Below are 57,671 nucleotides of genomic sequence, written 5' to 3' on the forward strand. Positions count from 1 at the left end.
TTCATGCGCCACTGGCGCGCCGAAGAGGGCGAGCAACGCGTCACCGATGAATTTGTCGACGTAGCCACCATAGGCCTCGACCGCTTCGGTCAGTTCTTCGAAGAGTTCGTTCTGGAAAGCCCTGAGGACTTCCGGATCCACCTGCTCGCTGAGACCGGTAAAGCCGCAGAGGTCGGCGAAGAGAATGGTGGCCGTCCGGCGGTCGGCGCCCGCCTCCTCCTCCGGCAAGAGCGGTGCGAGCGCCTCACCGCCAGATCTCGCCTGAGGTGTCGCAGCCGCCCTAGGTCGCGAAACCATCGGCTTACTGGTCGCTGGGGCTCCGAGCCGGGTACCGCAGGTAGGGCAAAACGAGAAGTGTGGCGGACAGAGTGCGCCGCAACCGGGGCACGGGCTATGCTGCTTGGCACCGCAATTCGGGCAAAACACAAACCCGCCTTGGATTTCGCAACCGCACTCGTGGCAGTTCATCGGTGACGAACCTTCAAACGAGCCTCGGTTGGCACGGCCAATGCTGAGTCAGCCGGGGCATTTGGCCTCGAAAGAATGGACCCGCGTCAACTGCTTTGCAAGCAACGGCAGAAATCTCGACAGGAGAGGCCGCGGATGAGTCCGACGAGGTTTCATCGGGAATGTCGGCCTCAAGCGCTTTCAGCAATGGGCGCGACGCCCCTTTGGTGGACGTGAAAACGTGTCGAGATCGATCGCCGCCCCTTCCGGCGCGCGGCACACCTCCTCCGGGTGCCGGTCGCTCGCCTCGACGGCGAAGTGGATGGCCGCCGTCTCGTTGGTGAAGAGACCGCCAACCACCCCTTTGCGGTCGGAAACAACCCACCAGCCGTGCCGATCGCGACCGACGACGAAACGTGCGCGTGCGAAAAAACCACGGCGAATCTGCTGCGTACTGCCCATGATGGAATGGTCCTTGTGATGGGAGAGAAGACTTAGCCGGCAATCCAGGGAATGGCGGCCTGGATGCCATAGGCAAGGCCAAGCACGATGCCGAGGCGAATGCCGATGCCGAGGAAGGCGTCGCGAACCGCGCTGTCGTTGCCGCGATGGCCATTGGCACTCTCAACCGTTTGGGCGCGTCGGCGCTGTTCCGCCTGGGCGGCGAGGTGGGGAAGGCGTGACATCATCTGTCTCCTTTATGGCGCCTGGGATGGGATCCGGCCGCGACCGTCCAAGACCGGCGACCAGTGGAATTGGGTGACTTTGGGATTTGGCGATCGCGGTGGCTGCCGGGCGACTTCAGCTCGCAAGCGCGATACGGACGCCGCGGCCGAGATGGGTGGAGGTCGGAAGCTCGGTGAGCGGTTCGAGCGCCGCACGGATCTCCGCCGCCGTTTCCGGCGCGATCGGGGTCAGCGGCAGCCGCAGGTCCGGACGGAGCGCGCGCACCAGATGCAGGGCATACTTGATCGGTCCCGGGTTCGTTTCGCGCTCCAGCGCCGTAAGCAGCGGCCGCAGCCGCTCGTGAATGGCGATCGCTGCCGCGATGTTGCCGGTGGCAATTGCCTGATGCATGGCCACAACCAGCCGCGGGACCACGTTGGACGCCACCGAAATGGTGCCGTGGCCGCCGCAAATGTTGAACGGCAGCGCCGTCTGGTCGTGACCGGAAAGCTGACGGAGCCGGGTCTTCACAGCCGCCGGCGATGTGAGGAAGCGGCTGAGATCACCGGTGGCATCCTTGATGCCGACGATGCCCGGAAGCGACGCCAACCTCTCGATCGTCCGCGCCGCCAGGTCGACACCGGTGCGGGAAGGGACGTTGTAGACGATGATGGGCAGGTCCACGGCCTTGGTGACCGCCTCGAAGTGGCGGTAGAGCCCCTCTTGCGACGGCTTGCTGTAGTAGGGCGCAACGACGAGCGCCGCGTCGGCGCCGAGCGCCTTGGCCTCCGCCGTCAGTTCGATCGTGGTTTCGGTGCTGTTGGTGCCGGTCCCCGCAATGACAGGGATTTTGCGCTCGGCAACCTCGACGCAACGCTCGATCACCAGCGAGCGCTCGGTGCGCGACAGCGTCGGCGCCTCTCCGGTGGTGCCGCAGGCGACGATGCCGGAGATACCGTGACGGATCTGCCACTCGACCAGTGACATCAGGCCGACGACATCGACCCTGCCGTCACGAAATGGCGTGACGAGCGCTGTGATCGCCCCTTCGAGGCGCAGCGAATGCATGCTCATGGATGTGTCCTTCAAATCGGAAGATGGCCGTGACCGGCGGCTCCGGCCATCAGCCGATAGCCGCGGCAGGAGCGCAGGAAAGCTCCGAGGATCGCGGCGGCCAGATCGGCATGCCGCGCCTTGAACGTGACCCGGCCGGCGCCCGGCGGCTGATAGCGCAGTGCGCAGGTCCAAAGTCCGAGCTCATGGCTGAGTGTCCGCAGGCAGAGTTTCGCCTCGGTCGTCGATGTCAGGTGGATGACCGCATCGACCAGCGCATCGGCCGCCATCAGTTCGCGAAACCGTCGCGACGGCCACTCGCCGGGTACAAGATCGGGAAGTTCGCGGACGAGCCGCACGGCCTCCCAAACGTGATGCTCGCGCAAACGGCGAACGGCAGTCAGCCGCAGCAGCAGCCCGTCCAGGGTGTCAGGAGATACGTCGTCGCCGTCGATGCTCGCGCGTAGTTCCATATCGGATCGACGGCTCAAGGCATGGCGACGGAAACTGAAATCGTGAAGAGACATGACACTCATCCGTATTCGATGAGGGAGAGACTAGCGCCGACCGGCGTCCGGATTCGATTGCGACTTCAGGTGCTTGGCATAAGATTTCCGTAAAGCTCCCGGATTGCGGCTGTGCAAGCCATCGGCGCACGGCTAGACTTTGCGGAGAAGGTGCTGGAACCCGGCCAGATGTGCGTGCGAGGCGTCGAAATAATCTGACGCAAAAGATGACGTGCACGCAATTTTGCGCTAGGTAGCCACCTTCGGTGGCGATCCGGATCGCCATATCCGCGCAATACCCCCTGTCCGTGAAGGAACATGCCATGCCTGCCTATCGCTCACGTACCACCACCCACGGCCGCAACATGGCCGGTGCCCGCGGCCTCTGGCGCGCAACGGGCATGAAGGACAGCGATTTCGGCAAGCCCATTATTGCGGTCGTGAACTCGTTCACGCAGTTCGTGCCGGGCCACGTGCACCTCAAGGACCTTGGCCAACTCGTCGCCCGCGAGATCGAGGCGGCCGGCGGCGTTGCCAAGGAATTCAACACGATCGCCGTCGACGACGGCATCGCCATGGGTCACGACGGCATGCTCTATTCGCTGCCGTCGCGCGAGATCATCGCCGACTCGGTCGAGTATATGGTCAATGCGCACTGCGCCGACGCCATGGTCTGCATCTCCAACTGCGACAAGATCACCCCCGGCATGCTGATGGCGGCACTGCGCCTCAACATCCCGGCCGTGTTCGTCTCCGGTGGGCCGATGGAGGCCGGCAAGGTCGTACTGCACGGCAAGACGCATGCGCTCGATCTGGTTGATGCCATGGTCGCTGCCGCCGACGACAATGTGTCGGACGAGGACGTCAAGGTCATCGAACGCTCCGCCTGCCCGACCTGCGGCTCCTGCTCCGGCATGTTCACCGCCAATTCGATGAACTGTCTGACCGAAGCGCTGGGCCTGTCGCTGCCCGGCAACGGCTCGACGCTCGCAACCCACGCCGACCGCAAGCGCCTCTTCGTCGAGGCCGGGCATCTGGTCGTCGATATTGCCCGTCGCTACTACGAGCAGGAAGACGAGAGTGTGCTGCCGCGCAAGGTCGCCTCCAAGCAGGCCTTCGAGAACGCCATGGCGCTCGACATTGCCATGGGCGGCTCGACCAACACGGTTCTTCACATTCTCGCCGCCGCCCATGAGGGCGAGGTCGATTTCACCATGGCCGACATCGACCGGCTTTCGCGCAAGGTGCCCTGCCTGTCGAAGGTGGCGCCGGCGAAAAGCGACGTGCACATGGAAGACGTGCACCGCGCCGGCGGCATCATGTCGATCCTCGGCGAACTCGAGAAAGGCGGCCTCATCAACCGCGATTGCCCGACCGTCCACAGCGCCACGATCGGCGATGCCATCGACCGCTGGGACATCACCCGCACGTCGAGCGAGACCGTTCGCAACTTCTTCCGCGCAGCCCCGGGCGGCATCCCGACCCAGGTCGCCTTCAGCCAGGAAGCACGCTGGGACGAACTCGACACCGACCGCGAAAAAGGCGTCATCCGCTCGGTCGAACATCCCTTCTCCAAGGACGGTGGTCTCGCTGTCTTGAAGGGCAACATCGCCATTGACGGCTGCATCGTGAAGACCGCCGGCGTCGACGAGAGCATCCTGAAATTCTCCGGCCCGGCGCGCGTGTTCGAAAGCCAGGATGCGTCGGTCAAGGCGATCCTCGGCAACGAGATCAAGGCCGGCGACGTCGTCGTCATCCGCTACGAAGGCCCGAAGGGCGGCCCGGGCATGCAGGAAATGCTCTATCCGACGAGCTACCTGAAGTCGAAAGGCCTCGGCAAGGCCTGCGCTCTGATCACCGACGGCCGCTTCTCCGGCGGCACATCGGGCCTGTCGATCGGTCACGTTTCTCCGGAAGCGGCCAATGGCGGCACGATCGGCCTCGTGCGCGAAGGCGACATGATCGACATCGACATCCCGAACCGCACGATCAGCCTGCGTGTTGACGAGGCAGAACTGGCCAAGCGCCGTATCGAGCAGGATGCCAAGGGCTGGAAGCCCGCAGAGCAGCGCAAGCGCAAGGTGACGATGGCGCTCAAGGCCTATGCCGCCTTTGCAACGTCGGCCGACCGTGGCGCGGTGCGTGACCTCGGCGAGCGCTGACGAGCTGCGGCCTGGCGGCGCCCCAGCGGCGCAAAGAACAACGAAGGGCTCCCGCGCGTTGGGGGCCCTTTTCTTTGATCTCTTTCCTAGGGATAGGCCCGGCTTTGCCGGACAGGAACCATCTGTTATTTTAGTTTACCCTAAAATCATACAGGTGGATCATGGCGGACGAGTCTGGACTGCTCGGCACCTGGAAGATGCTTTCCTGGAGACGCGAGGTCGTCGCCACCGGCGAGGTCAGCGATGCCATGGGCCCTGATCCCATCGGCTATCTCTCGTATTTTCCGGATGGCCGGATGACCGCCGTCGTGGTGAAACGCGATCGGCCGCAACTGAAAGGGCTGGTGCCCTCTCACGACGAAAAGGCGGCATTGTTTGATTCCATGCTCGCCTATTCCGGCTCCTATTCACTCAAGGACGGTCGAATCATCCATCATGTCGAGGCAAGCTGGAACCCGGCCTGGGGCGTATCCGACCTGATCCGTCCCTTTGTCCTGCAAGGGGACAAGCTGGTGATCTACGGCGCGCCGGGCGTGGACCCGGCGACCGGCGAAGAGGTCATCTACCACCTCGAATTTCGCAAGATGTGACCGGCCTTTCTGCGCGCTTTTCAGAGGTGACGCGTCTCGGCCGGCGCGTGGAACCAGTTGTTGTTGCGCCCGTCCATGTATTGCACCGGCGCTTCGGCCAAAACGGCCGGATCGAGATCGTCGAGACAAGCGACATTGACGGAATAATAGGCGCCACCGATTTCCTCGATATAGCCGTGACCGAAAGCGGCAACGCCGCATGTCCTGCAGAACCGATGATGCACGCTGTCGCTGCCGAACTGGTAGTCGGCGATATTGGCCTCGTCGCACTGCAGGCGAAACTCCTCGGGCTTGACGATCGCGCCCCAGTAGCGCCGTTTCCAGCAGATCGAGCAGTTGCACTTTCCGGTACCGGCATCGAGGTCGATATCTGCCTCGTAGCGGATGTTTCCGCAGTGGCAGCTTCCCTTGTAGGTCAATTTCATCGCCGTCACTCCTCTTTCATCTAAGTCGCCGGTGATTCCGCTTGAGCCACTTGTGACAACAAGTTGTCATGTACAGTTCTGACATAGTGACAACATGTTGTCAATAGAACCTCGCGGTTTGCCGCCCGGCTGTGAACGAGCTTGCGGCGTCGGCAAAATGACAACATACTGTCATTCGACAACCCTGTTGCAAGAACCCGGCACAATCCCATGGATGATCCCGAACGTACCACAGCTGGCGACGCCTTCGCCGAGTTCGCCATTTCAGTGCTCCGCCTCGCCGGTCCGCTGACCGTTGCCGGCGACGCTCTTTCCCGGCCGTCCGGCCAGACGAGCGCTCGCTGGCAGGTGCTCGCCGCCGCCCGTCACGGTCCGATGTCCGTTGCCGATGCGGCGCGCGCGCTGGGGCTGGCGCGCCAGGGCGTGCAGCGGATCGCCGATCTGCTTGCCGAGGAAGGGCTGGTTGCCTACGAGGATAACCCCGCCCATCAACGTGCCAAACTCATGGTGCTGACGAAGAGCGGCCACGATGTGCTCGGCGAGATCAAGGAAAGGCAGGCCGTCTGGGCGGACAGGCTCGGCGCCGACCTCGGCGAAGACCGGTTGCGCCAGGCTTCGGCGCTGATTGCCGAGGCCATCGCCATCGTGAAGGAGCGGTCCCCGATGCCTGACCAGGCTGCGGAAGAGGCGTAGCCGCCTGGGTTTGCGGACGGACGCTAGCCACCACCAAGGATCAGCAGGTCGGAGCGTAACCGCGCGGCTCCTCCATCATCGAGCACCGGGTCGAGCGCCTCATGCAGCGCCTTCCAGATCGGGATCGCGCGGGCCAGTAACGCCTCCCCCTCCTGCGTCAGCCGCAGTCGCCGCGACCGCCGATCATCGGGATCCGGAGAGCTCTCGACCAGGCCACGCCGCTCCAGGGGCTTCAGTGCTGCCGTTAGCGTCGTGCGGTCCATGGCGAGCAGCGATGCCACTGAACCCATGTTCGGCGGTCTCGGGCGATTGAGCGACATCAACAATGAAAATTGGCCATTGGTAATTTCGAGCGGCCGGAGCGCCTCGTCGAACCGGCGGGCTATGGCGCGCGCAGCACGCTGCACATGCAGGCAGAGGCAGCTATCCTTCACATGCAAGGTGGTTTCGAAGGGAATAAGAGGCAACTTTGACATAGGCGATTAATGTTGATATCAACGTAAATAGTCAAGTGCGACGTTGTAAGGAGGAGCGGGCATGAGACAGGATCACGCAGTCGTATCGCGCGAGGAGTGGCTGAAAGCGCGCAAAACCCTGCTCGCGCTGGAGAAAGAGCACACGCACGCGCGCGACAAGGTGAACGCCGCCCGCCTGGCTCTGCCCTGGGTGAAGATGGAAAAGACCTACGTCTTCGATACCCCGGCCGGCCGCAAGTCACTGTCCGAACTGTTCGACGGACGCAGCCAGCTCATGGTCTACCATTTCATGTTCGGCCCCACCTGGGACGCCGGCTGCCCGGGCTGCTCGTTCCTGGTCGATCACTTCGCCGGCATGCTGCCGCATCTCAACCATCACGACGTCACGCTGATTGCAGCATCGAACGCGCCGCTGGCAAAAATCGAAGCCTACAGGAAACGCATGGGCTGGCATTTCCCCTGGGTCTCGGCCGAGGGCAATGGGTTCAACCATGACTTCCGCGTCGCCTTTTCGCCAGCCGAACTCGCAAGCGGCAAGGTCACCTACAATTTCACCGATATCGAAAGTGCCAACGCACACGAAGAACTTCCGGGACTGAGCGCCTTCCAGAAGGGCGAGGACGGCACGATCTACCACACCTATTCCTCCTATGCCCGCGGGCTTGAAGAACTCGTCGGCACCTTGATGCTGCTAGACCGAGCGCCGAAGGGCCGCAACGAAGACGAGACCATGGATTTCGTCCGCCGTCACGACGAATACGAACGGAACCCTTAACGCCAGGCGAACTAGACCGACCAACATGTTTCGCGGGCGGAACCTTTCGCCTGCAAAGACGTTTCGAGAACGCCCGCGCATCGACTGGATCACCGCACCTGCCATGAAGGAAATCCCATGAAAGCAGAACCGGAAGAAGCACATCGCTGGCTCGAGCAAATCCTGGGCGACTGGCAGGTTCGCACGGCCGGACCAAACGGCGAGCCCGACGGGAGCGGCCCCTGGACCGAGCATGTGCGCTCGCTTCACGGCCTGTGGATCGTCTGCGAGGGCCAGGGAACCTTGCCCGGGGGCAGCTTCGGCCAGACGCTGATGACGCTCGGCTACAATCCCGAGACGAAACGCTACATCGGCACCTGGGTCGGCTCGATGATGACCCATATGTGGATCTATGATGGCGAACTGGACGCGAACGGCAGGTCCCTGTCGCTCTATTGCGATGGGCCGGACTTCGAAAATCCAGGCAGGATGGCGCGATACCGGGACATCATCACGCTCATCGACCATTCCCGCCGTCTGCTGACGTCACAGGTGCAGGCCGCGGACGGTAGCTGGAAAGACATGATGACGGCAGAATACCGACGCCACGACTGAAGGCGAGATGGGAAAAGCACACTTGCTTTTCCTCTGCCCCGTGCGCGCCCATCCGAAGGGAATTCCGGGCACGTGGCGTGAAATCAGGCGGCGCCAGGCACGCCGGTTCGAAACCACATTAAACTGGAGGAAGGCAATGGCAGATCACGGCAAATTCGTTTGGTATGAACTGATGACAACCGACATGGCGGCTGCCGAGACGTTCTACAAGGACGTCGTTGGCTGGGGCGCCCGCGATTCCGGCATGGCAGGGATCAACTATACGCTCTTCAATGCCGGTGAGGTGCCGGTGGCCGGGCTGATGACAATGCCCGAAGGGGCGCTCGAAATGAACGTGCCCCCTGCCTGGCTCGGCTATGTCGGCGTCGACGATGTCGACGCGACGGCGGCCAAGATCGCGGCCAAAGGTGGCAAGGTCCATCGGGCACCGGACGACATCCCCGGTATCGGGCGTTTTGCAGTTGTCACGGATCCGCACGGTGCGGTGTTTGCGATCTTCAAGGGCATCGGCGAACCACCCCCGGTCACCGACCCGATGGCGCCGGGTCTTGTCGGTTGGCATGAGCTGGCCTCCGGCGACCTCAACACTGCCTTTCCCTTCTACGCCGAGCTCTTCGGCTGGACGAAGGACCAGGCCATGGACATGGGCGAGATGGGCATCTACCAGATCTTTGCTCATGGCGGCGCGCCGATTGGCGGGATGATGACCAAGCCGAAGGAGGTTCCGGCGCCTTACTGGCTCTACTACATCAATGTGCCGGCTCTTGACGCCGCCATTGAACGCATCAAGGCCGGTGGCGGCAAAATCGTGCTTGAGCCGATGGAGGTGCCCGGAGGCGCCTGGATCGTTCAGGCACTCGACCCGCAAGGCGCGCTCTTCGCACTGGTCGGGCCAAGACGCTGAGTGCAAGAGGCGACGTCATCGGCCCGCGGGCCGAACGCTGCCACGGAAGAATTTCTGAAGTAAAGTGCCCGCGCGTAAAGATTAGGCCCGCTTTCACCAAGAAAGCGGGCCTCAATTATGTTCGCCACAAGGACAAAATCAATGATGGCGCCGACCAATGCCAAGGCTTGCCCTGCGTCTGGCGCATCCCTCGGTTGCGGCACGGCCCCTAGTATTTCAGGGTATTTCAAGGTTATTTAACACCTTATACGATAACAGGGGCGACAAGCACACTGATTTCGGATGGGTTTCTTGTCACGTGACAGGAATATGTCGCGATTGCCGAGGCGATGGGCGTCGATATGAGTGGAGCAACTTCGCGCAAATGAGCAAAAACGGCGGCAGCTACGCGTCCCCGCAGCTGGGCGTGGCGGAAGCGCGCACGGCCAAAGTGCTGCGCCGGAAGCTCCAATGGCTGCTTGCGATCGTCGTTGCCTGCACAGGCGTCCTTGCCACCGAGATCATCGCGGCGTCCTACAGCGATTACGTCATCGCCCGCCGCAATCTGACCGAGGTCATGGCCTTTTGCCGCGTGCTCGACGCCGCAAATTATCTGTCGGCCGAGCGCGGGCCGTCCAATGGCGTGCTCGGCATCGGTGTGGCACCCGGCTCCCCGGTTCAGGCGCGTCTGACCGAGTTCCGCGCCCGTAGCGATGCAGCACTTGCGCGGCTGATCGCCGACATCGACAACGCCAGCCGTACGGAACCGGCCGGCGCGCTCTCGCCGATCCTTGCAGAGGTCCAACGTCGCCTGACACATGCGCGGACTGAGGTTGATCGCATTGCTGCTCTTCCCCCCGAAGACCGGAACCTTGCCGAGATCCAGGCGACCATCGAGGCCATGTTCGGCGTCATCGACGCGCTCCGACCGGCAATTGACTGGAATATTCAGCGCCTCACCAATACTGATCCGAACCTTGCTGGTATTGCGCTTGCGGCCCAGATGCTCGCCAATCTGCGCGAGGACGGCGGTCGCCTGGGCTCGCAGATCATGGCCCCGGTTGCGGTCGGCAAGCCGCTCGAGGCCAAGAACCTCGCCGACAGCGAGCGCACGCGCGGCCGGCTGCAGGAAATCTGGTCCATTGTCGGCAAACCGGGCGCCCTTCCCGGCATGAGCCCTGAAAACGTCGGCGATCTCGCAAAGATCGACCACGAATTCTTCGGCGAAGGGCTTGCAATCATCGACGGTATCGTCGCCGTGGGCAAGCACTCGGGTGCCTACCCCATGACCGCCGAACAGCTCACCGACCGCTTTGTCCCGAAGATGAAGCCACTCGAGGACCTGCGTCGTGCCTTCATGGATGCGACCGTCGAGCGGCTCTCCGCCAACAAGACGCGGGCATCGATCAAGCTTGCCGTCGCCAGCCTCGCGACCTTCGCTCTTTTCCTGGTGCTGCTCATATTGATGCGCCGCGCCCGCTCGTTGGTCTTCGAACCCTTGCTGCTCGCCCGTCACAGCATTATTGAGCTCGCTAACGGCCGGCCCATCGCCCGCCTTCAGGGCAAGGGCGGTGAGGGCGAGATGGGGCGCCTGTTCGACGCGATCGACGTGCTGCGCCAGCGGCTCGACGAGCGTACGCTGCTGATGCAGCATCTCGAGCGCCAGGCGGAAACGGATGAACTGACCGGTCTGCTCAATCGCCGGGCACTGGAGCTCATCGGCGGCGCCGAGCGCGCAAGCGGCAGCGAGCAAGGCGCATGCCTGATCCTGATGGACATCGACCGTTTCAAGCAGATCAACGATACCCATGGCCACCTCGTCGGTGACCTCGTGCTCAAGGAAACCGCCCGCATCATCCGCAACTCGGTGCGCAACTCCGATCTCGTCGCCCGCTTCGGTGGTGAGGAATTTGCCATCATTACGCCCGGCGACAGCATCGAGTCCGCCCTTGCGCTTGCCGAACGCATCAGGGTCAATCTGGCACGCGAGCCCATCGTCGTCTCCGAGGGCCTGGGGCTGAGCGTGACCGCCAGCTTCGGCGTGGCGGAGGGCCAGAGCGCCAATGGCGGCTGGAAGCGCCTTATCGAGAGTGCCGACACCGAACTCTACCGCGCCAAGTCCGAGGGCCGAAACCGCGTCTGCGGCCACCCGGTGGCGGCGTACCACGGCCACGTCACACCGGCGAAATCCGCGCGCGCGTAGCGAGAAAATCGAGCACCACCCGGATACGAGCAGGCAAAGCCCCGCCCTGGCCATGAAACACGGCGTGGAATGTTTCGGTGTCCCCGGGGTTTAGATGTTCGGCAACCGGCAGCAGCCGGCCGGCACGGATGTCCTCCCTGATCGTGAACGTGGGAAGTCGTGCGAGCCCCACGCCCGCAAGCGCCAGCTGTCGCAAGCCCTCGCCATCGCTGACCCGCACCCGCTCCGTCGCCGGCAAGCTGATCGGCGCGCCATTCAAGAGGACCGGCCAACCATCGACTGCGCGGGCATAGCTGTGGCTCAGCCGGTTCAGCGCCTCAATGGCCTCAAGGCTTTCGGGCATGCCGAAACGGTCAAGATAGGAGGGGGCGCCGACGATCGTCATCGACGTCGTGCCGAGTTTACGTGCAATCAGGCTCGAGGTCTTGAGCGGTCCGGCACGGACAGCGATATCGACACGCTCCGCCATCAGATCGACGACGGCATCGGTTTGCAGGATGTCGAGCGAAACGGATGGAAATGCCGATAGGAAATCCGGCAGGACGGGCATTAGCACATGCGTCGCGTAGGAAGCGCTGGCGTTGAGGCGCACCCGGCCCTCGGGCGTCTCGCCGGCGCCCGCCGCGCGCTCTGCATCGTCGATATCGGCCAGAATCCGCACGACGCGCTCGTAGAAGGCGCAGCCCTCTGCCGTCAGTTGCAAGCGCCGCGTCGAGCGGTTGACGAGCCGGACGCCAAGCCTTTCTTCAAGCCGCTGGACGAGCTTGCTGACCGCCGACGGCGTCATGCACGAGATCCGGGCCGCCGCCGAGAAGCCGCCAAGCTCAACCACCTTGGCGAAAACCGCCATTTCGCCCGAACGATTGACCGGGAAACGCGACATGTGACTTCAACTCACAAATGATGTTCCTTCGTAACGTCTACATCGCAAATGATTGCGACACCACCTTCCTCGTGACAGCGGAGCACCGACAGCGGTTTCGTTTGACAGGAAATACCAACGAGGAGCGTGAGCAATGGAATACAGACGGCTTGGATCATCCGGACTGAAGGTGCCGGCCTTGAGCTTCGGTGCGGGAACCTTCGGCGGCAAAGGGCCGCTTTTCAGCGCCTGGGGCAACAGTGGCGAGGCCGAGGCGCGGCGGCTGATCGACATTTCGCTGGAAGCCGGTGTCAACCTCTTCGACACGGCCGACGTCTATTCGGACGGCGCCTCCGAGAGTGTGCTCGGTGCTGCGATTAAGGGACGGCGCGATGCCGTATTGATCTCCACCAAGATCGCTCTGCCGATGGGAGATGGACCGAACGACGCAGGCACCTCGCGCTCTCGTCTGGTAAAGGGGGTCGACGAAGCCCTGAAACGGCTCGGCACCGACTACATCGACCTCCTGCAACTGCATGCCTTCGACGCCGGCACGCCGGTCGAGGAGGTGTTGTCGACGCTTGATCGCCTCGTCACGGCAGGCAAGCTGCGTTACATCGGCGCCTCGAACTTTGCAGGCTGGCAACTCATGAAATCGCTGGCGGCCTCGGAGAAGCACGGCCTCGTCCGCCATGTCGCCCACCAGGTCTACTACTCGCTGGTCGGCCGCGACTATGAGTGGGAACTGATGCCGCTTGGTGCCGACCAGGGCGTGGGTGCACTGGTCTGGAGCCCGCTCGGCTGGGGCCGCCTCACCGGCAAGATCCGGCGCGGCAAGCCGTGGCCGGAAGGCAGCCGCCTGCACGACACCGCAGCCTTCGGTCCGCCGGTTGATGACGAGAAGCTCTACGACGTCGTCGACGTGCTCGATCACCTCGCCGAGGAGACCGGCAGGACGGTCCCGCAGATCGCCATCAACTGGCTCTTGCAGCGCCCGACCGTATCGAGCGTCATCATCGGCGCACGCAACGAGGAGCAACTGCGCCAGAACCTCGGCGCCGTCGGCTGGTCGCTGTCTTCAGAACAGATCGCCCTGCTCGACGAGGCGAGCAAGACGACGCCTGCCTACCCCTACTTCCCCTATTATCGCCAGGAAGGCTTCACGCGGATCAATCCGCCGATCGTCTAACGGACATGGATGCCGCCTTTCGCACGCCCGAACGGCGTGCGAGAGCGCTGCAGCGCCTTGATTTTCCTCAGACACTTTCGCGCTTGCATTCTCACTTCGCATTGCACAAACTTCCCGACGATGGGGGCGCAGACCTACCACGAAGGGGACCAAATCCGGCATGTCGATCAAGGCCAGCATTTATCACCTGACCCACTACACCTATGACCGCCCGATCCGGCTGTCACCGCAGATCATCCGGCTGAAACCGGCGGCGCATTCAAAGACCAAGGTCATCAGCCATTCGCTGAAGGTTTCGCCCGCCAATCACTTCGTCAATCTTCAGCAGGATCCCTACGGCAACTACCTCGCCCGTTTCGTCTTTCCGGATCCGGTCCACGAGCTGAAGATCGAAGTCGATCTCGTCGCCGACATGACCGTCTACAACCCCTTCGACTTTTTCGTCGAAGAGGAAGCCGAGCACTGGCCCTTCGCCTATCCTGAAGACCTCAGCGACGACCTCAGGATCTACATGACACCGGAACCGGTCGGTCCGGCGCTTGACGCTTTCATGGCAACGATCGACCGTTCCCGCCGGCGCACGATCGATATGGTGGTCGGGCTCAACGCGCACCTGCAGCAGGAGATCGGCTACGTCATCCGCATGGAGCCCGGGGTCCAGACGCCGGAGCAGACGCTGACGTCGGCCCGCGGTTCCTGCCGCGATTCAAGCTGGCTGCTCGTACAAATCCTGCGCAATCTCGGTTTTGCCGCCCGCTTCGTTTCCGGTTACCTCATTCAGCTGACGCCCGATCTCAAGGCGCTCGACGGCCCTTCCGGCACCGATCACGACTTTACCGACCTGCATGCCTGGGCCGAGGTCTACCTGCCTGGCGCCGGTTGGGTCGGCCTCGACCCCACCTCCGGCTTGCTGACAGGCGAAAGCCACATCCCGCTTGCCGCAACGCCGCATTATCGCAACGCCGCGCCGATCTCCGGCGGCTTTTTCGGCGACCCCGAGACCCGAACCGACTTCGCCTTCGACATGAAGGTCACGCGCGTTGCCGAGCATCCGCGCATCACCAAGCCCTTCTCCGACGAGAGCTGGGAGGCGCTGAACGCGCTCGGTGAAGAGGTTGATCGGGTGCTCCAGGAGAATGACATCCGGCTGACGATGGGCGGCGAGCCGACCTTCGTCTCCATCGACGACTTTGAGTCCGAAGAGTGGAACACTGACGCTGTCGGCCCGACCAAGCGCGAAAAGGCGGATACGCTGATCCGCCGGCTGCGCGAGCGCTTCGCTCCCGGCGGCTTCCTGCATTATGGCCAGGGCAAATGGTACCCTGGCGAAAGCCTGCCGCGCTGGACCTTCTCGCTCTACTGGCGCAAGGACGGCGTGCCGATCTGGCGCCGCGCCGATCTCATTGCCGAGGAGGCGAGCCGCCACGAGGTCACCGAGAAGGACGCCGAACGCCTGTTGCATCTGATCGCAAGCGAATTGAGCGTGCCGACCGAGATGGTCGTGCCGGCCTTCGAAGATCCTGCCGACTGGCTGCTGAAAGAGGCAAACCTTCCCGACAACGTCGATCCGGCCAATTCCAAGCTGAAGGACCCCGAAGAGCGCAGCCGCATGGCCCGCGTGTTCGAGCGCGGCCTGACGGCACCGACCGGCTACGTGCTGCCGGTGCAGGCCTGGAATGCGCGGGCCACCGGCGTGCGGTGGATGAGCGAGAAATGGCAGACGCGCCGCGGCCGTCTCTTCCTCGTTCCCGGCGACAGCCCTGTCGGTTATCGTCTGCCGCTTGGCGCCCTGCCCTACGTCGCGCCCTCCGCCTATCCCTATATCCATCCGGTCGACCCGACCGTTCCACGGGACGATCTGCCTGATTTCGCTGAAAGCAGCGCCCGCCCGCAGCATTCGCGCTTTCAAGCCTCCGCAGTACCGGAAACCCCGCAGGCACAGCCGCGCGACGATATCGCAGGTCTGGTGCGCACCGCCATCAGCGTCGAGCCGCGCGACGGCCGGCTGTGCGTGTTCATGCCACCGACGGCGAGCATCGAGGAATATCTGGATCTGATCGCCTCGGCGGAACGCGCGGCGGCCGCCATCGGCTTGCCCGTACACATCGAAGGCTACGCTCCGCCGCAGGACGAACGCATCAACGCGATCCGCGTTGCGCCCGATCCGGGCGTCATCGAGGTCAACATCCACCCGGCAGCCCACTGGCGCGATTGTGTCGACATCACCACGGCGATCTACGAGGAGGCGCGCCAGAGCCGCCTTGGAGCCGACAAGTTCATGATCGACGGGCGTCACACCGGCACCGGTGGCGGCAATCACGTGGTCGTTGGCGGCGCCAATCCCAACGACAGCCCGTTCCTGCGCCGCCCGGATCTCCTGAAGAGCGTCGTGCTGCACTGGCAGCGGCATCCCTCGCTCTCCTATCTGTTCTCCGGCCTGTTCATCGGCCCGACCTCTCAGGCGCCGCGCATCGACGAGGCCCGCCACGACCAGCTCTACGAGCTTGAAATCGCGCTCGCCCAGGTGCCTATGCCGGGCACGGCGACGCCGCCGCCCCTACCCTGGCTCATCGACCGGCTTTTCCGAAACCTGCTCGTCGACGTCACCGGCAACACCCACCGGGCGGAAATCTGCATCGACAAGCTCTTCTCGCCCGATGGCCCGACGGGCCGGCTCGGCCTCGTGGAGTTCCGCGGCTTCGAGATGCCGCCGAACGCCCGCATGTCGCTCGCCCAGCAATTGCTGGTGCGTGCTCTGATCGCCCGCTTCTGGAAGCACCCAATCGACGGCCGCTTCGTGCGCTGGGGCACGGCGCTGCACGATCGCTTCATGCTGCCGCACCATGTCTGGCAGGATTTTCTCGAAGTTCTCGCCGACCTCCGGGCCCATGGCTTCGATTTGAAGCCGGAATGGTTCGAAGCCCAGCTCGAATTCCGTTTCCCCTTCTGCGGCGAGGTCGAGTACGAAGGCGCCAGGCTTGAAATCCGCCAGGCGCTCGAGCCCTGGCACGTGATGGGCGAGCAGGGTGCAATCGGCGGCACTGTGCGCTACGTCGACAGTTCGGTCGAGCGCCTGCAGGTCAAGCTCGATACCGCCAATCCCGAGCGCTACGCGGTTGCCTGCAACGGCAGGCCGGTGCCGCTCATGCGCACCGGCCTGAACGGTACCGCGGTCGCCGGCGTCCGCTACAAGGCCTGGCAGCCGGCCTCGGGTCTCCACCCGGTCCTGCCGGTCAACACTCCCCTTACATTCGATATCTATGATACATGGTCGAATCGGGCGATTGGCGGATGCATCTACCACGTTGCCCATCCGGGTGGACGCAGCTACGACACGTTTCCGGTCAACGGCAACGAAGCGGAAGCGCGTCGCCTGTCGCGGTTCGAGCCCTGGGGCCACACGCCAGGCGGTTACCCGCTACGCCCGGAAAACCCGTCAATGGAATTCCCGATGACGCTTGATCTCAGGCGTCCGCCAGGAGCGTAAATGGCGAAAAAGCAGACAGCGGCCGCCAACCATCGGGCTACCGATGACGATCCGGTCTTCGGCTACCGCGCCCTTCCGGGCATCGCAGACGAAATGCTTGACCCGCAGGGCAATGTCCGCCCGGTCTGGCAGCGGCTGCTCGCGACTCTCGGGCGGCTGGACGAGACCGAGCTTGCCAATCGCTTCGCGCGCGCCGATCGCTATCTGCGCGACGCCGGCGTCTTCTATCGCGTCTACGGCGCCAAGGAGAGCTCTGAGCGAAGCTGGCCGCTGTCGCATATCCCGGTGCTGATCGACGAGAAAGAATGGGCGGTGGTCTCACAGGGGCTTGTCCAGCGCGCCGAGCTTCTGGAGAAAGTCGTCGCCGATATCTACGGCGAGAACCGGCTGGTGCGCGAAGGCCTGGTGCCACCGGCACTCGTCGCCTCCAATCCGGAATTCCTGCGCCCGCTCGTCGGCGTCAAGCCGGCCGATGGTCATTTCCTGCATTTTGTGTCCTTCGAGATCGGCCGCGGCCCCGACGGCAACTGGTGGGTCCTGTCCGATCGCACCGAAGCGCCCTCCGGCGCGGGCTTCGCGCTCGAAAACCGGGTCGCAACCACCCGCGCCTTCTCCAATCTTTATGCGGAGACCCACGTCCATCGGCTGGCCGGCTTTTTCGGAGAATTCCGCGACACGCTTCAAGGCCGCAGGCTGCATCCGGACGACCGCATCGCCGTGTTGTCGCCGGGCATCGCCAATGAGACCTATTTCGAGCACGCCTATATCGCCCGTTATCTGGGTTTCATGCTGCTCGAAGGCGAGGACCTGACGGTTGTCGGTGGGCGGGTGATGGTGCGCACGGTCGCCGGTCTGAAGCCCATCGGCGTGCTATGGCGCCGCCTCGACGCCGCCTTCGCCGATCCGCTGGAACTCAATCAGTCCTCACATATCGGCACGCCCGGTATCGTCGAGGCGCTTCGCGCCGGGTCCGTTTCGATCGTCAACGCGCTTGGCACAGGCATCGTCGAGACGCGCGCCTTCCTGGCCTTCATGCCGGCGATCTGCCGACACCTGCTCGGTGAGGAACAGCAATTGCCCTCGATCGCCACCTGGTGGTGCGGCCAGAGCGCGGAACGGGAGCAGGTCGCCGCCAATCTCGAGCGCATGGTCATCGGCCCGGCCTACGCGACACGGCCCTTCTTTGATGACAATGGGCAGTCCGTGCTCGGCGCCGCACTCGACGATGAGGCCAGGGCCTCGATCGCCGATTGGCTTGGCGCCGAAGGCAGCAAGCTGGTCGGACAGGAGGTCGTCACGCTTTCGACCACGCCTGCCTGGGTGCGTGGCCGGCTGACGCCGCGCCCGATGAGCCTCAGGGTCTTCGCCGCCCGCACCCGCGACGGCTGGCAGATCATGCCTGGTGGTTTCGCCCGGATCGGCTCCGGCGACGACGTTGCCGCGATCGCGATGCAATCCGGCGGCACCGCCGCCGATGTCTGGATCGTCAGCGACCGCCCGGTGGAACGCACGACGCTGCTTCCGGCCGAAGAGAGCTTCACCCGCAACATGCCCGGCAGCCTGCCGAGCCGGGCGGCCGACAACCTCTTCTGGCTCGGCCGCTACATCGAGCGCGCCGAAGGCGCACTGCGCATCCTGCGCGCCTGGCATGGCCGTTTTGCCGAAACCGCCAATCCGGATCTGCCGCTCCTCAAGGACGTCAGCGACTATCTCAAAGCCCTCGACATCGACGCCCGACAGCCAGTACCCGATAGCCTGCTTGCCAATATTTCCAGCGCCCTCTTCAGCGCCGGCAACATTCGCGACCGGTTCTCGCCGGACGGCTGGCTGGCGCTGAACGACCTGTCGCAGACGGCGCGCAAGTTCCACGCGACGGTGCAGGCCGGCGACGACGCCACCCGCGCGATGACGGTGCTTTTGCGCAAGCTCGCCGGATTTGCCGGTCTTGTTCACGAAAACATGTACCGCTTCACCGGCTGGCGTTTTCTTTCGATCGGCCGCTATCTCGAGCGCGGCCTGCACATGACGCGGCTGCTTGGTCACATGTCGGGGCCGGATGCACCCGACGGGGCCTACGACATGCTGCTCGAAATCGGCGACAGCGTCATGACCCACCGCCGCCGCTACAATGTGAGTACCGCCGCCGTGACCGTGACGGACCTGCTGGCGCTCGACCCGCTCAATCCGCGCTCGGTGCTCTACCAATTGAACGAAATCAAGACGGAGGTGGAACTGCTGCCGAACGCCTTGGTCAACGGGCAGATGTCGCCCTTCTACCGCGAGGCCATGCGCGTGCATTCGAGCCTGGTGGTCATGACGCCGGAAGCCATGAATCTCGATGTCTACAATCGATTGGAACGGGATCTCGGAAGCCTGTCCGATCTGCTTGCGCGAACCTATCTTGGCTAGCGGGATAAGGGGCGGACATGCTTTACGACATCAGCCTGAAAATCACCTATGACTATGAAGTGCCGGTTTCCGGCGGCCGCCACCTGGTGCGCGTGATGCCGGCCAACCTTCCCGGTCGCCAGCGTCTCGTCGTCGGTTCGCTGAGCTGCCAGCCGCTGCCGGCCGAGCGCAGCGAAAGCACCGACTTCTTCGCCAATCCGTTTACATCGATCCTCTTTCGCACCTCCCATGCCGACCTGACGATACGGATGCAGGCGCGCGTGCAGGTGGAAGCGCAAGCCTTAACCGCAGATTTTTCGCCGGGGCTAACAGGCCTGCCGGCCGAACTTGCCGCCTGCTGGTCCGTCGACGCCGAGGCGCCGCACCATTTCTCCGGTCCGAGCCCGCTTTTGCCTAACGTTGCCGAGATTGCGGCCTACGCGCGCGACACCATCACCGACACAATGACGGTCCGCCAGATTGCCACGGCACTTTGCGAACGCATTCATCGCGACTTTACCTATGACGGTGAGGCGACGACGGTGAACACGACGCCCGACGAGGCCTTCAAGTTGAAGCGTGGCGTCTGCCAGGATTTCGCCCATGTGATGATCGTGGCGCTCAGAAGCCTTGGCATTCCCTCCGGTTACGTCAGCGGATTCCTAAGAACCATTCCGCCGCCGGGCAAGGAACGTCTGGAAGGCGCAGACGCCATGCACGCCTGGGTCCGCGTCTGGTGCGGCGCAACCGCTGGATGGTTCGAACTCGATCCGACCAACAATATTCCGGCCGGAACCGACCATATCGTCGTCGGCCATGGGCGCGACTATGGCGACGTTGCGCCCGTGATCGGGATCCTGAAAAGCTATGGCAGCCAGACGACGAAGCAGTCCGTCGACGTCATTCCGGTACCGTGACCCGATCTGGCACAACCCGATTCTCGTTTTCATACAAGGCAAAAGCCGCTGAACCTGCTGCAAGCACTGGTTTTCCTGAATTCCATTAAAATTGCAGCGATTGCAGGAACGATATCGTAAGCCATCGACGCTATTGATGCCCCCAAGCTTGCAACGTGTTCCTTTGGGGTGTGCAAAGATGGGAAGACGAAACACTGTAGGCCGGTCCTTCGTAGCTATGCTCAAGGACCGGGGTGGTAATTTTGGTATTATGGCAGCGCTCGCAACGCCGTTGATCTTGGCGGCTGGCGGCGTCGCCGTTGACCTCGCCAGCATGATGACGACCAAGAACCAGATGCAGGATGCCGCAGACGCCGCAGCGCTCGCGGCCGCATCGGCACTGGTTGCGAACAAGGACGCGCTCTCGACCGAGAAGGCCAAGGAAATCGCCTTGAATTTCCTGAAGGCGCAGTCGGGAACGAGCTCGACGGATGTGCCCGGGGGCACCGGTGGAAGCGACGTGGGCACCGGCAGCCCCTCGCCGACGGATGCCCAGACCCAGCCGACGATCGACATAACCTCGACAACTGTCGGCAAGAGCGACAAGGCCTTCAAGGTCACCGTCGTCAACAAGCAGACGCTTCAGTTCAATCCGATGACGCAGCTGCTTGGGCAAAAATCCGTCAATCTCGAGACGGTCGCCATCGCCGAGAGCGCAACGGAAACGCAGAACGCGATCTCCATGTACCTCGTCCTCGATCGCTCGGGCTCGATGGCGTTCAAGACGGACGTGCAAGACACGACGCGGACCAAGTGCAAGAACTGGACGTCCGCGAACTGGGGAAAGAACATTTCGGAGACCAGCCCGTGCTACATCGATAAGATGACGACCTTGAAGTCAGCCGTCGAGAAACTGCTGAAGCCTCTGGCCGAAGCCGATCCCGACAAGAAATATGTTCGCGTCGGTGCGGTTTCCTACAGCAGTTCGGTCTTCAAGGAAGAGCCGCTTGCCTGGGGCACCGAAAAGGCCAGCACCTATGTTCAGAACTTGGTAGCGAACGGGGGAACCGATTCTAGCGACGCCTTCAAGAAGGCCGTCGACGATCTCACGCTCACGACCGAGAACGATGCGCACGCGGCCGCGAACGGGCTCACACCGCAAAAGTACATCGTCTTCATGACCGACGGCGAGAACACACATTACCGGGGACAAAGCGTCTCGCCCGGCGCGGACGGCAAGTCCACCTCCGACCGGAAAACTCTCGAGTACTGCACAGATGCGAAGAAGGCCGGCATCAAGATCTTTACGATTGCCTTCATGGCGCCGGACCGAGGAAAGGTAATTCTGAACGAGTGCGCCACGTCCGAAGCCTACTACAAGGCGCCGGAAAAAGCCGAGGACCTGCTTGCGGTTTTCGGGGAGATCGGCGCCAAAACCTCCGGGAAAATGGCACGCCTGACGAAATAGGAATTCGCTGCCCACATCTTTCATGCCGCCCGGTTCCGCCGGGCGGCATTTGCGTTCGGTGTCGAATTGCGGTCGGCCAGCCCGGCGACACCTGCCGTTTGAGACAAGTCTAATCCATTTAAAAACATCTGTTGCAAGCGCTTCGGATCGATGCATAAATTGCCCTTATCCCCGGTCGGGTCCGGCCTGCGATCTCCCAACGCAAAAGGGTAAAGACAGTTTCATGATGAACAGGCTCTCCACCAACGACGTGCCGCAGCCCGCCCCAAGGTCGTCAGAACCCGGCCAGCTCGCCGTCGAAATCCTCGAACGTCTGAAGTACCGTATCGGCAAGGATCCGAAGGTCGCCAAGCCCCACGATTGGCTGACGGCGGCGATTCTCGTTGCACGCGACCGCATCACCGACAAGTGGATGGACTCCACCCGCAAGACCTACGCGACCGGCGCCAAGCGAGTCTATTATCTCTCGCTCGAATTCCTCATCGGCCGCCTGATGCGCGATGCCATGACCAATATCGGCCTGATGGACGAGATGCGCGATGCGCTCGCCTCCCTCGGCGTCGATATCGACGTCGTCGCCCAGCTCGAGCCGGACGCCGCACTCGGCAATGGCGGTCTCGGCCGGCTCGCCGCCTGCTTCATGGAATCGATGGCGACCGTCGACGTGCCCGCCTATGGCTACGGCATCCGCTACATGCACGGCCTCTTCCGCCAGCAGATGGCCGACGGCTGGCAGGTGGAACTGCCGGAAACCTGGCTCGCCCATGGCAACCCCTGGGAGTTCGAGCGGCGCGAAAGCTCCTATGAAATCGGCTTCGGCGGGGTCGTCGAAACCGCCAATATCGACGAGGAAATCCAGCGTTTCGTCTGGAAGCCGGCCGAGCGCGTCATCGCCACCGCCTTCGACACGCCCGCCGTCGGCTGGCGGGCAAAACGCGTCAATACGCTTCGCCTCTGGACGGCGCAGCCAATCGACCCGATCCTGCTTGCCGCCTTCAATGCCGGTGACCACATCGGCGCACTTCGGGAAAGCAACAAGGCGGAAAGCCTGACCCGCGTTCTCTATCCCGCCGACGCAACACCGGCCGGCCAGGAGCTGCGGCTGCGCCAGGAGTATTTCTTCTCGTCTGCCTCGCTGCAGGACATCCTGCGCCGTCACCTGCAGCAGTATCCGGACTTCACATCGCTGCCGGATGCCGTCGCCATTCAGTTGAACGACACCCACCCGGCCATCTCCATTGCCGAACTGGTGCGGCTCTTGACCGACCTGCACGGGCTCGATTTCGAACAGGCCTGGGACATCACCCGTCGCACGATTTCCTACACCAACCACACGCTTCTGCCGGAGGCACTCGAAAGCTGGCCGGTGCCGCTGATCGAGCGGCTGCTGCCGCGCCACATGCAGATCGTCTATGCGATCAACGCCAAGATTTTGATCGAGGCCCGCCGTCAGAAGGGCGCGACCGACGACGAGATCCGCAACATCTCGCTGATCGACGAAAGCGGTGAACGACGCGTGCGCATGGGCAACCTCGCCTTCGTCGGCTCGCACTCGATCAACGGCGTTTCGGCGCTGCATACGGAGCTGATGAAGGAAACGGTCTTCGCCGACCTCCACAAGCTCTACCCCGATCGCATCAACAACAAGACCAACGGCATTACCCCGCGCCGCTGGCTGATGCAGTGCAATCCCGGTCTCTTCGGGCTGATCCGCGACGCGATCGGCGACGAGTTCATGGACAATACCGAGGCGCTGCAGGCGCTCGATGCCTTCGCCGACAAGGCGGATTTCCAGGAGCACTTCACGGCCGTCAAGCGCGCCAACAAGGTGCGCCTCGCCCAGCTCGTTCAAAGCCGGCTCGGCATCAGGCTCGATCCGTCGGCCATGTTCGACATCCAGATCAAACGCATCCACGAATACAAGCGCCAGCTGCTGAACATCGTCGAGGCGGTCGCACTCTACGACCAGATCCGCTCGCATCCGGAACTCGACTGGGTGCCGCGCGTCAAGCTCTTTGCCGGCAAGGCGGCGCCGAGCTACCACAATGCCAAGCTCATCATCAAACTCGCCAATGATGTCGCCCGCGTCGTCAACAACGACCCGGCGGTGCGTGGCCTGTTGAAGATCGTCTTCGTGCCGAACTACAACGTCTCGCTGGCCGAAATCATGGTTCCGGCCGCCGATCTCTCCGAGCAGATCTCGACGGCCGGCATGGAAGCGTCCGGTACCGGCAACATGAAGTTCGCGCTGAACGGCGCGCTGACGATCGGCACGCTCGACGGCGCCAATGTCGAGATGCGCGACTGGATCGGCGAGGAAAACATCAAGATCTTCGGCATGACGGCCGAAGAGGTGACCATGGCAAGAGCCGAGGGCCACAATCCGCGCGCCATCATCGAAGGATCGCGCGAGCTGTCGCAGGCGCTCCAGGCGATCGCCTCGGGCGTGTTTTCGCCTGATGATCGCAACCGCTTCTCCGGCCTTATCGACGGTCTCTACAATCACGACTGGTTCATGGTCGCCGCCGATTTCGAGGCCTATGCCAAGGCGCAGCGCGAGATCGACCAGCTCTGGACGACCCCTTCTGACTGGAATGCGCAAGCGATCCGCAACACCGCACGGATGGGCTGGTTCTCGTCCGATCGCACCATCCGGCAATATGCCGGGGAAATCTGGAGAGCTGGATGACGCCTTCGGCAGGCAAGGACCCGGAACCCGCAGCTTCAGGTCTGCTGTCAGCGCCGGATATCGCGGCCATCCTTTCGGGCACGCACGATGATCCCTTCGCGGTCCTCGGCGTACATCCTGCAGACAAGGGCATCCTTGCACGCTGCTTCATTCCCGACGCCGAGACCGTGGTGGTGGAAACGCTCTCGGGCAAGGAGCTCGGCGTGCTCGAACGGCGCGACGATGCCGGCTTCTTCGAAGGCCCCATATCGCTGAAGAAACCTCAGCCGGTGCGCTACCGCGCCCGCAATCAGGGCGGCGAATGGGTCGTCGTCGATCCCTACAGCTTCGGTCCGGTGCTCGGGCCGATGGACGACTATTACATCCGCGAGGGCTCGCATCTCCGCCTGTTCGACAAGATGGGCGCGCATCCGATCGAGCATGACGGCGCCCATGGCTACCACTTCGCCGTCTGGGCGCCGAACGCCAGGCGCGTTTCCGTCGTCGGGCAATTCAATGACTGGGATGGCCGACGGCATGTCATGCGGCTACGCACGGACACCGGCATATGGGAGATCTTCATTCCCGGCGTCGATGCAGGCCTTGCCTACAAATACGAGATCCTCGACCGCAGCGGCACGCTGCTGCCGCTGAAGGCTGACCCCTTTGCCCGGCGCTCCGAGCTTCGCCCCAACACCGCCTCGATGACGACGCCTGAAATCGCGCAGACCTGGGACGACGAGGCGCACCGCAAGCACTGGGCCTCGACCGACGCCAGGCGCCAGCCGATCTCGATCTACGAGGTGCATGCCGGCTCCTGGCAGCGCCGCGACAATGGCGACATGCTCTCCTGGGACGAGCTTGCCGACCGACTGATCCCCTACTGCGTCGACATGGGCTTTACCCATATCGAGTTCCTGCCGATCTCGGAGTTTCCGTTCGATCCGTCCTGGGGCTACCAGACGACCGGCCTCTATGCGCCGACTGCCCGCTTCGGCGAGCCGGAAGGCTTCGCCCGCTTCGTCAACGGCTGCCACAAGGTCGGCATCGGCGTCATCCTCGACTGGGTGCCGGCGCATTTCCCGACCGACGAGCACGGGCTGCGCTGGTTCGACGGCACAGCACTTTACGAGCACGCGGATCCCCGCCAGGGCTTCCATCCCGACTGGAACACGGCGATCTACAATTTCGGCCGGCAGGAAGTGCTGTCGTTCCTCGTCAACAACGCCCTCTACTGGGCGGAGAAGTTCCATGTCGACGGGTTGCGCGTCGATGCGGTCGCCTCGATGCTCTATCTCGACTATTCGCGCAAACACGGCGAGTGGGTGCCGAACGAGTATGGCGGCAACGAGAACCTCGAGGCGGTTCGCTTCCTGCAGACCCTGAACACCCAGATCTACGGCATCCACCAGGGCATCCTGACGATCGCCGAAGAATCGACCTCCTGGCCGAAGGTGTCCCATCCGGTTCATGCCGGGGGACTCGGCTTCGGCTTCAAGTGGAACATGGGTTTCATGCACGACACGCTGCAATATCTGTCGCGCGAGCCGGTGCACCGCAAGTTCCACCATAACGACCTGACCTTCGGCCTGCTCTACGCCTTCAGCGAGAACTTCGTGCTGCCGCTGTCCCACGACGAAGTCGTGCACGGCAAAGGGTCGCTGATCGCCAAGATGGCTGGCGACGACTGGCAGAAGTTCGCCAACCTCCGGGCCTATTACGCCTTCATGTGGGGTTATCCCGGCAAGAAGCTCCTGTTCATGGGCCAGGAGTTCGCGCAATGGCGCGAATGGTCCGAGGAGCGCGCGCTCGACTGGAACCTGCTCGAGTACCACCTGCACGAGGGCATGCGGCGGCTCGTGCGTGACCTCAACGGCACCTACCGTGCCAAGCCCGCGCTGCACGCCCGCGATTGCGAGGGTGAGGGCTTCGAGTGGCTGCTCGCCGACGACCGCGACAACTCGGTTTTCGCCTGGCTGCGCAAGGCGCCCGGCGAAAAACTCGTCGCCGTCATCACCAACTTCACCCCGGTCTACCGCGAAAACTACGCCGTTCCGCTGCCGGTTGAAGGTCGCTGGAAGGAGATCCTCAACACCGACGCGGAAATCTATGGAGGAAGCGGCAAGGGCAACGGCGGCGCCGTGCACGCCAAGAAGAACACAACAGGAGCGATGATGGCCGGCATCACCCTGCCGCCTTTGGCGACACTGATGCTGGAACAAGAGTAAGCAGCCAATTTCGAGGGCCGCGAGGCGTTGCCGAAAGCCGCCTTGACGACCCCGAGGTCAATGTTTTGGGGAGGACAAATGGTGGAAAAGCGTACGCAACCTCTGGCACGTGATGCCATGGCCTATGTTCTCGCTGGCGGCCGCGGCAGTCGCCTGAAGGAGCTGACCGACCGGCGGGCGAAGCCGGCCGTCTATTTTGGCGGCAAGGCCCGCATCATCGACTTCGCACTTTCGAATGCGCTGAACTCCGGCATCCGCCGCATCGGCGTCGCCACGCAGTACAAGGCGCATTCGCTGATCCGCCACCTGCAGCGCGGCTGGAACTTCTTCCGCCCCGAACGAAACGAAAGCTTCGACATCCTGCCGGCCAGCCAGCGCGTTTCCGAGACGCAGTGGTATGAGGGCACCGCCGACGCCGTCTATCAGAACATCGACATCATCGAGGATCACGGCGTCGAGTACATGGTGATCCTGGCGGGCGACCACATCTACAAGATGGACTACGAATTGATGCTGCAGCAGCACGTCGATTCGGGCGCGGACGTCACCATCGGCTGCCTCGAAGTGCCGCGCATGGAAGCAACCGGCTTCGGCGTCATGCATGTCGACGACAAGGACCGCATCATCGCCTTTGTCGAGAAACCCGCAGATCCGCCCGGCATTCCCGGCAATCCGGACATGGCGCTCGCCTCCATGGGCATCTATGTCTTTCACACGAAGTTCCTGATGGATCTTCTACGCCGCGATGCCGCCGATCCGAAATCGAGCCGCGACTTCGGCAAGGACATCATTCCCTACATCGTCGACAACGGCAAAGCCGTCGCCCACCGCTTTGCTCAGTCCTGCGTGCGGTCCGATTTCGAGCGTGAGGCCTATTGGCGCGACGTCGGCACGATCGATGCCTATTGGCAGGCCAATATCGATCTCACCCATGTGACGCCCGAGCTCGACATCTACGACAGCACCTGGCCGATCTGGACCTTCGCCGAGATCAAGCCGCCGGCAAAGTTCGTGCATGACGACGAGAACCGTCGCGGCTCAGCGACGTCGTCGCTGATCTCAGGTGACTGCATCATCTCGGGTGCTGCGCTCAACCGCAGCCTGTTATTCACAGGCGTCCGGGTAAATTCATATTCCCGTCTGGAGAATGCCGTAGTTCTTCCCGATGTGAAGATCGGTCGCCATGCGACGCTGCGCAATGTGGTCATCGACAGCCGTGTCGTGATCCCGGAGGGCCTCGTGGTCGGCGACGATCCGGAGCTCGATGCCAAGCGTTTCCGGCGCTCGGAAAACGGCGTCTGCCTGATCACGCAAACGATGATCGACAAGCTGGGAATGTAGGCACTCCATGAACGTCCTGTCCGTTGCGTCCGAAGTCTATCCGCTGATCAAGACCGGGGGGCTCGCCGACGTCGTCGGCGCGCTCCCGACAGCGCTTTTGCCGCACGGCGTCAAAACCCGCACGCTGGTGCCCGGCTATCCCGTCGTGCTGCAGAAGCTGAAGAAGAAAAAGAAGGTCGGCACTTTCGGCAACCTGTTTGGCAATCCGGCGACAATTCTCGCCGCTGAGATCGACGGGCTGGATCTTCTGGTCCTCGACCAGGCCGCACTCTATCAACGCGACGGCGGCCCTTATGTCGATGCGACCGGCCTCGACTACGTCGACAACTTCCGCCGTTTTGCCGCACTTTCGCTGGCAGCGGCCGAGGTCGCCGGCGGCGACGTGGTGTCCGGCTGGAAACCCGATATCGTCCACGCCCATGACTGGCAGACGGCACTGACGCCGGTCTACATGCATTTCGGCCCTGCCGCCGCAACGCCGACAGTCATGACCATCCACAACATCGCCTTCCAGGGCCAGTTCGGCGCCTCGGTGTTCCCGGAGCTTGCGCTGCCGCCGGAAGCCTTCTCGATGCAGTTCGTCGAATATTACGGCGACGTCGGCTTCCTGAAGGGCGGCTTGCAGACCGCAGACGCCGTTACCACCGTCAGCCCGTCCTACGCGCAGGAGATCCTGACGCCGGAATTCGGCATGGGTCTCGAAGGCCTGTTGAAGAGCCGCGTCGCCGATCTCTCGGGCATCGTCAACGGCATCGACGCCGATATCTGGGATCCGCAGACCGACCCGCATATCGCCCAGCATTTCAGCGCGTCGAGCTTGAAGCAACGTGTTGGCAACCGGCGGGCGCTTGAAGAACGCTTCGGCCTTGAAAAGGGCAACGGTCCGATCTTCTGCGTCGTCAGCCGGCTCACCTGGCAAAAAGGCATGGACCTCGTCGCGGAAGTGGCGGACGAACTCGTCGCTATGGGTGGCAAGCTCGTCGTGCTCGGTTCCGGCGATGCCGCGCTTGAAGGCGCGCTCTTGGCGGCCGCGTCCCGTCACCGCGGCCATATCGGCATGGTCACCGGCTACAACGAACCGCTGTCGCACCTGATGCAGGCGGGCTCCGACGCAATTCTCATTCCGTCACGTTTCGAACCCTGCGGCCTGACCCAGCTCTATGGTCTGCGCTACGGTTGCGTGCCGGTCGTCGCCCGCACCGGCGGGCTTGCCGACACCATCATCGACGCCAACGAGGCCGGGCTTGCAGCCAAGGTTGCCACCGGCTTCCAGTTCACGCCTGTCACTGGCGACGGACTGCGGCTTGCGATCCGGCGTGTGCTGCGTGCATACAGCGAACCCAAGGTCTGGGCGAAAATTCAGACCCAGGGCATGAAATCGGACGTTTCGTGGGCCACAAGTGCCGAGCGTTACGTCTCTCTATATTCCGGTCTTCTCGGGAAAGGTTAAGTCAGCATGATAAGAACGGTTACCACAACTCCCTACGGCGACCAGAAGCCTGGCACGTCAGGGCTGCGCAAGAAGGTCCCGGTCTTCCAGCAGAAGAACTATGCCGAGAACTTCATCCAGTCGATCTTCGATTCGCTCGAAGGCTTCAAGGGCGAAACGCTGGTGATCGGCGGCGACGGCCGCTACTACAATCGCGAAGTCATCCAGATCGCCATCAAGATGGCGGCGGCGAACGGCTTTGGCCGCGTGCTCGTCGGCCGTGGCGGCATTCTGTCAACGCCGGCCGCCTCCAACGTCATCCGCAAGTACAAGGCCTTTGGCGGTATCGTGCTATCCGCCAGCCACAACCCCGGTGGCCCGACCGAAGACTTCGGCATCAAGTACAATATCGGCAATGGCGGCCCGGCACCGGAGAAGGTCACCGACGCGATCTATGCCCGCAGCCAGGTAATCGACAGCTACAAGACGTCTGACGTCGCCGACATCAACCTCGATGCGGAAGGCACGCAGGAACTCGACGGCATGACGGTCACCGTCATCGATCCGGTCGCCGACTATGCCGAACTGATGGAAAACCTGTTCGACTTCGCGGCCATCCGCAAGCTGATCTCAGGCGGCTTCCGTGTCGTCTTCGACGCGATGAGCGCGGTTACCGGACCTTACGCCAAGGAGATCATCGAAAAGCGCCTCGGCGCGCCGAAGGGCTCGGTGATGAACTTCATTCCGCTGCCGGATTTCGGCGGCCACCACCCGGACCCGAACCTGGTGCACGCCCGCGCGCTCTACGAGACGATGATGGGACCCGATGCGCCTGATTTCGGCGCCGCCTCCGACGGCGACGGCGACCGTAACCTTGTCATCGGCCGCGGCATCTTCATCACGCCGTCCGACAGTCTCGCCATGCTCGCCGCCAACGCGCACCTGGCGCCCGGCTATGCCAAGGGTATTGCCGGTATCGCCCGCTCGATGCCGACGAGCGGCGCTGCCGACCGCGTCGCCGAAAAGCTCGGCATCGGCATCTACGAGACGCCGACCGGCTGGAAGTTCTTCGGCAACCTGCTCGACGAGGGCATGGCGACGATCTGCGGCGAGGAAAGTGCCGGCACTGGCTCCAACCATGTGCGCGAGAAGGACGGCCTCTGGGCGGTGCTGCTCTGGCTCAACATTCTCGCCGTGCGCAAGGAAAGCGCGCTCGACATCGTCCAGAAGCACTGGGCGACCTACGGCCGCAACTACTATTCGCGCCACGACTACGAAGAGGTCGATTCCGACGCCGCCAATGGTCTGATGGCAAACCTGCGCGACCAGCTCGCCAGCCTGCCCGGCAAATCCTTCGGCGCGCTCAAGGTCGCGACGTCGGACGACTTCGCCTACAATGACCCGGTCGACCACTCCGTCAGCAAGAACCAGGGCGTCCGCATTCTGTTCGAGGGCGGCTCCCGCGTCGTCTTCCGCCTGTCGGGCACCGGCACATCAGGTGCGACGCTGCGCGTCTACATCGAGCGCTTCGAGCCGGACGCCGCACGCCATGGCATCGAGACACAGGAGGCACTGGCCGATCTGATCGCGGTTGCCGACGAGATCGCCGGCATCAAGGCCCGCACCGGCCGCACTGAGCCGAGCGTCATTACCTGAGATACAGCATTTTTCGGGGCCGCTTCATGCGGCCCTTTCTTTCTGTTGACCGAATACCCCCCTCTGCCCCAAGGACACGACTTCGACACCACGAAGAGGGCCGCCTTCATGCCGACGATCGGAAATCCACCTCTCGGTGCCACCATCACCTCCGAAGGCACGCGCTTTGCGGTCTGGTCGCGCAACGCCGCACGCGTCGATCTCTGCCTCTTCGACAAATCAGGTGCCAGGCAAGTGCGGCAGCTGCCGATGGTGCGCAATGGCGACGTGCATAGCCTGACGCTCGCCGATGCCCCGAAAGGAACGCGCTACGGATTTCGTGCCGATGGCGTCTATTCACCCGACCATGGGCTCTGGTTCGACCCGTCCAAGCTGCTGGTCGACCCCTATGCCATCGAACTTGACCGGCCGTTCCGCCATGATCCGCGCCTGACGATCTTCGACGAAGACACCGCCGATCTCGTGCCAAAGGCAATCGTGACGGAAGTGAAGACAGTCAAGCCGAAGGCGCCACTGTTTCGCGCCGGTGGCCTCATCTACGAGATCGCCGTCAAGCCTTTCACCATCCAGCATCCGGATGTGCCTGAGGCCAAGCGCGGCACGGTGGCAGCACTGGCCGAGCCCGTGATCATCGAGCATCTCAAGCGCTTGGGTGTCTCGGCGATCGAACTGATGCCGATCGTCGCCTGGATCGACGAGCGCCATCTGCCGCCGCTCGGGCTCAAGAACGGCTGGGGCTACAATCCGATCGCGCCCATGGCGCTCGATCCGCGCCTGGTGCCCGGTGGCATCAAGGAACTACGCAAGACCGTCGAAACACTGCGCAAGGCCGGCATCGGCGTCATCCTCGATCTCGTCTTCAATCACTCCGGCGAAAGCGACCGCTTCGGCACGACGCTGTCGATGCGCGGACTCGACAATCTGACCTATTATCGTCACGTGACCGACCGGCCGGGCGAACTGATCAACGATACCGGCTGCGGCAATACGATCGCCTGCGATCATCCGGTGGTCGAGGCGCTGATCCTCGACAGCCTCCACCATTTCGTGCATGCCGCCGGGGTCGATGGCTTCCGCTTCGACCTTGCCTCGATCCTCGGCCGCGACATGGGCGGCTTCCATCGCGATGCCCGGCTCTTCCAGGCGATATCAGCCGATCCGCTGCTTGCCGACCGCGTGCTCGTCGCCGAGCCCTGGGATATCGGTCCTGGCGGCTACCAGCTCGGCAACTTCCCCTCCCCCTTCCTCGAATGGAACGACCGTGCCCGCGACGACATCCGCATCTACTGGCGGGGCGACCGTCATGCGATCGGCGCGCTGGCGACGGCCGTTGCCGGCTCGTCGAACAGTTTTTCCCGCTGGGGCGAGAGCGGGACGCGGACCGTCAACTTCATCGCCGCCCATGACGGCTTCACGCTTGCCGACCTCGTTTCCTATGCCGGCAAGCACAACGAGGCCAACGGCGAGGAGAACCGCGACGGCCACAACGAAAACCACTCCTGGAACAATGGTGCGGAAGGTCCGACGACCGATCCGGAAATCCTCACCGCTCGCCGCCACGACGCGATGGCGCTGCTTGGCACGCTGTTTGCCACCCGCGGAACGATCATGCTGACGGCCGGCGACGAAGGCGGACGCTGCCAGCAGGGCAACAACAACGCCTATTGTCAGGACAACGCCATCACCTGGCTCGACTGGAAAGCAATGGACGAAGAGATCGTTGCCCACACTGCTGCCCTGTCAGCAATGCGCAGTCGCTTCAGTGTTTTTGATGAGAGCACGTTCCTGAGCGGAAACGGCGATGTCGATTGGCGGCGGCTGGACGGACATCCCATGACGACAGGCGATTGGGAGCATCCGGCAACGGACAATCTGATGATGGTGCTCGCCACCCGTGACCGCGTGCAGAAGCGGGCGACGCGCCTTGCCGTCGTCATCAACCGCAGCCACGCACCCCACCCCGTCAGACTTCCTGACAGCATCGACGGAAAGTGGCAGGACGTGCTGGCAGGACCTGCCATTCCGGACCATGTCGCGCCGCGGTCCGTCACCTTCGTTGTCGAATTTTTCTAAAGCTTTTCCACCACTTGCAGGTTGCACCGGGCCGGCCTATAGATCGTTCGGGGGGCTTGTTTTAGGGCGTTCACATGCTGCAGGACATTTCACTTTCTGAGATCAAGGTACTGGTCGGCAAGGAAGTCGGCGTTTCCGACTGGATCACGGTCACACAGGAAACGATCGACAAGTTCGCCGAAGCGACCAGCGACTACCAGTACATCCACGTCGATCCGGTGCGCGCCGCCGCGGAAACGCCCTTTGGCGGCACGATTGCGCATGGCTTCCTGTCGCTCTCGCTGCTTTCGGCCATGAACTACAATTGCCTGCCGAAGATCCGCGAACAGACCATGGGCATCAACTACGGCTTCGAGAAGGTACGCTTCATCGCGCCGGTGAAAAGCGGCGCCAAGGTGCGCGGCCATTTCGTGATGGCCGATGCGCGCTTCCGCGGAGCCAGCATGCTGATGATCACTTACGACGTCAGCGTCGAGATCGAAGGCGAACGCAAGCCGGCGCTGACGGCCACGTGGCAGACGATCATCCAGTTCGACCCCAAGGACCGGCCGGCAGATGCGTGAGCCTCGCGCCGCCGGGTGAACCCCATGACCACTACCGTGACCATCGAGCCAGCCGACGACCGTTTTGCCGCTGATTTTGCCGGTTGCGACTTTTCCTTCGACGTGACGTGCGAAGCGCTGCCGCCCTTCATCGGCCCCGGTCTTGGTGCCGTCGGGGCGGTCGAAGCCTACACCAAGACCTACGAAGCCGATCCGCAAGAGCTGACGGACGCTGCCGCGGAGCCGGACGCTGCCCTGTTTGCCGCACGCGTTGACGGCAGGTTTGCCGGCTACATCGCGCTGTCGAAGGCGTGGAACGGGCTTGCCGAGGTCGACGATATCGCGGTCGACAGAGACGCTCGCCGCGCGGGCGTGGCCAAAGCACTCATGGACCGGGCGGTATCATGGGCGAAGGAGCACGACCTGCCGGGGATGCGACTTGAAACGCAGTCGAACAATGTCGCGGCCTGCCGGTTCTACGAGCGCTACGGTTTCGAGCTCGCCGGTTACGATCGCCATCTCTATGCCGCCCTGACGCCTGGCACCCGCGAGATCGCGCTCTACTGGTACTTGCACTTCTGAAGGACGTTGGGGAGACGCCTGCCTGGCATCTCCCCAATCTCATCAATGGCCGGCGTCGGCCGCCCCTTCGGACAGCAGCCCGAAGACGAAGGGCGAGAACGACCGCCAGCATTCGACGCGGAACTGATCCTCAGCCATGCGCAACAGAACGATCTCCGCCTTGCCGAGGATCGTGCGCGAGCAGGCGCCAACCGGAAAGATCGGCAGCGACAGATCCTGCGGGCAGCCGCTGTTAACAGCCACGTCCGCGCCCGGACCGCTGACGATGACGGCAACGTTGCGATGCGAGATGTCGACCGCCGAATGCAGCGTGCCGCTCGAGGCAGCCGCCGCCATCAGGTCGGCCTCGCTCTCGTCGATCACCAGCCACTCGTCGGGACCGATCCACAGCGCATGGCGCTGGCCTGACGAGGCCGAGGTCTTCGGCCGCGTTGGCAGCGTGACGCCGAGCGCTGCCGAGAGCGCCGGCAGAGCATCGGCGCCCGCGCGCAACGACATGCGCGTTGCCGCCGGTGCCGGTGTCAGGATCGCCTCGGCCGAGCCGCCGCGCGAGGTGAGCGCCGCCCTGCGGCTTGCAGTAACCTGGTCAGCCATGGAGGCGGCCCCCTTCCTTGTCAAAGAACACCATGTCGCTCACTTCGACGGCGATGGTGCGATCGGTCATCGGCACGTAGAGCGTCTGTCCCAGGCGCTCGCGGCCACCGGCAACCGTGGCCAGCGCGATCGAGCGACCGCAGTTTTCCGACCAGTAGGACGACGTCACGTGTCCAAGCATGGTCATTGGCTTCGGCTGGTTCGGATCGGCGACGATCTGCGCGCCTTCCTCCAGCACCACCTTGGGATCCTTGGTCAAAAGACCGACGAGCTGCTTGCGGCCGTCCTTGACGAGATCCGGGCGCTTGAGGCCGCGGATGCCGACGAAGTCGGGCTTCTTCTTGGAGACCGCCCAGGAAAGGCCGGCGTCATCAGGCGTCAGCGTCCCATCGGTATCCTGACCGACGATGATGTAGCCCTTCTCGGCGCGCAACACGTGCATGGTTTCCGTGCCATAGGCGCAGGCGCCCATCGGCTCGGCCCGTGCCCAGATTGCTTCCCAGACCGCCTGGCCATAATCGGCAGGCACGTTGACTTCGAAGCCGAGTTCGCCGGTGAACGACATACGGAAGAGCCTTGTCGGCACGCCGCAGATCTTGCCCTCGGCAACGCTCATATGCGGGAAGGCCTCGTTGGAAAGGTCGATGCCTTCGACCAGCGGCGCGATGATCTCGCGCGCCTTCGGCCCCTGAACGGCGATGACGGCCCATTGTTCCGTCGTCGAGGTCAGCCACACCTTCAGGTGCGGGAACTCGGTCTGCAGATAGTCTTCCATGTGGTTCATGACGCGCGGCGCACCGCCGGTCGTCGTCGTCACGTGGAAGCGGTCCTCTGCCAGGCGACCAACCACGCCATCGTCATAGACGAAGCCGTCGTCGCGCAGCATGATGCCGTAGCGGCAGCGGCCAGGCTTCAGGTTGTCCCAGGCGTTGGTGTACATGAGATTGAGGAACTGGGCCGCATCCGGGCCGACGACCTCGATCTTGCCGAGCGTCGAAGCATCAAAGACGCCCGCGACGTCACGCACCGTCTTGCACTCGCGCCCAACCGCCTCGTGCATGCCTTCGCCCGCCTTCGGGTAGAACCAGGCGCGCTTCCAGTTGCCGACATCCTCGAACTCGGCGCCATGCGCCTCCTCCCAGGCATGGATAGGCGTCTTGCGCGCCGGATCGAAGAGCGCCCCACGCGAGTGGTTGACGATCGTGCCGAACGTCACCGGCGTATAGGGCTGGCGGAAGGTGGTAAGGCCCACCTGCGGGATGTCCTTGCCGAGCGCTTCCGCAGCGATGGCGAGGCCATGCATGTTGGAAAGCTTGCCCTGGTCGGACGCCATGCCGTTGGTGGTGAAGCGCTTGATATGCTCGATCGAGTGCATACCTTCGCGCACCGCCAGACGAATGTCCTTGGCGCAGACGTCGTGCTGGAAGTCGATGAACGCCTTGACGGTCGTGTCCGGTCCAGCGCCTTCCGCAGCACCGATCATGCCGCCGGTCCAGCCGAAGCGGTTTTCGCCCGAAAGCGCCACCTGCGCTCCGCCTTCGGCACCGGCAGCGCGTGCCGTCAATTCGCCGGCGGCAAGCGCCTCGTCGATCGTTGCCTGCAGGTCGTCGGTGCCGTTGCAGGCGCCGATCGACAGGCAATCCTGCAGATAGGTGCCAGGCAGGAAGCGCTGGGTCGCCGCATCGAACTTCACCTTGCCGCGCGACTGCGAGAACAGGTGTACCGACGGCGTCCAGCCAGCCGAGACCAGCAGTGCGTCGACGGCGATCTTGCGCGCCGAACCGCCGCCGTTTCGGGCAACACTGATCGAATTGACCCGCAGCTTGCCGCCGGCCTTGATCACCGAGTGCCCGGTCAGCACCTCGATGCCGAGCTTGCGCGCTTCGGCAAGAACGGCCTCGCCCGGATTTTCGCGGCAGTCGACGATCGCAGCCACCGACACGCCGGCGCGCTTCAGGTCGAAGGCGGCCTCATAGGCCGAGTCATGGGCGGTGTAGACGCCGACCTTCGAGCCGACCGAGACGCCGAAGTGGTTGAGATAGGTGCGGCCAGCCGAGGCGAGCATGATGCCCGGACGGTCGTTGTTGGCGAACACCATATGCCGCTCGATCTGGCCGTTGGCGAGGATCACCTTCTTGGCCCGCACCTGCCACAGCCGCTCGCGCGGCAGTGACTTGTCGAGCGCCGCGAGGTGATCGGTCACCCGTTCGACCAGGCCGACGAAATTGTGGTTGTAGTAACCGAAGCCGGTGGTGCGCGTCAGCAGCGTGACATTGTCCATGGCGGAGAGCGCCTTGGCGGTTTCCTGCGCCCAGTCCCAGCCGTCTTTGCCATCGATCGTCGTGCCGCTCTCATAGCGCAGCGCACCACCGACTTCCGGCTGCTCATCGCAGATGATCACCTTGGCGCCGGCCTTGGCCGCGGCAAGGGCCGCCGAGAGGCCAGCGACGCCGGCACCAATGACGAGGACGTCGCAATGGGCGTAGCGGCTGGCATAGTGGTCCGGATCGGCTTCCGTCGGGGCGACGCCGAGGCCGGCCGCACGACGGATGAACGGTTCATAGATCGCATGCCAGGCGGCCTTCGGCCACATGAAGGTTTTGTAGTAGAAGCCGGCGGCGAAGAACGGCGACAGGAGATCGTTGAAACCACCGACGTCGAAGGCGAGCGACGGCCAGCGGTTCTGCGATTCCACCTTCATGCCATCGAAGACTTCCTGCACCGTGGCGCGCACGTTCGGTTGGCGGCGGGCGGCATCGCGCGACACGTCCATAAGCGCGTTTGGCTCCTCCGCGCCGGCCGAGAGAATGCCGCGCGGGCGGTGATACTTGAATGAGCGACCGACGAGGTGAATGCCGTTGGCAAGCAGCGCCGAGGCGACGGTGTCGCCTTCAAGCGCCGTCAACGTGCGGCCGTCGAAGGTGAAGCGCGCGGTGCGGGCCGGTGTCAGGCGGCCGACACCTGGAATGCGATTGGCGCCCATCATTTCGCGGCTCCCTTGTCCTGCTCGCTCTGAAGAATGGCGGCGATATCAGGCTTGGGCTCGCCGGCCTTGTAGGTGGTGTAGAAGCGGTCGCTGACCGTGTCGCGGGCGGCGTTGAAGAAACGGCCGCAGCCATGGATATGGCGCCAACGCTCGAAGATCAGACCTTTCGGGTTCTGACGGAGGAAGAAGTATTCCTCGAACTCTTCGTCGGTGATGTCGGCAATGTTCTCCGGACGGGCGATATGGGCGTCGCCGGCGCCGCGGAATTCGAGCTCGGAGCGCTCTTCCTCGCAATAGGGGCAATAGATCAGAAGCATCTCGAAATCCTCAGTGCGCAACGGCGGCGGCAGCCGCCTCGTCGATGAGCCGGCCGGTACGGAAGCGCTCCAGCGTCAGCCCTGCGGCCAGACGATGCGGCTCGCCCTTGGCGATCAGATGGGCGAACAGGTTGGCCGAACCCGGCGTCGCCTTGAAGCCGCCCGTACCCCAGCCGGCATTCAGGAACAGGCCGGGCACCGGCGTGACGCCCTGGATCGGCGAGCGGTCCTGGGTGACATCGACGATGCCGCCCCACTGGCGCATCATCTTGACGCGGCGGAACATCGGGAAGAGCTCGCAGATCGCATCAAGCGTATGGGTGATGATCTGCAGGCCGCCGGTCTGCGAATAGGAATTGTACTGGTCGGTGCCGGCCCCGATGACGAACTCGCCCTTGTCGGACTGAGAGATATAGGCATGCACGGAGTTCGACATGACGACGCAGGGGAAGATCGGCTTCAACGGCTCGGAAACCAGCGCCTGCAGCGGCTGGCTCTGCAGCGGCACGCGCACGTCGGCCATCTGCATCAGCACCGAGGTGTGGCCGGCGGCGGAGATGCCGACCTTCTTGGCGCCGATATGACCGCGGTTGGTGTCGACGCCGACGACCCGGCCGGTCTCGTCGCGGCGAATACCGGTGACTTCGCAGTTCTGGATGATATGTACGCCGCGGTCGGAAGCGGCGCGTGCGTAACCCCAGGCAACCGCGTCGTGGCGCGCCGTACCGCCACGGCGTTGAAGGGCTGCGCCATTGATCGGGTAGCGCGCTGTCTTGGCGATATCGAGCGGCGGACAATAGGCCTTGGCCTGTTCCGGGGTCAGCCATTCATTGTCGATGCCGTAGAGACGGTTGGCATTGATATGGCGCTTGAACGACTGCTGGTCATGGATGTTGTGCGACAGCATCATGACGCCGCGCGGCGAGTACATGACGTTGTAGTTCAGATCCTGCGACAGGTTTTCCCAGAGCTTCAGCGAATGCTCGTAGATGTCCATGCTCTCTTCATAGAGATAGTTGGACCGGATGATCGTTGTGTTGCGGCCGGTATTACCGCCGCCGATCCAGCCCTTTTCGAGCACGGCGACGTTGGTCATGCCATGCTCCTTGGCGAGGTAATAGGCTGCACCCAGGCCGTGGCCGCCGCCACCGATGATGATCACGTCGTATTCCTTGCGCGGCTCCGGCGACGCCCAGTGCGGGCCCCATCCCTTGTGGCCGCGCAGCGCCTCGCGCGCCACGGCGAAAACTGAGTATTTGCGCATTGGCCTTAAACTCCATGAACCCCGGTGATCATTCTCGTTGGCGTTAGAAATCGCAAATCCGACGCCCGCGCAACGTTTCTTTTGCGACGCAATTGCGTGGACTTGCGCGCAGTTGCGACATGGCTACGGATCGGTTACCCGGCAAGGCGGAACCGCCGCAGCGCCCGCAACTGAGGATTTTTCAGCGCCTCCTCATGTCGTCGCTGGACTTTCATTGAGCGATCTGGTATCCGCTCGTCTAATCGTAAAGCTTCCAGCTTAGCGAATGTTATTCTTTTGCCTCCGGCACCTGACGGAGATGCAAACAACTCGAACCAAGGAACGGGATTCACGTGCAGGTACTTGTCCGCGATAACAATGTCGATCAGGCGCTCCGCGCTCTCAAGAAGAAGATGCAGCGCGAAGGCATTTTCCGCGAAATGAAGATGCGTGATTACTACGAAAAGCCGTCCCAGAAGCGCGCCCGCGAAAAGGCCGAAGCCGTTCGCCGCGTCCGCAAGCTGGCACGCAAGCGTGCACAGCGCGAAGGCCTCCTGGCCCGCTGATTTGTCGTTTTTTCGACGCTATTCGATGTAAGTCGTGGCGGGGGCGAAATATCGCCACCGCCTTTTTTTGGTATGGACATCTTTTCCGCCGACAGGCTAGCGTGCTCGACGCTGCCACCGGCGGACGACCGACCGGAGTGTTTGGCCGGTGGTCTGCTGGAGCCTGAACAGGCCCGGCTGCGGAGCCCGCGGGGAGTTTCGGGGTTCCGGGAACGGAAAGCCAACGGCTTTCGAGACCTTGTCGATTTGAGGGATCAACCTTTGACACTTGCTGCCATGACTGCGGACGTCTCCGGTTTCACTGCCCATGAGGCGTCTCGCCGCCACCAGCGCAAGCCGAGGCTTGCCGCAATGCTGATCCTCGGCTCGGCCCTTCTTCTGGCGGGCTGCACGACCGACGGCCCCGACTCCGTGACCAATAGGGTCGAGCGCGAACAGGGTTCGCAGGAGAACATCGCCTCGCTCTCGAGCGTCATCGCCTCCAACCCGAGCGATCCCGAAGGTTACAATGTCCGCGGCTCGGCCTACGGCCGCGCCGGAGAATATCGCCGCGCCATTGCCGACTTCGATCAGGCGATCCAGCTGAACCCGCGTTTCTATCAGGCCTATGCCAACCGGGCGCTCGTTCATCGCAACATGGGCAACACCCAGGCAGCCCTTGCCGATTACAACATGGCGCTGCAGCTCAACGCCAACTATGACGTCGCCTATATCGGCCGCGGCAATCTCTATCGCCAGGCCGGCCAGCTCGATTCCGCCTTCAATGACTTCAACAAGGCGATCCAGCTCGACACGACCGATCCGCGCGCCTACCACAATCGTGGCCTGATCTATCAGGCGCGCAATCAGCACGGCCAGGCGATCGAAGACTTCTCGACCGCGATCTCGCTGTCGCCGAGCTCACCGGAGCCCTACAACGGCCGCGGCATCTCCTATGTCGCCCAGGGCGACGACGACAACGCCTTCTCGGACTTCAACACCGCGATCAACCTCAACGGCAAGGTCGCTGAATCCTGGGCCAACCAGGCGCTGATCTACGAGCGCAAGGGCGACAAGGCCAAGGCATCGAAGTCCTATTCGCATGCGCTGCAGCTCGATCCGAAATACGAGCCGGCGCGCGCCGGTCTTGCCCGCGTCAAGGCGTCGTAAGGCTCCCCAATCCTATTTTCCGAACGCCCGCGAACACTTCGCGGGCGTTTTCGTTTGCGTGTGCCCGCGCCTAATCACTCCGCAACGGCGGAACCTTCCTGGCGTCCGTTCGTTTGCCTGAAGCGTTAAGAACGGAGACTGAGCCATGATCAAACGAACCCTCGTCACGGCACTGGCGCTTGCCGCGCTCGCCACCGGCCCCACCGCTGCGCAGAATTACGTAGCCCTCGGTCGCCTCGTCTGTGGTTCGGAAGGCGGCACCGGCATGATTGTCACCTCGACGAAAAATCTGATGTGCACCTTCACGCCCACCAACGGTGGACCGAAGGCCGTCTACGCCGGCACGATCCGCAAGATCGGCATCGACATCGGCAAGACCGGCAAGAGCACGATGGTCTGGGACGTTTTTGCCAAGACAGGAACGCCGATCAGCGAGTTTGCGCTTGCAGGCGAATACTACGGCGTTGGCGCCGATGCGAGCCTGGCTGTCGGCGGTGGCGCCAAGGTGATCGGTGGTGGCACCAACAAGGCCTTCATGCTGCAGCCGGTCAATGTCCAGGTGCAGGAAGGCCTGAACGTCGCCGTCGGTATCGATCAGTTGACGCTGGCTCCGGCCGGCTAATCAATTCCGGGAGAACACAGAGCTTCTTCCGGGATGCGTAGCGTAAGCGTACATAGCGTGCGTAAATGCCTTCCAACGCAAAACGCCCGCCGAAAGGCGGGCGTTTTCGATCGGATTATGGCCTGAGCCTTAGGCGTGCAGCGCCTTGACAATGTCTTCCGTCACCTTCTTGGCATCGCCGAGCAGCATCATCGTGCCGTCCTTGTAGAACAGCGTGTTGTCGATGCCGGCGTAACCCGAGCCGAGCGAGCGCTTGACGAACAGGCAGGTCTTGGCCTTGTCGACATCGAGGATCGGCATGCCATAGATCGGCGACGACGGGTCGTCGCGGGCTGCCGGGTTGGTGACGTCGTTGGCGCCGATGACATAGGCGACATCCGCCTGGGCGAACTCCGAGTTGATGTCCTCGAGTTCGAACACTTCGTCGTAGGGCACGTTCGCTTCCGCGAGCAGCACGTTCATGTGACCGGGCATACGGCCGGCGACCGGGTGGATCGCGTATTTCACGTCGACGCCTGCCGCCTTCAGCTGGTCGCCAAGCTCGCGCAGGGCATGCTGTGCCTGGGCGACGGCCATGCCGTAGCCCGGAACGATGATCACCTTGGAGGCATTCGACATCAGGAACGCCGCATCGTCGGCAGCGCCCTGCTTGACCGTGCGCTGGACGCCGTCGTCGCCGCCGGCCACCGCAGTCTCGCCGCCAAAGCCGCCGAGGATGACCGAGATGAACGAGCGATTCATGCCCTTGCACATGATGTAGGAGAGGATCGCACCGGAAGAGCCGACGAGCGCACCGGTGATGATCAGCGCGAGGTTGCCAAGCGTGAAGCCGATGCCGGCTGCGGCCCAACCCGAGTAGGAGTTGAGCATCGACACGACCACCGGCATGTCGGCGCCGCCGATCGGGATGATGATCAGCACGCCGAGCGCCAGCGACAGAGCAACGATCAGCCAGAACACGGTCGTGCTCTGGGTGAAGACAAGCATGATCACCAACGCGATCAGCGCCGCTGCGAGACCGGCATTGATGACGTGGCGCCCCGCAAGCAGGATCGGCTTGCCGGACATGCGGCCGTCGAGCTTGAGGAAGGCGATGACCGAACCGGTGAAGGTGACGGCGCCGATGGCGACGCCAAGCGACATTTCGACCAGCGCCTGGGCGTGGATGTCACCGACGGCGCCAATGCCGAAGCTCTCCGGCGCATACATCGCCGCGGCCGCGACCATCACCGCCGCCAGACCGACGAGCGAGTGGAAGGCGGCGACAAGCTGCGGCATCGAGGTCATGGCGATGCGCCGGGCGATAACGGCACCTGCGCCGCCGCCGATGGCGAGGCCAAGCACGATCAGCATCAGCCCGCCGAAGCTTGGCTTGGCAAGCAGCAGCGTCGTGACGATGGCGATGCCCATGCCGACCATGCCGTAGGTGTTACCCTTGCGGCTGGTGGTTGGATGCGACAGGCCACGCAGCGCCATGACAAACAGGACGCCGGAGACGAGATAGAGGAAGGCTGCGAAGTTAGCGTTCATCAGGCCGGCCTCACTTGTCTTTTTTCTTGTACATGGCGAGCATGCGCTGGGTGACGAGGAAGCCGCCGAAGATGTTGACGGCGGCCAGCACCAGCGCGACGAAACCGAAACCGGTCGCAAGCCCTGAAGCCGAAATGCCGACGGCGAGCAGCGCGCCGACGACGATGACCGAGGAGATCGCGTTGGTGACCGCCATCAGCGGCGTGTGCAGCGCCGGCGTCACCGACCAGACCACGTAGTAGCCGACGAAGATCGCCAGCACGAAGATCGCCAGGCGGAAAACGAAGGGGTCGATCGCGCCACCGGTGGCACCATGGGCGACGGCACCGGCCGCGTCCGGCACGTATTCGGCAGCGGTTCGGACCGCTTCTACCGCCCGGTCGAGATCGGCGAGCGCCTTGTCGAGAAGTTCATTCGCCATCACTTGTCCCCCTTGCTGGCGCCGAAGTTCGGATGCACCACTTGACCGCCATGGGTGAGCGCCGTCGCCTTGACGAGTTCGTCCTCCATGTTGAGCGCAAGCGCCTTGGTTTCCTTGGACACCATGGTCTCGAGGAAGGTGACGAGGTTCTTGGCATAGAGACCGGAGGCGGAAGCGGCGATGCGGCCCGGAACGTTCAGATGGCCAATGACCTTGACGCCCTCGACCTCGGCAACCTTGCCGGGCTCTGCACCCTCGACGTTGCCGCCACGTTCGACCGCGAGATCGACCGCAATCGAACCGGGCTTCATGTTTTTCAGCATGTCACGGGTGACGAGCCGCGGCGCCGGACGGCCGGGGATGAGCGCCGTGGTGATGACGATGTCCTGTTTGGCGATGTGCTCGGCGACGAGTGCCGCTTGCTTGGCCTGATACTCCTTGGACATTTCCTTGGCGTAGCCGCCAGCTGTTTCGGCCGCCTTGAACTCCTCGTCCTCGACGGCGATGAACTTGGCGCCGAGCGAGGCGACCTGTTCCTTGGCGGCCGGCCGCACATCGGTTGCCGAAACAACGGCGCCGAGACGACGGGCGGTCGCAATCGCCTGGAGACCAGCAACACCCGCACCCATGACGAAAACCTTGGCGGCCGGAACCGTACCGGCCGCGGTCATCATCATCGGCAGCGCCCGGTCATATTCGCAGGCCGCATCGATCACCGCCTGGTAGCCGGCGAGGTTCGCCTGGCTCGACAGCACGTCCATCGATTGCGCGCGGGTGATGCGCGGCATCAGTTCCATCGCAAAGGCGGTGAGCCCGGCATTCGCCATTTCGGCGATCGCCGCCTCGTTGCCGTAGGGATCCATGATGGCGATGACGATCGCCCCGGATTTGTAACCGGCAATCTCGGCGCTCGTCGGCCGGCGGACCTTCAGGACGACATCCGCCGTCTTGGCGTCGGCAATCGTGCCGATGCGGGCTCCCGCCTTCTCGAATTCTGCGTCCGGAATGCGCGACAGAAACCCGGCGCCTGCCTCGATGACGACATCGAAGCCGAGACCTTTTAGTTTTTTCACGGTATCCGGTGATGCGGCAACGCGACCCTCGTTCGGGTCCGTTTCCTTGGCGACAAAGACAATCTCGCTCACAAATCCCCCTCCTTGGCCGCAATCGAGCCAAGGCCGGAATGCGGGCATTCTCTCCGACTGCAAAGCGCGCGGCCCATCGAGCCTGCACACCCCCATATGCGTGGCACCGGGGTGCCAGGCACATATATTCTGGAAACAGACACCCCAGGCTATTCGAACCGCAGGCTATTCGACGCCGGTTCTCACTCGGCATCGCGGGTCTGTTTTCCACTCCCCCTCACGCAGTGAGGAAACACGTCCCGATGCATAGAATGCCCGGGGCATGGAGATCTCTAGGCTCTACAGCGCCGGGCGCCCAATTGGATGCACAATGGTTGCTGTAGCATATTGAAGTGCTGCGCAGCGTCGACGCCTCCAGTCGACAGCATGCCACTTCGTCCGGGCTCGCGCCCGGTCGCCGAGGAAGCGTCGAAGCTCCTCGGCAATCAGTCCGATGACGCTGATTAGCGCAGGAAGAAGAAACCCGCGACGTTGAGCAGAATGAAAAGGATGATCGAGGAGAACAAGCCCATCGTGGTGAAGAAGCCGGCAGCCATGGCGATCAGCAGGGCGACGCAGAAAAGCGTGCCGTACTTCGATGCGCTCAGGAACATGAGGTAGGTCTTCTCGTGTTCCGGATAGTCCATCGGAGCGCCCACATCGACCGGTCCAGAATGATGCTCAGCCATCGTTCAAATTCTCCCTGAATGCCACGGCGCGACCTCTGGTCATCACCGCCCCTATCGAAGCATGGTCCCGCGAAAAGCCGCGAAAACCCTTGTAGCTGCCCTTACACAATGCTTGGGCCGGGCGCAACGAAAACCCGTCCTTTAGCAGTACCTGATGGGGCGATATGTCGCGCCTGGCCGCAAGGGCGGCGCGCACGAGCGCGCCCGCCTCAGGCGAGGTTACTGCAGGCGCCTATCGGAACACGGAGGTGCGGTAGGAACGGCCGTAGCCGGTCTGCGCCATGCGCGCGGTCGGGAGAATCGTCAGCGGTGCGAACGGCACCTCGCTGCGGTCAGCAAACATCATGCGGCGCTCGAAGGGTTCGGAATCAAAGATCGGGTATCGATCAAGGATCGACGGCCGCTGCCCCCTCACCTGGGCGACGAGCAGAGCACCATCGGCGTTGTAGACGCCAAGGTTCTCGCGCTTGGCGACAACAGTCTCGGAAGCGAAGATGCGCTTGTAGAAGGCGGTGTGCCGGGGCCGGCAGGCCGTCAGGCAACGGTCGGCGGAGAAATATTCGCAGGCCATCGCCACCGGGCGCAGCGTCAGGTAGGGGAGCGCCCGCATCTCGTCGCCGATAACGTCAGGATCGACCGCCAGCCGACCCGGGTCGACCAGCACCATGCCGGCATCGAGGAACGCGTCGATCTCAGGACCGAAGATCATGCCCGAGGTGCTTGCACGGTGTTCCGGCGTGACGTGATGGACGCGCACCGTGCTGACAAGGCTCTCATCGAGGTAAATGCCGAAGACGTAAGCGTGGCTGTCGAAGTCGAGATCGTCGATCAGCGTCGAGCCGGTCAGCTCCATCAGATTGACGGACTTGTAGGACTTATAGCGCAGCCGCGCGATGTCCTCCATATCCTCGCCGGTCTCGACCCGCCGGTATTCGACACGATCGAGCAACTGCATCAGTTTTTCAGAAAAACGCCCAGGCTCCGCCTGGTGACTCATCTCACCCATACTCAACACCTCATGGTTAACAAATCGTTAACCTATTGAGTGCGCAGGGTGCGGCAACCGCAAAACGCAACTGTTCACCGTTAACTTTTCGTTAACCATGAAAATTGGCCAATTATTCGGCCGATGCGTGGACAGGCGCGTCGTTTCTGGACGAATTTAAGCTGAAGCTACAATGTGTTACGCTGAACGTGACAGTAGCAAAATGGGACGAAAACAGCGCCCGAGAGAGTTCAAGCGATGCGCTTGCTCGATGGTTTTGTGCTCCGTTTCGGCACACCATTCTTGCAGAGAGCCACAATCGCCGAGGCCGGCATGGGAGCGGCAAAGACGAAGCCTTGTATCAAATCAGCACAATTGTGCTCGTTGATGAGCTGCAACTGATCTGCCGTCTCAACGCCTTCGACGACGATGCGCAGGCCGAGGGCCCGGGCAAGGTTGGCCGTTCCACGCAGGAGCTTGAAGCGTCGCGAATCCTCGCGGATATTGCGTACGAAGGAGCGATCGATCTTGATGATGTCGACCGGCAATGCATCGAGATAGCTAAGGCTGGAATAGCCGGTGCCGAAATCGTCGATGGCAATGGTGATGCCAAGGCCGCGCAGCTCGCGCAGGATTGCCTGCACCTTGAGCGGCTCGTCCATCAGGCAGCTTTCAGTCACTTCCAGATGCAACCGCGCGGCATCAAGGCCGGTTGCCTGAAGCGCATCGGTCACCATCGTCACGATCTCGGTGCTGCGAAGGTCGAGCACGGACAGATTGACCGAGACGGACACGTCGTTCGGCCAGTCCATGCAATCGCGGCACGCCTGGTCGAGGACGAAGCGTGTGATTTCCGTGACCAGTCCAAGCTCTTCGGCGAGCTGAATGAACACGTTCGGCGGCACCGGACCGCGCTCCGGATGGGTCCAGCGCGCCAACGCCTCGCAGCACTCGACCCGGCCACCGCTCGGCGCAAACATCGGCTGGTAGGAAAGCGTCAGGCTGCGGGCATTGATTGCCTCGCGCAGATCCGCTTTCAGCTTCTGGCGATCGACGTAGCGGGCATCCATCTCGATTTCGAAGGCCGTGCAGCCACCCCGGTTGCGCAGCTTGGTTTCCGAAAGCGCCAGGTCCGCCTTGATCTGCAGATCTTCCAGGCGCAGGTCGGCGCTCGGAGTGATGACGAAGCCCGTACTCATCGTCATGTTGAAAGTAAAGCCACTGGCTTCATAGGTACCGCGCAGATCGGCGTGAAGCCCTCGCATCCGTTCTTCCAGGTCGACCAGGTCAGCCCTGTTCGGGAAGAACACCACGAACTCGTCGCCCATCAGCCGCGCAGCGATCGCCTCATCCCCGGCGAGCGCCTTCAGCCGGCCGGCGATCGCCTGCAAGAGCTTGTCGCCGACGATGTGGCCACGCATGTCATTGACGTGTTTGAACTCGGTGACGTCGAGGACCATCAGACCGACGAGCCGGTCCTCCTTGTCATCAGCACTCACCGTCGCCAGAACCAGTTCGCCGAAGTAGTCGCGGCTCGGCAGTTCCGTTAGCTTGTCGAAGCGCACCATATGCAGGATCTGCTTTTCCGCCTGCACCCGTGCTGTGACATCTTCGAAGATCAGCACCGTCTCGCCGTTATCGCGGCGGCTCGCGGAGAACTCGAGATGCAGTTCCTCACTGACCGGGATCAGCACCTGCGGACGCTTGCCCTTGAGCAGGAGATCGAGCTGGCGCGAAATCGCCCGGGTTTTCTCCGTGTCGAGCCGCATGCGCCGCGCGCCGCGGCGGAGCACGTCCTCGAGCAGCCAATCCTTCAGTTCTGTCCGGTCGCCAAGCGCCAGCAATTCGCAGGCACGCTCATTGGCAACGACGACCCGGCCGTCGCCATCGAGCATGAACAGCCCATGCGTCATGTTGTTGAGCGCCGTATCGAACTGGCCGGCGATGGTTGTGATCTCGCGCGCCGCCAGCACGTTCTCATAGAGAAAGGCGCGCACGTTGTTGGCCATCATCCAGGTGGAGAGGATGAAGGGCAGAATCAGGACGGCAAGCGCCAGCATGAACGCGTCCTGCAGCGTGATCAGGCCAAAGACGATTGGCAGGCATGCCGACGATGACAACAGCAGCACGGCTCGCTCCGAGCCGTAGTTTCGCCCGACGAGCGAAATCATCGACGCGAGCGTTACCGATATGGTGGCGAGCTCGGAAAAGGAATCTTTGCTGACCGCAATCGCATAGCCGCAGGCAATGCCACAGGTGAGCGTGACGCTGACGCCGCCGACGATGTAGCGGTTTTCCCATCGGCGCACCATCGCCCGATCGGCATTCGAGAAATCCTGCCGGTCGAACCGCGCCATGTCGAGATTGCGCAGTGCCCAGAGCACAAAGATCGCACCGGAGCAGATGAGATAGAGCGGGTCACTGGTTTTCAGGTAGACGAGCAGGAACGTCACGACATGCGACAGCATGCCGATCACCAGCGTTTTGCGATGTTCGTAGAGCGAGCTCACGGATGACAGATACACGTCAGTCGGAAGAGCGCTCTGTCCAAGTCGCATCATGAACCAAGCTCCGGTTTACCGGATTGTTAGGGGTGATGACTTAACGAAATATTTCGTCTAACGCCCCGAAAAAAGTATCGAATTGCAGAAAAATCACGGGCCGGGCGCGGTATCGCCCAAGAGTTCAACTCAGTAGTGCGAACCGCGCGGAACAATACTCGGTTTCCGCAACCAAGCATAGGTATCCGCACACTCAATGGGCTCAACCACAACTTCGGCAATTCTGCGATGCCCGCAAGCGATCCCAAACTTGCGCTTCAGATGGTTACCCGTTCTTGAAGAATTACCTGCGATTTCCTGCTGTTTCTGGATCGTGCCTGCCGCTCCTCCATCCCGGATCGACGCAGCATTCGCCGTCACCACCTTCTCAGTTGACTTTCATCCACATCTGAAGGCAAGGCTTTTCTCAAGCGTTTTACGGAGCTTGATGATGTCGAAACCTGTCGTTGCCATCCCCTGCGATTTCCGCGAATTCGACGGCAATGTCTGGCATGTCGTTGCTCATCAATATGTCCGCGCCGCTGTCGAAGGCGCAGGCGTCATGCCTTTTCTGATACCCGCGCTCGAAACCGGCAACGACATCGATGAGATCCTCGATCGCGTCGACGGCGTGCTCGCGAGCGGTGCCCGCTCCAACGTCCACCCGTCGCTTTACGGCCGTGAAGCCAGGGAGAGCGATGGTCCCTTCGATCCCGGTCGCGACGCAACCAGCCTGCCGCTCATCACCCGAGCGCTGGAGCGCGGCGTGCCGCTGCTCGCCATCTGTCGCGGCATCCAGGAACTGAACGTCGCGCTCGGCGGTACGCTCGCCACAGAGATCCAGGACCAGCCGGGTATATGGGATCACCGCAAGCCTGACGTAAAGGAACTCGACGTCGCCTATGGGATCCGTCAGGACGTCATCGTCAAGGAAGGAAGCTGCCTCGCGCCGGTGCTCGGCGCTGGGCGCATCCGCGTCAACTCGCTGCATCGCCAGGCAATCGCCGCCACTGCGCCGCGTCTGGCGATCGAAGCGGTGGCCGACGACGGCACGATCGAGGCGGTCTCGGTGATCGGCGCCAAGGCCTTCGCCGTCGGCGTACAATGGCATCCGGAATATTGGGTGCGCACCGACACGCCCTCGGCCAGCCTCTTCAAGGCATTCGGCGATGCGGTTCGAACCTATGCCGCCGCACGGCTGGCAGCCTGACAATCTTCGTTACTTCGCGTACCAGCGCTGCGGTGTCCCGTGTCAGACCGCGCGCCGCGTGAACGGCGTTTCCGGCACCGGCGTCAGCGCCTTGCCGGTCGCAAACCAGGCCTCGATATTGTCGACGACGAGATCGGCCATGGCATTGCGTGTGACCACGGACGCCGAGGCCACATGCGGCAGCAGCGAGACGTTCGCAAACGCCATCAGCGCATCTGGCACCTGCGGCTCGTTCTCGAAAACGTCGAGCCCTGCACCGGCAATCACGCCGCTCTGAAGCGCCTCGATCAGCGCCGCCTCGTCGACTGTCGAGCCGCGCCCGACATTGATCAGCACCCCGTTGCCGCCAAGTGCCGCAAGCACTTCCGCATTGACCGTATGCTTCGTCGCCTCGGTGCCAGGCACGATGACGACAAGCGTATCGACGGCCGCGGCCAGCCCGACGAGCGTCGGATGAAAGGCGTAGGGCAAGCCTTCGCGCGGGCTGCGCGTGTGATAGGCGATCGAGACGCCGAAGGCTTCAAGCCGTTTGGCGATCGCAAGCCCGATGCGACCGAGACCGTAGAGGCCAACAGTACGCCCGCGTAGGGACAGCGGCGAGAGCGGAAACGCACCCTCGCGCTTCCAGCGCCCCTGACGCAGCCATTGCTCTGCTTGCGGGAGCTGACGAACCGTATTGAGCAGCAGGCCGATGGCCGTGTCGGCCACTTCCTCGGTCAACACATCGGGCGTATTGCTGACGACGATGCCCTTAGCCACCGCATGACCGATCTCGACGCCGTCGTAACCGACGCCGAAATTGGCGATGACCTCAAGCTGCGGCAGGGCATCCATCAGCGTTCCAGGGAACCGCCCTGCAACGGCCACGGCCCGCACATCCCGCATCTCAGGCAACACTTGCGCCGGATCCGCACTGTCGATCCTGACGATCTCAAACTGCTCCGCCAACCGGTCGAGAACCCGTTGATTGATCCTTCCGGGCACGAGAACGCGAATGCGGGAGGCAGACATGTGGAATTCCCTGTTGCAGGACCTCAGGCGATGACCCGCAAGGGACCGGTTGATTGCCGGATACGCATTTCCGGCTTGATCAAATGGATGCCGTCCGGTTCGTGGCTGCCGGAGAGCTTGTCGAGAAGCGCGCGGGCCGCACTTCGGCCGACGTCGGCCTGGCCGTTCCAGACAGTCGTGAGCGCCGGTGTCGCGATCGAAGCCTCTTCCAGATCGTCGTATCCCGTGACGGAAATGTCGACGCCGGGAACGAGACCGGCACGGGCGATGCCGTTCATCATGCCGATCGCCACCAGGTCGTTCCAACAGACGACTGCCGTCGGCTTTTGCGGCAGGGAGAGCAGATGCACCGCGGCTTCGAAGCCGCCCTGTTTCGTGCGGGGACCGGGAATGCGCAACTCCGGATCGACCTCGATATTGGCCTTGCGCAGCGCGTTGACATAGCCCTGATAGCGGTCGCGGCCGGTGGACGTCTGGTCGGTGCCCCCGACCATGGCGATACAGCGGTGACCAAGGCCGATCAGATGATTGGTCGCAAGCGAAATGCCGTAGGCGTCGTCACCGCGGAAGATCGGCACATCCACGCCCTCGATCGAGCGGGCGATCAGGATCGCCGGCATGCCGTTGTCCTCGGCAAGCTGGATGTCCTCCAGCGGCGTACCGATGGCCGGCGACATGATGACGCCATCGCCACCGAGCTGCAGCAGCGTCTCGATGAAATCGCGCTGCTTGTCGACGGAATCGTAGTGGTTGGAAAGAATGAAGGTCTGCTTGTCGCGGTCGAGCTCGGCTTCGATCGCTTTCAGGATTTCGCCGTAGAACGGGTTCATGATGTCGTGCACGACGACGCCGATGATGCCGGAACGGGAGGTTCTGAGGCTGGCAGCGCGGCGGTTGTAGATGTAGCCGAGCGCGCGGGCCTGCTCCTTGATCTTGTCGCGGGTGACGGTCGCCACCAAGGGACTGTCACGCAGGGCCAGAGATACTGTTGCCGTCGAAAGACCGAGCGTTTCCGCGATCGTCGATAGCTTGACCTTTTGCGCCACGATGCCCCCTGTAAGCCCTGTTTCGCCCCCTCACCGCATCAATCCCGCGATCAGATCCGCTCGAGACAATGCAGCAAACTCCCGGCGACCTTCATGCGTCACGACGGACACGCGGGTACCGGAATTTAAACACCTATTTAAACTGTTTAAATCGCCGCTGCAATATGCGGGAACGAAGGTCAGTCAGCCGCCCGCGCTGCCTGAAGATTGCTGTCGACGGCGCGCAGCAGCTTCATCAGCGTGCGCACCTGCTTGTCGGTCAGGCCGCGGGTGGCGAGCGCTTCCGAGTGCTGGCCAGCTTCGGCGATGATCTGCAGCCGGTTGCGACCGGGCTCGGTGAGGTAGACCTTGGTGAGCCGCGCATCGTCCTCGTCCGGGCGACGCTCGAGAAACCCTTGCGCCTCCATGCGGCCGATCGTGCGGGTCATGGTCGGCGCCTTGACCCCGAGCCTCGTGGCAAGCCCGCCTGCGGTCATGCCGTCGGTTTCGGCGAGCGCCAGCATCACGCCGTCCTGACCGGCATAGAGGCCGCTTTCGAGCAGATTGCGGGAGAGCACCGTGCGCATGGAGCGCGCGGCTTGAACGAGGATGGCGGCCAGATCGTGCGGCTCATCGGCCAGGAACTCGTCCTTCTTCTTGCCGTTCTTGCCCTTCTTTTCGGCCTTGTTCTTCTTGCCCATTGGACCTCCTGCCGAATCCCGTCTCGCACACTTATAACAATACAGCTTGCGATTACGAACTGTATGACTCAAATAACAATTTTACGACAATTGACGTGGAGGATCGAAGAGAAATGTCGATGCCCAGGCCGCGATGGCAGGACAATCCGACCGATCTTCCAGCCGCCGCCCGGCGCGACTGGATCGCGGTGCTGCCGCTCGGCGCGCATGAACAGCACGGGCCCCACCTGCCCTTCGAAACCGACACGCTGATTGCCGGCGGCATCGTCGAGCGAACAATCGCCGCCCTGCCCACGGACCTCCCCGCCACCTTCCTGCCGGTCGAGCCGGTCGGTTACTCGATCGAGCACATGGACGTTGCCGGCAGCCGCTCGCTTGCCTACGGCGAGGCGGTCGAGCGCTGGCTCGGCATCGCCGCCAGTCTCCATGAGCAGGGCATCCGCAAGTTCGTAATGCTCAACGCCCATGGCGGCAACTCGCCGTTGATGACGATCGTCGCCACAGAGGCGCGCGTGCGCTTCGACATCCTGGCGGTTGCGACAAGCTGGACCCGCTTCGGCCAGCCGGACGGCTGGATTTCGCCCGAGGACAAGGCTCTCGACATTCATGGCGGCGACATCGAGACCTCGGTGATGCTGGCGCTCAATCCCGATAAGGTCGACATGACGAAGGCGGGCCATTTCCCCTCCAGGCAGCGCGAATTTGCTGCGCGCTTCAAGCACCTGCGCGCCTACGGTCCCCACGCCTTCGGCTGGAAGATGCGTGATCTCAACGCCGACGGCGTCGCCGGCGACGCCTCGGTTGCGACCGCGGCGCGCGGCGAGATGCTGATCGCCCATGCCGTGAAAGGCTTTCTCGAATTGCTGGAAGATGTCAGGGATTTCGATCCGGCCGAACTCGGCTGACAACGGATACGGCGGCCCCGGCAAACACTTTCTTTGCGCTTTTGCGCTATCAGATGCGCGAACGGAAAGCGTAGGGCAGAGAACCCATGGCGAAGATCATTGCGCTCGGCGCCTATTTCTACCAGGCCGTCATCGCCTTCGGCCTGCTGATCGTCGTCGCCCACTGGCTGGCGCCGGCCGACTATGCCAGCTACTCGCTGTTCATCTCCATCTGCCAGTTCGCGGCGATCGCCGCCTTCGAGTGGGTCCGGTTTGCCTGCACGCGCTTTTATCCGGGGCCGGACGCGGCAAGCGAGGCGGCAGAACGGCGCACGATCCTGGTCGAGACCGTGGCCTGCGCCGCCCTCTGCCTGGTCGCGGCAGGCGCGTCCTTGCTCTTCGGCGTGCCGCCTGTCGTGGCGCTCGTCGGCGGTCTGGTCTCGATCGCTCAGGGCGGCAGCGACCTGCATCTGACGATGTTGCGGTTCCGCCAGGATTTCCGGGCCTTCTCCGTGCTGCAGGGTTCGCGCGCGACCATCCTTGCCACCGGCACGCTTGCCGGCGCGCTGGTGTCGCCAGGCTTTCTCCCGACGGTCACGGGCCTTCTCGCCGGCTATGCCGCCTACGGGCTTCTGGCATATTTTCTCTCGCACCGCACCGCCACAAGCCCCGCCGTGGCGCTCGACAGAGCCCGGGTGCGCAAGCATCTCGTCTATGGCAGCGTCTCGGCCGGCGCCGCGACGGCCGCGATGTTCGCACCTTTGGCGCTGAAAGCGATCCTGACATCGGCGCTCGGAACGACGGGCGCTGCGGGCGCGCTTCTCGCGCTTGACCTCCTGCAACGCCCGTTCGTGCTCATCGTTTCTGCGCTGCAGGCGATCCAGTATCCGGAGATCGTCGCCGCACACGACCGGGGTGAAGATCGCGCAAGCCTGCGGCGTCAGCTCGGCCAATATTACGCACTGCTGACGAGCTTCGCGCTGATGATGGCCGCCGGCATTTTCGCCGTCCTCCTGCCGGCCACGTGGCTCGTCATCAGCCCGGAGCTGCAGGAGGGATTCCTCGCGACCGCGCCCGCCATCATCGTGCTTTCGCTTGTGCGCACGCTGACGCAGATCATGTCGCCGACGCCGCTGCACTTAAAGCAGCGCCTTGCGCTGATCCTGCTGCTCGCCGTCGTCGATTGCGTGCTGTTAAGTCTCGGCGCCCTCATTGCCCTTGAGCTGCTTGGCGCGAATGATGCGGCTCTCGCTGGCGGTGGCGCCATCGGAGCCATCCTTGCGGCCCTTGTCGGCCTGCGACTGATGGCCTCGCTTGCCTTCGACCTCACCTGGCCACCGGTACTCCTGGCCGCTGCCGGGCTCTGCGCCGCCGCCCTTGCCTTTTCCCTGTCCCGCGAGGCGAGCTATGTCACGATCGGTGCCGGCATCGTCGTTGGCGGCCTTCTCTGCCTGCTGGCACTCAACCAGTTGCGATTGATGACGCGGGCTCCGCGAACCGACGCCGCCTAGCTGCTAAGAAAAACTGCACGAATTTCCGGTTAGATCGCCGCCGAAACAAGCGGGGAGCACCTCATGAACATCGTCGTCGGCATAGCCACCGCGGGCCGCCGCGAGGTCCTTTCCGAAACCCTGCTGCACCTGACGCTGCAGGAGCGCCGGCCGGACGCGATCTTTGTCTGCCCGAGCGCGCCCGACGATGTCGACGAGGCCTTCACTCGGACGCTGCCCATCCCGGTCACCATCGTCAAGGGTGAGCGCGGGCTGACGAAACAGCGAAACGCCATTCTCGCATCCATCGGGGATGCCGACCTTCTTGTCTTTCTCGACGACGACTTCCTACTGCGTGGAGATTTTCTCCGGCAGGCCTTGAAGCTGTTCGAGGCGGCGCCCGATATCGTCGTCGCAACGGGGCTTGTTCTTGCCGACGGTATTCACGGCCCGGGCATAGCGGTTAAGGACGGCCTGGAAATCCTGAGGCGAGACGGCTCGACAGTCGCAGACGGCCTGCCGACACCGGTCTACAACGCCTATGGCTGCAACATGGTCTTCCGCTTTTCGGCCATTGCGGCGGCCGGCACCCGCTTCGACGAGCGCCTGCCGCTCTACGGCTGGCAGGAAGACGTCGATTTCTGCCGCCGCCTCGCGCGCTACGGCCGCATCGTCAAATCGTCGGCGCTGCGCGGCGTGCATCTCGGCAACAAGCGCGGCCGGACCTCGGGGCTTCGGTTCGGATACTCGCAGGTTGCCAACCCGCTCTATCTCTTCCGCAAGGGCACGGTCAGCCTGAAATGGGCGCTGCGCCTGATGGGCGGCAACATCGCCGCTAATCTCGCCGGCAGCCTCAAGCCGCAAGGCCTTGTCGACCGGCGTGGCCGTCTCAAGGGCAACACCATCGCGTTTCTCGATCTGCTGCGCGGCCGGATGGATCCGCTTCGCATGCTGGACCTTTGATGGCTTCCGCCGCCGTCGCGGCCACGGGCTAAGCCGGCCGGCCGGCTGCCAGCAGGTTCAGCAGCACGACAGCGCTTCCATCCCAGGAAAAGCGCTTCGCGTTGTCTGTACCGGCGCGCGTCAACTCGGCACGCAGGCCCCCGTCGGCAGATATCATCCGCATCGCCTCGACCAGGGCCTCCGTCTTCAACGGGTCGAAATAGCGGACCGCGTCGCCACAGGCCTCCCGGACCGGCGGGATATCGGCGGCGAGCACCGGACACCCTTGGGTCATCGCTTCGAGCGGCGGAATGCCGAAGCCTTCGTAGAGGCTGGGAAAAACGAAGGCGACGGCTTGACGCTGCAGCCCGGCAATCTCCTCGTCCGTCAAGCGACCGGGAAAGATCAGGTTGCCCTTCGATGTCGGGGCGATGTCGCGAAACACCGACGGATCGGTGCCGCCGACAACGACGAGCTTGTGGTCGCCGCCACCAAACGCCTCGAAGGCTTTGACCGCGAACTCGACGTTCTTGTTGGGCTTCAGCGTGCCGACCAACAGGAAGAACGGCGTATCGCTGAGCCCCAATCGCGCGATGATCCCTTCATCCGGCCGAAGTGCTGCGAAATGATCGGTCGCATTGTAGATGACGTCGATGCCGGCAGCCGGCACGCGAAAGACCTCTGCCAGTTCCCGGCGCGAAAAGTTCGAGACGGTGCCGATCTTTGCCCGCCGGGAAAGCACATATCCGAGCGCCCCATGAAACAGCCGGTAGCCGCGGCCGAAGGAGGCTGGATGGCGAAAGAGGGTGACGTCGTGGATCACCACCACCTGATTGCCGTGCAGCACCGGGCCGCTGCCGCCGAAGCCGATAAGCGTGTCGCGGCGCGCCCGCCAGTAGAGCGGTCCCTGCTCCCAGACATGGCCGGGTCCGGTACCGAAGCGTTCGACCGAAATTGCCTTGAGATCCAGATCGTCAGCCGCCTTCCCCGGAGCAAGCAGCCGCCAGCGCACGTCTTTCAGCGCATGCGGCACGGCACCGCACGCGATGCGCGCGTCGAGCGCCCGGGTCATCTCGCGGGCGAAGCGCTGCACGCCGGTAAGCGGCTGGGTCAGGAACCGGCCGTTGATGGAAATCGTCTTCACGCTGGAACCCCTTCGATGTGCCCGCACTCTCGCCGATTTTCATGAAAGGACGGTTATCGGGCCGGCAGTGGTCATGGCCCCGCTACCGGCAAATTCGCCGGCGCCATTTGCGCATCGTCGCCGCATCTCCTATATGAAACGCGACTAGGGTGCCCGCCCGCATCCGGAAATCCCAGAGGTTCCCATGACCGAAACATCCCCGCAGAAGCCGATCCC

At 63.1% G+C, this 57,671-nt stretch carries 50 protein-coding genes (2 of these 50 running past the window's edge); 28 read left to right on the top strand and 22 right to left on the bottom strand.

Annotation, left to right across the window (positions count from 1 at the left end; translation table 11 throughout):
- From BBX50_RS28720 to BBX50_RS28740, 5 genes are all read right to left on the bottom strand, one after another.
- Positions 1 to 468 carry the beginning of an adenylate/guanylate cyclase domain-containing protein gene (locus BBX50_RS28720; RefSeq protein ID WP_065778689.1) on the bottom strand. 2,814 nt of this gene lie to the left of the window's left edge, so 468 of the gene's 3,282 nt are visible here — the first part of the coding sequence; the start codon lies at positions 466 to 468; the stop codon falls past the left edge of the window.
- Between the two features lie 180 nt (positions 469 to 648).
- Positions 649 to 909 carry a hypothetical protein gene (locus BBX50_RS28725; protein WP_065778690.1) on the bottom strand — a complete coding sequence of 87 codons (261 nt, stop codon included), beginning with the start codon at positions 907 to 909 and terminating at the stop codon, positions 649 to 651.
- Positions 910 to 941: 32 nt separating this feature from the next.
- Positions 942 to 1,133 carry a hypothetical protein gene (locus tag BBX50_RS28730; protein ID WP_065778691.1) on the bottom strand — a complete coding sequence of 64 codons (192 nt, stop codon included), beginning with the start codon at positions 1,131 to 1,133 and terminating at the stop codon, positions 942 to 944.
- A 115-nt stretch (positions 1,134 to 1,248) separates the two neighbouring features.
- Positions 1,249 to 2,187: a 4-hydroxy-tetrahydrodipicolinate synthase gene (gene dapA, locus BBX50_RS28735; RefSeq protein ID WP_065778692.1), complete on the bottom strand. Its 939-nt coding sequence runs from the start codon at positions 2,185 to 2,187 to the stop codon at positions 1,249 to 1,251.
- An 11-nt stretch (positions 2,188 to 2,198) separates the two neighbouring features.
- On the bottom strand, positions 2,199 to 2,693 hold the full coding sequence (locus tag BBX50_RS28740) for a hypothetical protein (protein ID WP_139108351.1): 495 nt from the start codon (positions 2,691 to 2,693) through the stop codon (positions 2,199 to 2,201).
- A gap of 302 nt (positions 2,694 to 2,995) precedes the next feature.
- Here BBX50_RS28740 and ilvD point away from each other — a divergent pair, with 302 nt between their 5' ends.
- Entirely contained in the window at positions 2,996 to 4,834 is a 1,839-nt protein-coding gene (ilvD, locus tag BBX50_RS28745; protein WP_065778694.1) for a dihydroxy-acid dehydratase, read from the top strand.
- 161 nt (positions 4,835 to 4,995) lie between these two features.
- Positions 4,996 to 5,424, top strand: coding sequence for a lipocalin-like domain-containing protein (locus BBX50_RS28750; RefSeq protein ID WP_065778695.1), 429 nt, complete (start codon positions 4,996 to 4,998; stop codon positions 5,422 to 5,424).
- A gap of 20 nt (positions 5,425 to 5,444) precedes the next feature.
- Here BBX50_RS28750 and BBX50_RS28755 read toward each other — a convergent pair whose 3' ends face one another.
- Positions 5,445 to 5,849 carry a GFA family protein gene (locus BBX50_RS28755; protein ID WP_065778696.1) on the bottom strand — a complete coding sequence of 135 codons (405 nt, stop codon included), beginning with the start codon at positions 5,847 to 5,849 and terminating at the stop codon, positions 5,445 to 5,447.
- Between the two features lie 210 nt (positions 5,850 to 6,059).
- Here BBX50_RS28755 and BBX50_RS28760 point away from each other — a divergent pair, with 210 nt between their 5' ends.
- Positions 6,060 to 6,542: a MarR family transcriptional regulator gene (locus BBX50_RS28760; protein WP_065778697.1), complete on the top strand. Its 483-nt coding sequence runs from the start codon at positions 6,060 to 6,062 to the stop codon at positions 6,540 to 6,542.
- A 23-nt stretch (positions 6,543 to 6,565) separates the two neighbouring features.
- Here BBX50_RS28760 and BBX50_RS28765 read toward each other — a convergent pair whose 3' ends face one another.
- Positions 6,566 to 7,018, bottom strand: a complete 453-nt coding sequence (locus tag BBX50_RS28765; RefSeq protein ID WP_065778698.1) for a MarR family transcriptional regulator — start codon at positions 7,016 to 7,018, stop codon at positions 6,566 to 6,568.
- Between the two features lie 61 nt (positions 7,019 to 7,079).
- Between BBX50_RS28765 and BBX50_RS28770 the strand changes: the two genes are divergently transcribed.
- From BBX50_RS28770 to BBX50_RS28785, 4 genes are all read left to right on the top strand, one after another.
- Positions 7,080 to 7,793: a thioredoxin family protein gene (locus BBX50_RS28770; protein WP_065778699.1), complete on the top strand. Its 714-nt coding sequence runs from the start codon at positions 7,080 to 7,082 to the stop codon at positions 7,791 to 7,793.
- A 117-nt stretch (positions 7,794 to 7,910) separates the two neighbouring features.
- Complete coding sequence (locus BBX50_RS28775; protein WP_065778700.1) at positions 7,911 to 8,387, top strand: DUF1579 domain-containing protein; 477 nt, start codon at positions 7,911 to 7,913, stop codon at positions 8,385 to 8,387.
- A 136-nt stretch (positions 8,388 to 8,523) separates the two neighbouring features.
- Positions 8,524 to 9,291: a VOC family protein gene (locus BBX50_RS28780; RefSeq protein ID WP_065778701.1), complete on the top strand. Its 768-nt coding sequence runs from the start codon at positions 8,524 to 8,526 to the stop codon at positions 9,289 to 9,291.
- 364 nt (positions 9,292 to 9,655) lie between these two features.
- On the top strand, positions 9,656 to 11,473 hold the full coding sequence (locus tag BBX50_RS28785) for a GGDEF domain-containing protein (protein ID WP_065778702.1): 1,818 nt from the start codon (positions 9,656 to 9,658) through the stop codon (positions 11,471 to 11,473).
- Here BBX50_RS28785 and BBX50_RS28790 read toward each other — a convergent pair.
- On the bottom strand, positions 11,445 to 12,356 hold the full coding sequence (locus BBX50_RS28790; protein ID WP_065778703.1) for a LysR family transcriptional regulator: 912 nt from the start codon (positions 12,354 to 12,356) through the stop codon (positions 11,445 to 11,447). The genes BBX50_RS28785 and BBX50_RS28790 overlap by 29 nt on opposite strands.
- 133 nt (positions 12,357 to 12,489) lie before the next feature.
- Between BBX50_RS28790 and BBX50_RS28795 the strand changes: the two genes are divergently transcribed.
- The 13 genes from BBX50_RS28795 (at position 12,490) to BBX50_RS28855 (ending at position 34,282) form a co-directional block, all read left to right on the top strand.
- Positions 12,490 to 13,524, top strand: coding sequence for an aldo/keto reductase (locus tag BBX50_RS28795; RefSeq protein WP_065778704.1), 1,035 nt, complete (start codon positions 12,490 to 12,492; stop codon positions 13,522 to 13,524).
- 160 nt (positions 13,525 to 13,684) lie between these two features.
- Positions 13,685 to 17,011, top strand: coding sequence for a transglutaminase family protein (locus tag BBX50_RS28800; RefSeq protein ID WP_065778705.1), 3,327 nt, complete (start codon positions 13,685 to 13,687; stop codon positions 17,009 to 17,011).
- The gene (locus tag BBX50_RS28805; protein ID WP_065778706.1) at positions 17,012 to 19,420 is read left to right on the top strand and encodes a circularly permuted type 2 ATP-grasp protein; all 2,409 of its coding nucleotides are present in this window, start codon (positions 17,012 to 17,014) and stop codon (positions 19,418 to 19,420) included.
- 17 nt (positions 19,421 to 19,437) lie between these two features.
- Positions 19,438 to 20,316, top strand: coding sequence for a transglutaminase family protein (locus BBX50_RS28810; protein WP_065778707.1), 879 nt, complete (start codon positions 19,438 to 19,440; stop codon positions 20,314 to 20,316).
- A gap of 178 nt (positions 20,317 to 20,494) precedes the next feature.
- Positions 20,495 to 21,763: a TadE/TadG family type IV pilus assembly protein gene (locus BBX50_RS28815; protein ID WP_065778708.1), complete on the top strand. Its 1,269-nt coding sequence runs from the start codon at positions 20,495 to 20,497 to the stop codon at positions 21,761 to 21,763.
- A 223-nt stretch (positions 21,764 to 21,986) separates the two neighbouring features.
- Positions 21,987 to 24,452 carry a glycogen/starch/alpha-glucan phosphorylase gene (locus tag BBX50_RS28820; protein WP_139108352.1) on the top strand — a complete coding sequence of 822 codons (2,466 nt, stop codon included), beginning with the start codon at positions 21,987 to 21,989 and terminating at the stop codon, positions 24,450 to 24,452.
- Entirely contained in the window at positions 24,449 to 26,659 is a 2,211-nt protein-coding gene (glgB, locus tag BBX50_RS28825) for a 1,4-alpha-glucan branching protein GlgB (RefSeq protein WP_065778709.1), read from the top strand. The genes BBX50_RS28820 and glgB overlap by 4 nt, the downstream gene beginning before the upstream one ends.
- A 78-nt stretch (positions 26,660 to 26,737) precedes the next feature.
- Positions 26,738 to 28,000, top strand: a complete 1,263-nt coding sequence (glgC, locus tag BBX50_RS28830) for a glucose-1-phosphate adenylyltransferase (protein WP_065778710.1) — start codon at positions 26,738 to 26,740, stop codon at positions 27,998 to 28,000.
- A gap of 7 nt (positions 28,001 to 28,007) precedes the next feature.
- A complete protein-coding gene (gene glgA, locus BBX50_RS28835) occupies positions 28,008 to 29,450 on the top strand; it encodes a glycogen synthase GlgA (RefSeq protein ID WP_065778711.1) in 1,443 nt (480 codons plus the stop codon).
- Positions 29,451 to 29,456: 6 nt separating this feature from the next.
- Positions 29,457 to 31,085, top strand: coding sequence for an alpha-D-glucose phosphate-specific phosphoglucomutase (locus tag BBX50_RS28840; protein ID WP_065778712.1), 1,629 nt, complete (start codon positions 29,457 to 29,459; stop codon positions 31,083 to 31,085).
- A gap of 108 nt (positions 31,086 to 31,193) precedes the next feature.
- Positions 31,194 to 33,158: a glycogen debranching protein GlgX gene (glgX, locus tag BBX50_RS28845; RefSeq protein WP_065778713.1), complete on the top strand. Its 1,965-nt coding sequence runs from the start codon at positions 31,194 to 31,196 to the stop codon at positions 33,156 to 33,158.
- A gap of 74 nt (positions 33,159 to 33,232) precedes the next feature.
- A complete protein-coding gene (locus tag BBX50_RS28850) occupies positions 33,233 to 33,721 on the top strand; it encodes a MaoC family dehydratase (RefSeq protein ID WP_057254595.1) in 489 nt (162 codons plus the stop codon).
- A 24-nt stretch (positions 33,722 to 33,745) separates the two neighbouring features.
- Positions 33,746 to 34,282 (top strand): GNAT family N-acetyltransferase, encoded by a 537-nt coding sequence (locus BBX50_RS28855; RefSeq protein WP_083213854.1) that lies wholly within the window; start codon positions 33,746 to 33,748, stop codon positions 34,280 to 34,282.
- A 42-nt stretch (positions 34,283 to 34,324) separates the two neighbouring features.
- On the opposite strand, the gene BBX50_RS28860 is transcribed toward BBX50_RS28855, so the two are convergent.
- Genes BBX50_RS28860 through BBX50_RS28875 form a run of 4 tightly spaced genes read right to left on the bottom strand, consistent with a single transcriptional unit; the run spans position 34,325 to position 39,443 of the window.
- Positions 34,325 to 34,876, bottom strand: a complete 552-nt coding sequence (locus BBX50_RS28860; protein ID WP_065778715.1) for a sarcosine oxidase subunit gamma — start codon at positions 34,874 to 34,876, stop codon at positions 34,325 to 34,327.
- On the bottom strand, positions 34,869 to 37,862 hold the full coding sequence (locus BBX50_RS28865) for a sarcosine oxidase subunit alpha (RefSeq protein WP_065778716.1): 2,994 nt from the start codon (positions 37,860 to 37,862) through the stop codon (positions 34,869 to 34,871). Before BBX50_RS28865 ends, BBX50_RS28860 begins: the two co-directional genes overlap by 8 nt.
- Positions 37,859 to 38,179: a sarcosine oxidase subunit delta gene (locus tag BBX50_RS28870; RefSeq protein WP_065778717.1), complete on the bottom strand. Its 321-nt coding sequence runs from the start codon at positions 38,177 to 38,179 to the stop codon at positions 37,859 to 37,861. The genes BBX50_RS28865 and BBX50_RS28870 overlap by 4 nt, the downstream gene beginning before the upstream one ends.
- A 10-nt stretch (positions 38,180 to 38,189) precedes the next feature.
- On the bottom strand, positions 38,190 to 39,443 hold the full coding sequence (locus tag BBX50_RS28875) for a sarcosine oxidase subunit beta family protein (RefSeq protein WP_065778718.1): 1,254 nt from the start codon (positions 39,441 to 39,443) through the stop codon (positions 38,190 to 38,192).
- A 332-nt stretch (positions 39,444 to 39,775) separates the two neighbouring features.
- Here BBX50_RS28875 and rpsU point away from each other — a divergent pair, with 332 nt between their 5' ends.
- The 3 genes from rpsU to BBX50_RS28890 all read left to right on the top strand — a co-directional run bounded on the left by rpsU (position 39,776) and on the right by BBX50_RS28890 (position 41,759).
- Positions 39,776 to 39,988, top strand: a complete 213-nt coding sequence (gene rpsU, locus BBX50_RS28880; RefSeq protein ID WP_034786884.1) for a 30S ribosomal protein S21 — start codon at positions 39,776 to 39,778, stop codon at positions 39,986 to 39,988.
- A gap of 261 nt (positions 39,989 to 40,249) precedes the next feature.
- Positions 40,250 to 41,137 carry a tetratricopeptide repeat protein gene (locus BBX50_RS28885; RefSeq protein WP_065778719.1) on the top strand — a complete coding sequence of 296 codons (888 nt, stop codon included), beginning with the start codon at positions 40,250 to 40,252 and terminating at the stop codon, positions 41,135 to 41,137.
- A gap of 145 nt (positions 41,138 to 41,282) precedes the next feature.
- A complete protein-coding gene (locus BBX50_RS28890) occupies positions 41,283 to 41,759 on the top strand; it encodes a DUF992 domain-containing protein (RefSeq protein ID WP_065778720.1) in 477 nt (158 codons plus the stop codon).
- A gap of 129 nt (positions 41,760 to 41,888) precedes the next feature.
- On the opposite strand, the gene BBX50_RS28895 is transcribed toward BBX50_RS28890, so the two are convergent.
- The 6 genes from BBX50_RS28895 to BBX50_RS28920 form a co-directional block, all read right to left on the bottom strand.
- Positions 41,889 to 43,289 carry an NAD(P)(+) transhydrogenase (Re/Si-specific) subunit beta gene (locus tag BBX50_RS28895; RefSeq protein ID WP_065778721.1) on the bottom strand — a complete coding sequence of 467 codons (1,401 nt, stop codon included), beginning with the start codon at positions 43,287 to 43,289 and terminating at the stop codon, positions 41,889 to 41,891.
- Between the two features lie 10 nt (positions 43,290 to 43,299).
- The gene (locus tag BBX50_RS28900) at positions 43,300 to 43,710 is read right to left on the bottom strand and encodes an NAD(P) transhydrogenase subunit alpha (protein ID WP_057254587.1); all 411 of its coding nucleotides are present in this window, start codon (positions 43,708 to 43,710) and stop codon (positions 43,300 to 43,302) included.
- Complete coding sequence (locus BBX50_RS28905) at positions 43,710 to 44,855, bottom strand: Re/Si-specific NAD(P)(+) transhydrogenase subunit alpha (protein WP_065778722.1); 1,146 nt, start codon at positions 44,853 to 44,855, stop codon at positions 43,710 to 43,712. Before BBX50_RS28905 ends, BBX50_RS28900 begins: the two co-directional genes overlap by 1 nt.
- A gap of 443 nt (positions 44,856 to 45,298) precedes the next feature.
- Positions 45,299 to 45,523, bottom strand: coding sequence for an aa3-type cytochrome c oxidase subunit IV (locus BBX50_RS28910; protein ID WP_065778723.1), 225 nt, complete (start codon positions 45,521 to 45,523; stop codon positions 45,299 to 45,301).
- Positions 45,524 to 45,755: 232 nt separating this feature from the next.
- Complete coding sequence (locus BBX50_RS28915; RefSeq protein WP_244513243.1) at positions 45,756 to 46,478, bottom strand: hypothetical protein; 723 nt, start codon at positions 46,476 to 46,478, stop codon at positions 45,756 to 45,758.
- Positions 46,479 to 46,759: 281 nt separating this feature from the next.
- Positions 46,760 to 49,069: an EAL domain-containing protein gene (locus tag BBX50_RS28920; protein ID WP_065778725.1), complete on the bottom strand. Its 2,310-nt coding sequence runs from the start codon at positions 49,067 to 49,069 to the stop codon at positions 46,760 to 46,762.
- Between the two features lie 430 nt (positions 49,070 to 49,499).
- Here BBX50_RS28920 and BBX50_RS28925 point away from each other — a divergent pair, with 430 nt between their 5' ends.
- On the top strand, positions 49,500 to 50,258 hold the full coding sequence (locus BBX50_RS28925) for a gamma-glutamyl-gamma-aminobutyrate hydrolase family protein (RefSeq protein WP_065778726.1): 759 nt from the start codon (positions 49,500 to 49,502) through the stop codon (positions 50,256 to 50,258).
- Positions 50,259 to 50,300: 42 nt separating this feature from the next.
- Here the strand turns inward: BBX50_RS28925 and BBX50_RS28930 are convergent, their stop codons facing one another.
- The 3 genes from BBX50_RS28930 to BBX50_RS28940 form a co-directional block, all read right to left on the bottom strand.
- The gene (locus BBX50_RS28930; RefSeq protein WP_065778727.1) at positions 50,301 to 51,269 is read right to left on the bottom strand and encodes a 2-hydroxyacid dehydrogenase; all 969 of its coding nucleotides are present in this window, start codon (positions 51,267 to 51,269) and stop codon (positions 50,301 to 50,303) included.
- A 23-nt stretch (positions 51,270 to 51,292) separates the two neighbouring features.
- The gene (locus BBX50_RS28935; protein ID WP_057254582.1) at positions 51,293 to 52,315 is read right to left on the bottom strand and encodes a LacI family DNA-binding transcriptional regulator; all 1,023 of its coding nucleotides are present in this window, start codon (positions 52,313 to 52,315) and stop codon (positions 51,293 to 51,295) included.
- Positions 52,316 to 52,494: 179 nt separating this feature from the next.
- Positions 52,495 to 52,995, bottom strand: coding sequence for a MarR family transcriptional regulator (locus BBX50_RS28940; protein WP_065778728.1), 501 nt, complete (start codon positions 52,993 to 52,995; stop codon positions 52,495 to 52,497).
- A gap of 113 nt (positions 52,996 to 53,108) precedes the next feature.
- Between BBX50_RS28940 and BBX50_RS28945 the strand changes: the two genes are divergently transcribed.
- The 3 genes from BBX50_RS28945 to BBX50_RS28955 all read left to right on the top strand — a co-directional run bounded on the left by BBX50_RS28945 (position 53,109) and on the right by BBX50_RS28955 (position 56,332).
- A complete protein-coding gene (locus BBX50_RS28945) occupies positions 53,109 to 53,900 on the top strand; it encodes a creatininase family protein (RefSeq protein WP_065778729.1) in 792 nt (263 codons plus the stop codon).
- 86 nt (positions 53,901 to 53,986) lie between these two features.
- Positions 53,987 to 55,390, top strand: a complete 1,404-nt coding sequence (locus BBX50_RS28950; protein ID WP_065778730.1) for a hypothetical protein — start codon at positions 53,987 to 53,989, stop codon at positions 55,388 to 55,390.
- A gap of 63 nt (positions 55,391 to 55,453) precedes the next feature.
- A complete protein-coding gene (locus BBX50_RS28955; RefSeq protein WP_065778731.1) occupies positions 55,454 to 56,332 on the top strand; it encodes a glycosyltransferase in 879 nt (292 codons plus the stop codon).
- Positions 56,333 to 56,360: 28 nt separating this feature from the next.
- Here the strand turns inward: BBX50_RS28955 and BBX50_RS28960 are convergent, their stop codons facing one another.
- A complete protein-coding gene (locus BBX50_RS28960; protein ID WP_065778732.1) occupies positions 56,361 to 57,455 on the bottom strand; it encodes a glycosyltransferase family 1 protein in 1,095 nt (364 codons plus the stop codon).
- A gap of 184 nt (positions 57,456 to 57,639) precedes the next feature.
- Here BBX50_RS28960 and BBX50_RS28965 point away from each other — a divergent pair, with 184 nt between their 5' ends.
- A protein-coding gene (locus BBX50_RS28965) for a GTP-binding protein (protein ID WP_065778733.1) crosses the window boundary here: on the top strand, positions 57,640 to 57,671 show its start. 1,075 nt of this gene lie beyond the right edge of the window; 32 of the gene's 1,107 nt are visible here — the first part of the coding sequence; the start codon lies at positions 57,640 to 57,642; the stop codon falls past the right edge of the window.

Source organism: Ensifer sp. LC11 (assembly GCF_001695835.1).
Taxonomy (GTDB): domain Bacteria; phylum Pseudomonadota; class Alphaproteobacteria; order Rhizobiales; family Rhizobiaceae; genus Ensifer.

Bases quoted from the DNA above. Each gene is read 5' to 3' on its own strand.
- BBX50_RS28780 (WP_065778701.1), top strand. From the start codon at position 8,524: ATGGCAGATCACGGCAAATTCGTTTGGTATGAACTGATGACAACCGAC.
- BBX50_RS28915 (WP_244513243.1), bottom strand. From the start codon at position 46,478: ATGCAGTTGCTCGATCGTGTCGAATACCGGCGGGTCGAGACCGGCGAG.
- glgC (WP_065778710.1), top strand. From the start codon at position 26,738: ATGGTGGAAAAGCGTACGCAACCTCTGGCACGTGATGCCATGGCCTAT.
- BBX50_RS28795 (WP_065778704.1), top strand. From the start codon at position 12,490: ATGGAATACAGACGGCTTGGATCATCCGGACTGAAGGTGCCGGCCTTG.
- BBX50_RS28940 (WP_065778728.1), bottom strand. From the start codon at position 52,995: ATGGGCAAGAAGAACAAGGCCGAAAAGAAGGGCAAGAACGGCAAGAAG.
- BBX50_RS28765 (WP_065778698.1), bottom strand. From the start codon at position 7,018: ATGTCAAAGTTGCCTCTTATTCCCTTCGAAACCACCTTGCATGTGAAG.
- BBX50_RS28725 (WP_065778690.1), bottom strand. From the start codon at position 909: ATGGGCAGTACGCAGCAGATTCGCCGTGGTTTTTTCGCACGCGCACGT.
- BBX50_RS28810 (WP_065778707.1), top strand. From the start codon at position 19,438: ATGCTTTACGACATCAGCCTGAAAATCACCTATGACTATGAAGTGCCG.
- BBX50_RS28840 (WP_065778712.1), top strand. From the start codon at position 29,457: ATGATAAGAACGGTTACCACAACTCCCTACGGCGACCAGAAGCCTGGC.
- BBX50_RS28760 (WP_065778697.1), top strand. From the start codon at position 6,060: ATGGATGATCCCGAACGTACCACAGCTGGCGACGCCTTCGCCGAGTTC.
- BBX50_RS28770 (WP_065778699.1), top strand. From the start codon at position 7,080: ATGAGACAGGATCACGCAGTCGTATCGCGCGAGGAGTGGCTGAAAGCG.
- BBX50_RS28910 (WP_065778723.1), bottom strand. From the start codon at position 45,523: ATGGCTGAGCATCATTCTGGACCGGTCGATGTGGGCGCTCCGATGGAC.
- BBX50_RS28950 (WP_065778730.1), top strand. From the start codon at position 53,987: ATGGCGAAGATCATTGCGCTCGGCGCCTATTTCTACCAGGCCGTCATC.
- ilvD (WP_065778694.1), top strand. From the start codon at position 2,996: ATGCCTGCCTATCGCTCACGTACCACCACCCACGGCCGCAACATGGCC.
- dapA (WP_065778692.1), bottom strand. From the start codon at position 2,187: ATGAGCATGCATTCGCTGCGCCTCGAAGGGGCGATCACAGCGCTCGTC.
- glgB (WP_065778709.1), top strand. From the start codon at position 24,449: ATGACGCCTTCGGCAGGCAAGGACCCGGAACCCGCAGCTTCAGGTCTG.
- BBX50_RS28870 (WP_065778717.1), bottom strand. From the start codon at position 38,179: ATGCTTCTGATCTATTGCCCCTATTGCGAGGAAGAGCGCTCCGAGCTC.
- BBX50_RS28855 (WP_083213854.1), top strand. From the start codon at position 33,746: ATGACCACTACCGTGACCATCGAGCCAGCCGACGACCGTTTTGCCGCT.
- BBX50_RS28920 (WP_065778725.1), bottom strand. From the start codon at position 49,069: ATGATGCGACTTGGACAGAGCGCTCTTCCGACTGACGTGTATCTGTCA.
- BBX50_RS28875 (WP_065778718.1), bottom strand. From the start codon at position 39,443: ATGCGCAAATACTCAGTTTTCGCCGTGGCGCGCGAGGCGCTGCGCGGC.
- BBX50_RS28820 (WP_139108352.1), top strand. From the start codon at position 21,987: ATGATGAACAGGCTCTCCACCAACGACGTGCCGCAGCCCGCCCCAAGG.
- BBX50_RS28865 (WP_065778716.1), bottom strand. From the start codon at position 37,862: ATGATGGGCGCCAATCGCATTCCAGGTGTCGGCCGCCTGACACCGGCC.
- BBX50_RS28755 (WP_065778696.1), bottom strand. From the start codon at position 5,849: ATGAAATTGACCTACAAGGGAAGCTGCCACTGCGGAAACATCCGCTAC.
- BBX50_RS28730 (WP_065778691.1), bottom strand. From the start codon at position 1,133: ATGTCACGCCTTCCCCACCTCGCCGCCCAGGCGGAACAGCGCCGACGC.
- BBX50_RS28790 (WP_065778703.1), bottom strand. From the start codon at position 12,356: ATGTCGCGTTTCCCGGTCAATCGTTCGGGCGAAATGGCGGTTTTCGCC.
- BBX50_RS28895 (WP_065778721.1), bottom strand. From the start codon at position 43,289: ATGAACGCTAACTTCGCAGCCTTCCTCTATCTCGTCTCCGGCGTCCTG.
- BBX50_RS28900 (WP_057254587.1), bottom strand. From the start codon at position 43,710: ATGGCGAATGAACTTCTCGACAAGGCGCTCGCCGATCTCGACCGGGCG.
- BBX50_RS28930 (WP_065778727.1), bottom strand. From the start codon at position 51,269: ATGTCTGCCTCCCGCATTCGCGTTCTCGTGCCCGGAAGGATCAATCAA.
- BBX50_RS28750 (WP_065778695.1), top strand. From the start codon at position 4,996: ATGGCGGACGAGTCTGGACTGCTCGGCACCTGGAAGATGCTTTCCTGG.
- BBX50_RS28955 (WP_065778731.1), top strand. From the start codon at position 55,454: ATGAACATCGTCGTCGGCATAGCCACCGCGGGCCGCCGCGAGGTCCTT.
- glgX (WP_065778713.1), top strand. From the start codon at position 31,194: ATGCCGACGATCGGAAATCCACCTCTCGGTGCCACCATCACCTCCGAA.
- BBX50_RS28890 (WP_065778720.1), top strand. From the start codon at position 41,283: ATGATCAAACGAACCCTCGTCACGGCACTGGCGCTTGCCGCGCTCGCC.
- BBX50_RS28860 (WP_065778715.1), bottom strand. From the start codon at position 34,876: ATGGCTGACCAGGTTACTGCAAGCCGCAGGGCGGCGCTCACCTCGCGC.
- BBX50_RS28800 (WP_065778705.1), top strand. From the start codon at position 13,685: ATGTCGATCAAGGCCAGCATTTATCACCTGACCCACTACACCTATGAC.
- BBX50_RS28815 (WP_065778708.1), top strand. From the start codon at position 20,495: ATGGGAAGACGAAACACTGTAGGCCGGTCCTTCGTAGCTATGCTCAAG.
- BBX50_RS28775 (WP_065778700.1), top strand. From the start codon at position 7,911: ATGAAAGCAGAACCGGAAGAAGCACATCGCTGGCTCGAGCAAATCCTG.
- glgA (WP_065778711.1), top strand. From the start codon at position 28,008: ATGAACGTCCTGTCCGTTGCGTCCGAAGTCTATCCGCTGATCAAGACC.
- BBX50_RS28805 (WP_065778706.1), top strand. From the start codon at position 17,012: ATGGCGAAAAAGCAGACAGCGGCCGCCAACCATCGGGCTACCGATGAC.
- BBX50_RS28925 (WP_065778726.1), top strand. From the start codon at position 49,500: ATGTCGAAACCTGTCGTTGCCATCCCCTGCGATTTCCGCGAATTCGAC.
- BBX50_RS28945 (WP_065778729.1), top strand. From the start codon at position 53,109: ATGTCGATGCCCAGGCCGCGATGGCAGGACAATCCGACCGATCTTCCA.
- BBX50_RS28850 (WP_057254595.1), top strand. From the start codon at position 33,233: ATGCTGCAGGACATTTCACTTTCTGAGATCAAGGTACTGGTCGGCAAG.
- BBX50_RS28785 (WP_065778702.1), top strand. From the start codon at position 9,656: ATGAGCAAAAACGGCGGCAGCTACGCGTCCCCGCAGCTGGGCGTGGCG.
- BBX50_RS28740 (WP_139108351.1), bottom strand. From the start codon at position 2,693: ATGTCTCTTCACGATTTCAGTTTCCGTCGCCATGCCTTGAGCCGTCGA.